Annotated in this window: 45 protein-coding genes and 1 pseudogene (1 of these 46 only partly in view); 18 read left to right on the top strand and 28 right to left on the bottom strand. The window is 68.7% G+C overall.

Annotated features, from left to right (window positions below):
• Positions 1-124 precede the first annotated feature (124 nt).
• From P3T37_RS21575 to P3T37_RS21560, 4 genes are all read right to left on the bottom strand, one after another.
• The gene (locus tag P3T37_RS21575) at positions 125-475 is read right to left on the bottom strand and encodes a hypothetical protein (protein WP_280725388.1); all 351 of its coding nucleotides are present in this window, start codon (positions 473-475) and stop codon (positions 125-127) included.
• A 40-nt stretch (positions 476-515) separates the two neighbouring features.
• Positions 516-1,118 (bottom strand): hypothetical protein, encoded by a 603-nt coding sequence (locus P3T37_RS21570; RefSeq protein ID WP_280725387.1) that lies wholly within the window; start codon positions 1,116-1,118, stop codon positions 516-518.
• Positions 1,115-1,519: a hypothetical protein gene (locus P3T37_RS21565; RefSeq protein WP_280725386.1), complete on the bottom strand. Its 405-nt coding sequence runs from the start codon at positions 1,517-1,519 to the stop codon at positions 1,115-1,117. The genes P3T37_RS21570 and P3T37_RS21565 overlap by 4 nt, the downstream gene beginning before the upstream one ends.
• Positions 1,520-1,613: 94 nt before the next feature.
• The gene (locus P3T37_RS21560) at positions 1,614-1,832 is read right to left on the bottom strand and encodes a hypothetical protein (RefSeq protein WP_280725385.1); all 219 of its coding nucleotides are present in this window, start codon (positions 1,830-1,832) and stop codon (positions 1,614-1,616) included.
• Positions 1,833-2,015: 183 nt separating this feature from the next.
• Between P3T37_RS21560 and P3T37_RS21555 the strand changes: the two genes are divergently transcribed.
• From P3T37_RS21555 to P3T37_RS21540, 4 genes are all read left to right on the top strand, one after another.
• Positions 2,016-2,411 (top strand): hypothetical protein, encoded by a 396-nt coding sequence (locus tag P3T37_RS21555; protein WP_280725384.1) that lies wholly within the window; start codon positions 2,016-2,018, stop codon positions 2,409-2,411.
• Between the two features lie 326 nt (positions 2,412-2,737).
• Positions 2,738-3,550 (top strand): hypothetical protein, encoded by an 813-nt coding sequence (locus P3T37_RS21550; RefSeq protein ID WP_280725383.1) that lies wholly within the window; start codon positions 2,738-2,740, stop codon positions 3,548-3,550.
• Positions 3,551-3,610: 60 nt separating this feature from the next.
• On the top strand, positions 3,611-3,847 hold the full coding sequence (locus tag P3T37_RS21545) for a hypothetical protein (RefSeq protein WP_280725381.1): 237 nt from the start codon (positions 3,611-3,613) through the stop codon (positions 3,845-3,847).
• 84 nt (positions 3,848-3,931) lie between these two features.
• On the top strand, positions 3,932-4,258 hold the full coding sequence (locus tag P3T37_RS21540) for a hypothetical protein (protein WP_280725380.1): 327 nt from the start codon (positions 3,932-3,934) through the stop codon (positions 4,256-4,258).
• A gap of 341 nt (positions 4,259-4,599) precedes the next feature.
• On the opposite strand, the gene P3T37_RS21535 is transcribed toward P3T37_RS21540, so the two are convergent.
• Positions 4,600-4,980 carry a hypothetical protein gene (locus P3T37_RS21535; protein ID WP_280725379.1) on the bottom strand — a complete coding sequence of 127 codons (381 nt, stop codon included), beginning with the start codon at positions 4,978-4,980 and terminating at the stop codon, positions 4,600-4,602.
• A gap of 204 nt (positions 4,981-5,184) precedes the next feature.
• On the opposite strand from P3T37_RS21535, the gene P3T37_RS21530 reads away from it, so the two are divergent.
• From P3T37_RS21530 to P3T37_RS21515, 4 genes are all read left to right on the top strand, one after another.
• On the top strand, positions 5,185-5,976 hold the full coding sequence (locus P3T37_RS21530; protein ID WP_280725378.1) for a recombinase family protein: 792 nt from the start codon (positions 5,185-5,187) through the stop codon (positions 5,974-5,976).
• Positions 5,977-6,108: 132 nt separating this feature from the next.
• The gene (locus P3T37_RS21525) at positions 6,109-6,774 is read left to right on the top strand and encodes a hypothetical protein (RefSeq protein ID WP_280725377.1); all 666 of its coding nucleotides are present in this window, start codon (positions 6,109-6,111) and stop codon (positions 6,772-6,774) included.
• A 423-nt stretch (positions 6,775-7,197) separates the two neighbouring features.
• Positions 7,198-7,569 carry a hypothetical protein gene (locus P3T37_RS21520; RefSeq protein ID WP_280725376.1) on the top strand — a complete coding sequence of 124 codons (372 nt, stop codon included), beginning with the start codon at positions 7,198-7,200 and terminating at the stop codon, positions 7,567-7,569.
• Between the two features lie 144 nt (positions 7,570-7,713).
• Positions 7,714-8,601: a hypothetical protein gene (locus P3T37_RS21515; protein ID WP_280725375.1), complete on the top strand. Its 888-nt coding sequence runs from the start codon at positions 7,714-7,716 to the stop codon at positions 8,599-8,601.
• Between the two features lie 109 nt (positions 8,602-8,710).
• Here P3T37_RS21515 and P3T37_RS21510 read toward each other — a convergent pair whose 3' ends face one another.
• The 8 genes from P3T37_RS21510 to P3T37_RS21475 all read right to left on the bottom strand — a co-directional run bounded on the left by P3T37_RS21510 (position 8,711) and on the right by P3T37_RS21475 (position 12,870).
• The gene (locus tag P3T37_RS21510; protein WP_280725374.1) at positions 8,711-9,094 is read right to left on the bottom strand and encodes a hypothetical protein; all 384 of its coding nucleotides are present in this window, start codon (positions 9,092-9,094) and stop codon (positions 8,711-8,713) included.
• Positions 9,091-9,351: a hypothetical protein gene (locus P3T37_RS21505; protein WP_280725373.1), complete on the bottom strand. Its 261-nt coding sequence runs from the start codon at positions 9,349-9,351 to the stop codon at positions 9,091-9,093. Before P3T37_RS21505 ends, P3T37_RS21510 begins: the two co-directional genes overlap by 4 nt.
• Positions 9,348-9,992 carry a hypothetical protein gene (locus P3T37_RS21500; RefSeq protein WP_280725372.1) on the bottom strand — a complete coding sequence of 215 codons (645 nt, stop codon included), beginning with the start codon at positions 9,990-9,992 and terminating at the stop codon, positions 9,348-9,350. Before P3T37_RS21500 ends, P3T37_RS21505 begins: the two co-directional genes overlap by 4 nt.
• A 61-nt stretch (positions 9,993-10,053) precedes the next feature.
• Positions 10,054-10,953 (bottom strand): hypothetical protein, encoded by a 900-nt coding sequence (locus P3T37_RS21495; RefSeq protein WP_280725371.1) that lies wholly within the window; start codon positions 10,951-10,953, stop codon positions 10,054-10,056.
• A gap of 152 nt (positions 10,954-11,105) precedes the next feature.
• Entirely contained in the window at positions 11,106-11,252 is a 147-nt protein-coding gene (locus P3T37_RS21490) for a hypothetical protein (protein WP_280725370.1), read from the bottom strand.
• A gap of 9 nt (positions 11,253-11,261) precedes the next feature.
• Positions 11,262-11,657, bottom strand: a complete 396-nt coding sequence (locus P3T37_RS21485; RefSeq protein ID WP_280725369.1) for a hypothetical protein — start codon at positions 11,655-11,657, stop codon at positions 11,262-11,264.
• Positions 11,654-11,836: a hypothetical protein gene (locus P3T37_RS21480; protein WP_280725368.1), complete on the bottom strand. Its 183-nt coding sequence runs from the start codon at positions 11,834-11,836 to the stop codon at positions 11,654-11,656. Before P3T37_RS21480 ends, P3T37_RS21485 begins: the two co-directional genes overlap by 4 nt.
• A complete protein-coding gene (locus tag P3T37_RS21475) occupies positions 11,833-12,870 on the bottom strand; it encodes a hypothetical protein (RefSeq protein WP_280725367.1) in 1,038 nt (345 codons plus the stop codon). Before P3T37_RS21475 ends, P3T37_RS21480 begins: the two co-directional genes overlap by 4 nt.
• Before the next feature lie 234 nt (positions 12,871-13,104).
• On the opposite strand from P3T37_RS21475, the gene P3T37_RS21470 reads away from it, so the two are divergent.
• Both P3T37_RS21470 and P3T37_RS21465 read left to right on the top strand, forming a co-directional pair.
• Positions 13,105-13,599 carry a hypothetical protein gene (locus tag P3T37_RS21470; protein ID WP_280725366.1) on the top strand — a complete coding sequence of 165 codons (495 nt, stop codon included), beginning with the start codon at positions 13,105-13,107 and terminating at the stop codon, positions 13,597-13,599.
• The gene (locus P3T37_RS21465; RefSeq protein ID WP_280725365.1) at positions 13,592-14,974 is read left to right on the top strand and encodes a hypothetical protein; all 1,383 of its coding nucleotides are present in this window, start codon (positions 13,592-13,594) and stop codon (positions 14,972-14,974) included. Before P3T37_RS21470 ends, P3T37_RS21465 begins: the two co-directional genes overlap by 8 nt.
• A gap of 268 nt (positions 14,975-15,242) precedes the next feature.
• Here P3T37_RS21465 and P3T37_RS21460 read toward each other — a convergent pair whose 3' ends face one another.
• From P3T37_RS21460 to P3T37_RS21450, 3 genes are all read right to left on the bottom strand, one after another.
• Entirely contained in the window at positions 15,243-16,244 is a 1,002-nt protein-coding gene (locus tag P3T37_RS21460) for a DUF3710 domain-containing protein (RefSeq protein ID WP_280725364.1), read from the bottom strand.
• A gap of 769 nt (positions 16,245-17,013) precedes the next feature.
• Positions 17,014-17,265 (bottom strand): hypothetical protein, encoded by a 252-nt coding sequence (locus tag P3T37_RS21455; RefSeq protein ID WP_280725363.1) that lies wholly within the window; start codon positions 17,263-17,265, stop codon positions 17,014-17,016.
• A gap of 69 nt (positions 17,266-17,334) precedes the next feature.
• Positions 17,335-17,793 carry a hypothetical protein gene (locus P3T37_RS21450; RefSeq protein WP_348533265.1) on the bottom strand — a complete coding sequence of 153 codons (459 nt, stop codon included), beginning with the start codon at positions 17,791-17,793 and terminating at the stop codon, positions 17,335-17,337.
• 38 nt (positions 17,794-17,831) lie between these two features.
• Between P3T37_RS21450 and P3T37_RS21445 the strand changes: the two genes are divergently transcribed.
• On the top strand, positions 17,832-18,293 hold the full coding sequence (locus tag P3T37_RS21445) for a winged helix-turn-helix domain-containing protein (RefSeq protein ID WP_280725362.1): 462 nt from the start codon (positions 17,832-17,834) through the stop codon (positions 18,291-18,293).
• Between the two features lie 797 nt (positions 18,294-19,090).
• On the opposite strand, the gene P3T37_RS21440 is transcribed toward P3T37_RS21445, so the two are convergent.
• The 4 genes from P3T37_RS21440 to P3T37_RS21425 form a co-directional block, all read right to left on the bottom strand.
• On the bottom strand, positions 19,091-19,708 hold the full coding sequence (locus P3T37_RS21440; protein WP_280725405.1) for a hypothetical protein: 618 nt from the start codon (positions 19,706-19,708) through the stop codon (positions 19,091-19,093).
• A 180-nt stretch (positions 19,709-19,888) separates the two neighbouring features.
• Positions 19,889-20,308, bottom strand: a complete 420-nt coding sequence (locus tag P3T37_RS21435) for a hypothetical protein (protein WP_280725361.1) — start codon at positions 20,306-20,308, stop codon at positions 19,889-19,891.
• Between the two features lie 584 nt (positions 20,309-20,892).
• Entirely contained in the window at positions 20,893-21,144 is a 252-nt protein-coding gene (locus P3T37_RS21430) for a hypothetical protein (protein ID WP_280725360.1), read from the bottom strand.
• 76 nt (positions 21,145-21,220) lie between these two features.
• Complete coding sequence (locus tag P3T37_RS21425; RefSeq protein ID WP_280725359.1) at positions 21,221-21,598, bottom strand: hypothetical protein; 378 nt, start codon at positions 21,596-21,598, stop codon at positions 21,221-21,223.
• Positions 21,599-21,890: 292 nt separating this feature from the next.
• Between P3T37_RS21425 and P3T37_RS21420 the strand changes: the two genes are divergently transcribed.
• Positions 21,891-22,910, top strand: coding sequence for a transcriptional regulator (locus tag P3T37_RS21420; protein WP_348533264.1), 1,020 nt, complete (start codon positions 21,891-21,893; stop codon positions 22,908-22,910).
• A 539-nt stretch (positions 22,911-23,449) separates the two neighbouring features.
• Here the strand turns inward: P3T37_RS21420 and P3T37_RS21415 are convergent.
• The 3 genes from P3T37_RS21415 to P3T37_RS21405 all read right to left on the bottom strand — a co-directional run bounded on the left by P3T37_RS21415 (position 23,450) and on the right by P3T37_RS21405 (position 24,613).
• Positions 23,450-23,770: a hypothetical protein gene (locus P3T37_RS21415; RefSeq protein WP_280725357.1), complete on the bottom strand. Its 321-nt coding sequence runs from the start codon at positions 23,768-23,770 to the stop codon at positions 23,450-23,452.
• A complete protein-coding gene (locus tag P3T37_RS21410; RefSeq protein ID WP_110673531.1) occupies positions 23,763-24,053 on the bottom strand; it encodes a hypothetical protein in 291 nt (96 codons plus the stop codon). The genes P3T37_RS21415 and P3T37_RS21410 overlap by 8 nt, the downstream gene beginning before the upstream one ends.
• Positions 24,054-24,235: 182 nt before the next feature.
• On the bottom strand, positions 24,236-24,613 hold the full coding sequence (locus P3T37_RS21405; protein WP_280725356.1) for a winged helix-turn-helix domain-containing protein: 378 nt from the start codon (positions 24,611-24,613) through the stop codon (positions 24,236-24,238).
• A gap of 338 nt (positions 24,614-24,951) precedes the next feature.
• Between P3T37_RS21405 and P3T37_RS21400 the strand changes: the two genes are divergently transcribed.
• The 3 genes from P3T37_RS21400 to P3T37_RS21390 all read left to right on the top strand — a co-directional run bounded on the left by P3T37_RS21400 (position 24,952) and on the right by P3T37_RS21390 (position 28,178).
• Positions 24,952-26,346, top strand: a complete 1,395-nt coding sequence (locus P3T37_RS21400; protein WP_280725355.1) for a replication initiator — start codon at positions 24,952-24,954, stop codon at positions 26,344-26,346.
• A gap of 321 nt (positions 26,347-26,667) precedes the next feature.
• Complete coding sequence (locus P3T37_RS21395) at positions 26,668-26,853, top strand: helix-turn-helix domain-containing protein (protein WP_280725354.1); 186 nt, start codon at positions 26,668-26,670, stop codon at positions 26,851-26,853.
• Positions 26,853-28,178: a site-specific integrase gene (locus tag P3T37_RS21390; protein ID WP_280725353.1), complete on the top strand. Its 1,326-nt coding sequence runs from the start codon at positions 26,853-26,855 to the stop codon at positions 28,176-28,178. Before P3T37_RS21395 ends, P3T37_RS21390 begins: the two co-directional genes overlap by 1 nt.
• A 112-nt stretch (positions 28,179-28,290) precedes the next feature.
• Here P3T37_RS21390 and P3T37_RS21385 read toward each other — a convergent pair whose 3' ends face one another.
• Both P3T37_RS21385 and P3T37_RS21380 read right to left on the bottom strand, forming a co-directional pair.
• The gene (locus P3T37_RS21385; RefSeq protein ID WP_280725352.1) at positions 28,291-28,713 is read right to left on the bottom strand and encodes a DUF4259 domain-containing protein; all 423 of its coding nucleotides are present in this window, start codon (positions 28,711-28,713) and stop codon (positions 28,291-28,293) included.
• 3 nt (positions 28,714-28,716) lie between these two features.
• Positions 28,717-35,055: a polymorphic toxin-type HINT domain-containing protein gene (locus P3T37_RS21380; RefSeq protein WP_280725351.1), complete on the bottom strand. Its 6,339-nt coding sequence runs from the start codon at positions 35,053-35,055 to the stop codon at positions 28,717-28,719.
• Between the two features lie 537 nt (positions 35,056-35,592).
• Between P3T37_RS21380 and P3T37_RS21375 the strand changes: the two genes are divergently transcribed.
• The gene (locus P3T37_RS21375) at positions 35,593-39,894 is read left to right on the top strand and encodes a ricin-type beta-trefoil lectin domain protein (protein ID WP_280725350.1); all 4,302 of its coding nucleotides are present in this window, start codon (positions 35,593-35,595) and stop codon (positions 39,892-39,894) included.
• A 90-nt stretch (positions 39,895-39,984) separates the two neighbouring features.
• Here P3T37_RS21375 and P3T37_RS21370 read toward each other — a convergent pair.
• Positions 39,985-40,086: pseudogene (locus P3T37_RS21370) on the bottom strand (hydroxymethylbilane synthase); the annotation flags it as partial.
• A 59-nt stretch (positions 40,087-40,145) separates the two neighbouring features.
• A complete protein-coding gene (locus P3T37_RS21365) occupies positions 40,146-40,535 on the bottom strand; it encodes a nitrilase-related carbon-nitrogen hydrolase (RefSeq protein ID WP_280725349.1) in 390 nt (129 codons plus the stop codon).
• A 1-nt stretch (position 40,536) separates the two neighbouring features.
• Here P3T37_RS21365 and P3T37_RS21360 point away from each other — a divergent pair, with 1 nt between their 5' ends.
• Positions 40,537-40,773, top strand: a complete 237-nt coding sequence (locus tag P3T37_RS21360; RefSeq protein ID WP_280725348.1) for a prolyl oligopeptidase family serine peptidase — start codon at positions 40,537-40,539, stop codon at positions 40,771-40,773.
• Between the two features lie 47 nt (positions 40,774-40,820).
• On the opposite strand, the gene hemC is transcribed toward P3T37_RS21360, so the two are convergent.
• Positions 40,821-41,774: a hydroxymethylbilane synthase gene (gene hemC, locus P3T37_RS21355; RefSeq protein WP_280725347.1), complete on the bottom strand. Its 954-nt coding sequence runs from the start codon at positions 41,772-41,774 to the stop codon at positions 40,821-40,823.
• Between the two features lie 121 nt (positions 41,775-41,895).
• Here hemC and P3T37_RS21350 point away from each other — a divergent pair, with 121 nt between their 5' ends.
• A protein-coding gene (locus P3T37_RS21350; RefSeq protein WP_280725346.1) for a DUF2079 domain-containing protein crosses the window boundary here: on the top strand, positions 41,896-42,595 show its start. The gene runs 743 nt beyond the window's last position; the window shows 700 of its 1,443 coding nt (coding positions 1-700); its start codon is at positions 41,896-41,898; the stop codon falls past the right edge of the window.

The following is a 42,595-nucleotide window of genomic DNA, read 5'->3' as shown; positions in this document are numbered from 1 at the left end:
CGCAAGACGCTCGACTGGGATACCCCAGCCGAGCGTCTACGTGATCTACTCACCACCTAGAACCAGTGGTGTTGCGACGACCCCTGGAACCCAAGGACGGTGTGGGCCTTCGGCGTTCACGGGGTCAGTGACCGGCGGTTCCCTTCTGTTCCTCGGTCACCATCACGGGCCGGCCGTCCTTGAATCGGGTGATCTGCACGCAGGTGACGCCGAAGGCGTTCAGCACTTCGAGCGCGGCGCGGGGGTTGTCCGATGACAGCTCGCCGGCGATGCCCTGCGCGGACATGGCGCGCTTGATCAGCCGCGCGGCCGGCCACCACAGGTCGGGGCCGATCCGGGCGTAGTGGACGACGTCGGCGCGCACGTGACCCGGGTCGGTCTCGGCCGCGTCCCGGACAGACGACCAGAGCAGTTCGGCGGTGCCGCCGCCGGCGAGACGTACGGGTGCGCTGCGGCCCGGGTCGTTGGTGGGCATGGGTGTCTCGCTTCGCTGTTGTTGGTCGGCGCTGCGGAGCTCAGCCCACGACCGTCGTTTCCCCGACGTTGCACGCCGGCTGCGGGTACGGCTGCTCGGGCGTCGCCGCGTTGGAGCCGGCGAACGTCGTCATCTCCTGCTGCGTGGTGCCGGCTGGCACGCGGACCGTTTCGACACGGGGCTGAGCACCGAAGCCGCGCCAACCGAAGATGGTCACCCGGTACGTGTGCTCGACTGTGTCATGGTTCGTCACCGACCACCGCATGTTGACACTGATCGAGCCGTTCCCGAAGTCGTGTGACTGGCAGTCGGTCAGGAACGCGTCCCCAGAACCGTTGTACGGCGCTGCGCCGGCGCCGGCCGGCTGCTGGTCGTCGTGCACCGGGCACATCGCGCCCATCACCCCGCACGGCGTCTCGGCCGGGCTCGGCGTACCGCTGATCCCGGTCAGGGCGGCGATCCCGTAGCCGGCCGCCACGCACAGCCCGACGCCCACGGCCACGCCCGCGACCAGCGGGCCGCGCCGCACCCCAGCCCGCGCGGCGCTGGCCGGCGCGTAGGGGGGCGCCGGCGGCACGGCCGGGGGCTGCTGAAGGGCGTTGCCCAGGAAGCCGGCGCGCTCGGCCGGCATGTCGTCGCTCACCGCTGCTGGCCGGTGGTGAGCCATGCGGACAGGGAGAAGTCCCGCACGCGGCGCTTCTCGCGGTGCTGGCTCAACGGGGCCCGGCCGCCGAGCAGCGCGGCGGCGGTCGGGTCGGACGAGTCGAGCAGCACGCCGGGCAAGCAGTACCGGCCCTCGGTGGTCGGCGAAGGTTGCGGGTCGTCGGTGGGGCACATGACGCCCACGACCGTGCCGCCGGCGCTCTCGCTGGTCACGTACACCACCAGGTGGGGCCGCTCGGTGGCTATGGCCCAGTCGTGACGGTTCACGGCGTGGATCAGGCCCGGGTCCATGCCGGGCATGTGGCCCTGTCCGGGCCGGCCGCACGCGTCCGCCTGCGGGTAGGTCTCCCAGGTGGAGACGGTGAGCTGAAGGAGATGCACGGGGACTCTCTCGGGTCGGTGGTCGGCGCTGCGGGGGTTGGTCGGTTGACCGGCCGGGGCCGGCGCCACGGCGCGTGACGGCGACCCGGGCCGGTCACTCGGCCGCCGGCCCGTGGGCCTTGAGCTTGATCAAGCGCAGTCGCAGGGCTTCGGCGGTCAGCCCGGTCATCTCGGATGCGGCTTTGCGGCTGCCGTAGCCGCCGTTCGTGAGCAGGTCGAACAGCGCGTCGTCGTACTCGGCTTGCGCGTCGGTGAGCTTCTTTACGGCCCGCTTCAGGCGCGCGCGGCGGGGGTCATCGGTAGTGGTGGCCATGTCCGCCAGGATGGCAAGAATTCTTGCCACTTTCAAGGCCGAACCCTCTAGACGACTAGCAAGAAACCTTGCTAGTGTTCTCGATGTCGGAAACGACAAAGCCGCAGGTCAGCCGAACTTTCCACGGGACCGCTGACCTGCGGCACTCCAACCCGAACACTCACGAACGAGAAGGAATCGCGAATGTACCGCATCCGCACCCGCCGCCACTACCGCGAGACCGTGCGCAAGGCCCGCAAGGTCGGCCACCTGGTCACCGCCGCGCAGTTCCTCGGCCGTCTCGGCGCCGGCGACCTGGTGAAGTACGCGGCGCAGGTCACGAGGACCGCCGCGAAGCTCGGCACCGTCGCCGCCGCCCACACCTGGACCGTCCAGACCGGCAAGAGCAAGACCACCGGCCGCCGCGTCCGCTTCGCCGTCCGGGCGAAGGCGTACGACCTGCGCTCGGATGCGCTCGGGCTGCTGCGGGCGCTGGTCGCCTACCTGCCCGGTGGCCGCACGAAGACCGACAAGGCCCGCAACGCCGCCGCGTGGCGCGGCTTCCTGTTCGGCCGCACCGTCGCCACGGAGGTTCGCTAGACCATCTCCACTCTGTCCGCAGCCCCCCGCGCGGGGGCTGCGGCCCCCGCTTCGGCGATGTGCCAGGGATGGCGCGCCGGATGCGAGCTGGACGACCAGGACGACCGCCGCGTGTGGCTGCACAGCCACACGTGCCCGCGCTTCAACCGCCGCTCGGCCACCCGGCGGCCCGTGACCGCCCGGAGGGCAGCAGCATGACCGTGATGACCGTCGCCCCCGTCACCATGGCGGGGGCTCCGGCCCCGGTGGTTCACGAGATCACCCGGGTTCCGTCGGCCCGCGCCGTTCAGCAGCAGCGGCCGGCGGGTGGCCTCACACGCATGTCGATGGGCGAGCAGATCGAGTACGCCGAGATGCTGGCGCGCTCCGGTATGGTCCCGAAGCACTTCCGCAACCGGCCGGCTGACGTGTTGTGGGCGATCGGGTATGCGGCGGAACTCGGGCTCGGCCCGGTCGCCGCGATGCAGGGCATCACCGTGATCAACGGGGTTCCGTCGGCGAACGCGCAGCTGATGGGGACGTTGGTCCGCCGTGCTGGTCACAAGCTCCGCGTCCGGGCCACCGGTACCGAAGCCGTCGCCGAGCTGATCCGGGCCGACGACCCGGAGCACGTGTTCCGGGTCTCCTGGACGCTGGACGACGCCGCCCGCGCCGGCCTGTGCCGCCTGGTGGACGGTCAGCCAATCGCCCGCGACGACAAGGGCAGGCAGCTGCCGTGGATGTCCTACCCGCGCGCCATGCTCCGCGCCCGCGCCATCTCGGAGTTGTGCCGCGAAGCCGCGCAGGACGCCTTGTCCGGGTTGATCTACACCCCGGAAGAGCTTGGCGCGGTGTGGGTGGACGAAGAGGGCAACCTGACCAACGCGCCAGCCGCGCCGGCGATCGAGCAGCAGCCGGCCGGGCCGTCCGCGCAGGACGCCGCCGACCGTGCCGCGCGCGCCACCACGGCGGAGGAAGTCAGCCGGCTGTACCGGCTCGCCCACGGGTACGGGCTGCTCGAAGCGCCGGTGACCGCCGGCGGCATCACGGGACAGCTTGGTGACGCGCTGATCGCCCGGGGTCGTGCGCTCCGCGCCGCTGAGCAGCGGCACCAGGACGACAGCGAGTCGTACGCCGATACCGAGTACGACGACCACTGACCAGCCGGCCGGCGCATGGTTCCGCGGAACCATGCGCCGGCTTCCGAAGGGAGAACCATCGTGAGCATCACCAGTCCCGAGATGCCGGCGATCACCCCGGACCCCGACGACGATCCGGTGATCGCGGCCATGTTCGCGGACGCCACCACCCCGGCCGAGCTGGACGACCTGACCAACTTCCTGGTTACGGTCGGGCTGCTCGAACTCTGCCCGAACTGCGGCACCCCGCGCCGCGTCGGCTCGGCGCCGGCCTGCACGTCGGACTGCGCAGAGGACGCCGACGACTACCAGTCCTGACCCACCCGTCCGGCCGTGCTGACGAGCTGTCTACCATCAGGTGTTGGCGCGGCCGGACACCTGCCACCACGAAGGAACGCGCCGATGCGCCGCACCACCCGCCTTGCCGCCGTCACGGCTCTCGCCACCATCAGCGCGTGCAGCAGTGGGACCGCCACCACGCCTGCCCACGACGCGGCTGACACGCAGCGCAGCGCGTATCTCCGGGCGTACCGGGCTACGGTCCTGCTGACCGACGGCGCCACGTACGCGCCGGTAGCCGGGACCGAAGGCGCCGGAGACTACTGCAAGCAGCTCGCGACCGCCGGGGATTACCCGTCGTCGGACATGACCACGGCGGCCGATCAGGGGTGTCTCGATTCCCTTGCGGGCGTGCCGGAGAACCCCACTCGTTTCCCTGATAAGCCGTGAGGAATCCAGGACTGCAACCCTGCTGACCCACGGCCCCCGCCACGCGCGGGGGCCGTGGCGTTTCGCGCCCCGTGGTGACCGAGGCACGCGGGATCATCGGCGTATGCCGAACGTCCGCGTCGCCACGATCTGTTGCCGCTGCCAGCATGCCGGGCGCCACCATCCCGACGGTGGACCGTGTCGCGCCGAGTGGCCGGCCACGGGGGCGTGCGACTGCCCCGGCCTGGTCACCGCGAAGCGACTGGAGATGGCGCGGCGCGGCCTCATGGTCCGGCGAGAGAGCACAGCCTGACCGCCGCCAACAGCACGGCCCCCACAGCCAACCGTGGGGCCGGCGCCGTTCATTCCGCGTCGGTGCCGAACGGCTGGTCGTAGTAGGCGCCCCAACTGTCGAATCCGGCCGGTGGACCGTCCCCGAGCGTTCGACGCGCCGGAGGTAGCTCGCCGGTCTCCCGCCATGCTCGGTAGGCCGTGGTGGGATCGAGTCGGCGCGCGCCCGCTTCGACGTACACCGCATGGTCGGGGTGTTCCGGGTGGGCAGGGTGCTCCGGGTCGCGTGCGCAGCTGACGTACGAGTGTGCGCAGTCGTCGCCGCATCGTTGCCACGCCTGCGGCCGGCTGCCGCACTTGTGGTGTGACATGTCGGTGCGCTCGCCGAAGTAGTTGCCCGACTCCCACTGCACCGAGTAGCCGCAGCCGCAGCTGAGTTCGTTGTCCGCCATGCCGGGCACCGTATCGCCGACGGCCGGGTGATCGCTTACCTGCGTGCGGGCCGATCCAAACTGTTCAACAAACCATGGTTGACGGACAGTTATCTGGAGGGGTGGGCGAAACGGACATGTGGCGCGACGAGTTGTTCAGAAACCCCGTCCGGAAATTATCTGTATCGGTACTCGGGTTGCATGGGATATCTGTACAGTTCTGGTATGCCGTCAACCTTCGCCCTCAATCTGCCCGACGAAGACCTGTTCTCGGAAGATCCGTACGAACCCGACTGCACCCTCACCCTGGCCCGAGTCGGTGTACTCCGGGGGTACGGCCGAGTCAGTACCAAGGATCAAAACCTGGCGCGACAGACGAAAGCTCTGCTGGGGCACGGGTGCATCAAGCCGCTTTACCTGGACAAGGCGAGCGGGAAGAACGCCGAGCGGGAACGGCTGGAAGAGCTGTTCGCCGATCTCCAGCCGGGCGACACGGTGGTGGTTACCAGCCTTGACCGCCTCGGCCGCAACTTGGACGACCTGATCCAGATCGTGAAGCGCATCAAGGCGGCCGGCGCCGCACTTCGCTCGCTGGCAGAGAACATCGACACCGGCACGCCCGTGGGACGCCTGATCTTCCACATCTTCGGCGCCATCGCCCAGTTCGTTCGGGAGATCATCAACGAGACCAGCCGTGAGGGCCTGGAGTTGGCGAAGGCGCGCGGCGTGAAACTCGGCCGGCCGTCCAGCATGACGCCCGAGAAGATCGCTTACGCGCTACATCTACTGGATGACCCCGAGCAGTCGATCAGCAGCATTGCGAAGCTGCTTGGTGTCTCCCGGACGACCCTGTACACGGCACTTCCGCAGCTTCGCGGCTTGCGACCGTCTGGGCGACCGAAGGCGCTGCCCGCAGCTCTGGAAGCCGTGGCCCTGGTCGAAGAAGGCGGTCAGATCGGCATCCCCACGCCGTCCGATCCCGGCCCTCTCCCGGACTGTCCGCAGATCGCCGGCTGAACTCGCGCTCCTGCCGGGCCTATCGGTCGTGGGGAATGCGATGGAGTCCCCGCCGGAGAGCCGTGGAGGTCGAGACATCCCGGCTGACAAGCGCGTTCGTTTGTAGGGGAGTTCAGGCGCAGACTGTCACCCGTGAATGATGCTGTGATCAACGGACTGATCGCCGGCGGCCTCGGGTTGATCGGGGCCCCGCTTGGGGTTGTCGTCGGATGGGTGCTGTCGCGCAGGCAGCAGCGTGCGATGGATGAGCGGGAGGATCGGCGCCGGCTGCGCGAGCAAATGCAGCAGCTCGTTGTTGCGGCCTCTGAGCTGATGGTGGCGCGGAAGACTCATCACGCGAGGTGGCTCAGTCGGGAGTCCCGCGTGCGACTGGTTGGCATGGCCGGCATTGAGTTCTGGTCCGCCTGGCGCTCCGGGGCCGGCAGTCGGGCGGGCGCCGCGCGGGGACTCGGTGCCGTCGCGCGGATGGTGAACGAGTGGGACCGCAGCGGCTTGCAGGGGGCTGCGGCGTTGGCTCCGTATCTGGCCGGGGTGGCGGCTGCTGGTCTGCCGCTGGGCATGTCGGATGACCCGGCGGTTGCTGCCGCAGCTCAGGCAGTCATGAGCGCCGCGCTGGAAGACAAGGGGGAGGCGGCGTTGAACGAGGGAATCGCCGCCCTGCGGGCCGCGCTGTACCCGCCACAGGTGGACCGACGCCGCTGGTACGCAAGGGTGCTCCGGCGGCGGCAGGCAGCCGTGACGCCGGCCCAGAGGGGAGAACTCCCGGCTGGTGGCGGCCGGTCGCCCGGATCGCCGTGATGATGCGGGCCGTGCCGACAGCGAGCCGGGAGGGACTCGCCGGCTGAACGTGATCACCCCGAGGCGATCGAGAATGAGGCTGCGCTGACACCCGCCGATCGGGCGTGGCTCGACGAGGGAATCGCTTGGCTTGAGCTATCCGGCGGGTGGCAGGCTGTCACGGGTGACATACGAGCGCACGACCATAAGTCAGGGTGGCAAGGACTACGTCGTACTGACCAGCTTCACCCGGCCGCCGTTCTCCTGCTGCCTGCACTCGGCCCAGCAGTTGACCGAGGACCAGGCGCTAATGGAGACCGCATTCCACGAAGCCGGTCACGCGGTGGCTGGTTGGGTCGCGGGCATGCCGATGCGCCCGCTTGAGCTCACGCAGTCCGCGTGCGGTACCTGCGGGACGGTCCACTTCGCCGGTCGTAACGCTGGGTGGACCTGTCGTCGGTCCCGGCGGACGACGTCCTGCGGATGCTCGCGGCCGGCAGTCAAGCCGGACTGCTCTGGCTCGCCAAGGAAGGGCTGCTGGACGGCGAGTTTGGGAACGCGCGCGGCTGGGCGAGCGAGATGGGCGGCGCCGATGATCAGACGAGCGCCCGTGAGGTCGTGGACGCGGTCGGGTGGCCTGAGTTCGACTACTTCGAGCCGACCGGACTGCTTGATCCATGGAACTACCGAGGCCAGCAGTACCGGGCCATGGAGCTGTTGGCGGAGCGCTGGGACGCTGTTTCTGCTCTGGCGGTCGATCTCGCTGAGGCCCGAGTGCTGACCGTGGACGTTGTCCAGCGCCTCATATCGAGTTGATCCCCGATGCCCCCGCCGGGCCGCTCGCTCGGCGGGAGCATGCGGCCGGCCGGGTTGGGTGACTAGCCATCACATCACTGGCTGTCAGTGGCCGGTGAGAGCCTTTGGGGTCACCCGTACATCCGGATTCGATGGAGCAGACCGGTGCCACCGATCACGCAGGAACAGGCAATAGAGGACATGTGCGCGGCTGGCTTCGAGCCGATGGAGCCGTATCCGGGCAAAGCGCGAGCGCCGTGGAAGAACAAGTGCCGGGCCGACCACGTCACGTTCCCGAACCGCAACAACGTACAGAACGGCACGAGGTGCCGCGACTGCGCGAAGAACGCCCCTGTCGATCCCGCGAAGGCCGCAGAGTCCATGCTGAAGCGTGGCCTGCGCGTCTTGGTTGATTTCCCCGGTGCGAACGAGGCGTGGTTGTCGGAGTGCGAGGCGGCCGGCCACCTGGTGGCGCCGACGTACACCAACCTGTCCGGTCGGGGGGCGGACGTCGGGTGCCGCTTCTGTAAGCGGTACGGCCCCGGCGACCCCGAAGAAGCCGTGCGCGATATGGAGAAGGCCGGATTCAAGCCGTTGGAGCCGTACGCGAACACCCGGACGGGGTGGAAGTCGCTCTGCTCCCGGTGCCTGAAGGTGTCCAGCCCGAGGCTTAACAACGTCCGTACCCGGGGCGAGTGTTGCCAGCACTGCGCCGGCTATGGTCTCGACCCGGCCGCACCCGCTGTGCTGTACGTCCTGAGGCACGACGATTACGGGGCGACCAAGATCGGCATCACGGGCCAGAACACCCGCGAAGACCGGGTGGCGCGCTTCGAGGGGATGGGATGGGAGCGGGCGCACACATTGCGGTTCGAAACCGGTGAGGCGGCGTACAGGGTCGAGCAGGCCGTCATCAGGGAACTCCGGGAGGAAGAGCCAGACCCGTTCCTGACGGCGACGGAGACACGCGGTGCGGGCGGCTGGACGGAGACGTTCAACGGCTCCCGGGTTCCGGCCGGGCGCCTGTGGGTGATGGTGCAGGCGCTCGTCTAATCGCTGGGCGTTCCATTGCGAGAGCGCGTGGCCGGCCACGGTGGGGGGTATCGTGGCCGGCTTGGTGGCGGCCGGCGGAGTGAGGAGCCGGCCGCGTCCGGTACAACGCTCAGTCGGCGTCGGGGATGCGGTCGCTGCCGCCCGGCTCGGCTTCCGTCGTCACGATCTGGTCGATCGTCAGTGACCACTCGCGCTGCTCGGCCCGGTATGCCTGCCGGTGCTGCCAGTCCGCCAGGAAGCGGCGCAAGCCGCTCTTGTCTCCGGAGGCGGCGTGAAGGTCGGACAGTAGGTCGCACAGCTCCAGCAGGACCCGGCGCGCGTCGCGGTCCACGTCGCCGGCGGTGGGCAGCAGCTCGGCCATGATCGCGGCTACCACGGCGCGGGGTGGGGTGCCGGAGCGTCCGTCGTCGGTGGCGAGATGATCCCCGATGCGGGCGACCAGTTCGGCGCTGAGCCGGAAGCCTCGTACGGCGCCGTCGTCGGCGGGGATCACCGGTCGTTCCGGAGCGAGTTCAGGAAGTCGCCTACGCGGTCCACTGTGGGGCGGAAGCGGCTTGGTTGGATGGCCGGCGCCATCCTGCCACTGATCGGGGCGTAGAGAAGCGCCGACGGGTCCGGGGTGATCGGTGCGGAGAGTCCGGCGTTGAGCGCCTGGTGGAACTCGGCGGCGCGGCCGTCGCCGCGTAGCTGCGACGGGTGGATGTACCCGAGCGCGTTGGTGTGGACGCCGTAGGAGTGTTGGTCGCTCACTGGTCGGCCTCTCCCCGTAGCTGTGGCGGCACGGTGCCGGCGTGGACGCGGCGTTGCATCTCGGCGATCGCTCGGTTCAGGAAGTCGCGCCGTTCGTCGCCGCTCATCCGTGTCAGATCCTCCGGGTTGAACATGGCGCTAGGTGGAACGGATGCGGCCCCGGCCTGCGCGGTCGCCGATACGGCGATCGTCGTGCCGGCGGGGTTGGTGACGGCGGCATGGGCTCGGGTGAAGTCCACGACGGCGCGGGCTTGCTCGCGCCCCGAGAGCATCGCGGGCGGCAGCGCTTGGAGTGCCTTGCCGAAGCGCATCGCGAGCCCGTGATTCAGGTCGGCGAGTTCTTCGCGCTGGCGGTCCTGGCGCAGCTTCACCTCTGTGTCGTGGGTGCGGTCGCGGTGCTGCCACCAGGCGCCGAGTCGATCGGTCCACCGGCCGCGCCGGGCGATTCCGTACAGGGTCGATGCCGGGGTGCCGGTGCGGCGGGAGAACTCGCGCAGGGACAAGCGGCGATCGGTGCCGTTCGCGTCGCGGTAGCGGGTCATCAGCGCGTGGTCGGATGCCGACTCCCACGGCTGACGGGACCACGGGTCGCGGTCCGGGGCGAGCAGTGCCGGCGGGGGTTTCTTGACCGCCTCGCCCATGATCATCTCCTGTTGTGACGGCTGTACGTGCTGAACGTTCGCGACGGGGAGCGAGGGGGGTCTACGCGGCGCAGGTTGCCGTGTCCGGGGACGCCGCACCCGACGCCTTCGGCGCGGGACGCCTGTTTGCGTTCGATCTGCGCAGCTGCTCGGGGCGCGTGGGGGCCGGCGTCCAGCCCGGTGCGCCGGTCATCCGGGCGTTGGTCTCTCGAACAGCGTCGCCGTGGGCGGTCTGGAGTGCTTTGGGGCCGCAGGGAAGGCCGGCGAGTAGGCGTTTGCCGTTGACGGTCCCGGTGCGGACGCGGACCCATGCGGCGGTGGTCGCTCCGGCGCGGAGCCGGCTGACGAGCTCGGCGCGCAGGGCGAGCCAGCGGCGCACGGCGGCGCGGGTGTGGGGCGACAGGTCGAGGGCTTCGAGATCGGTGACGGTCTGCTCGGCGAGCTCGCTGATCCTGAGCCCGGTTTCTCGGACGACGCCAGCGACGGCGGCCGTCCTGATCTTCACCTCTCGCTGGCTGCTGTGTGTGCTCGGCGCGGGTGGGTCGTTGACGGTGCGCCAGAACGCGCGCCACTGGTCGTCGGTCATCGGCTCGACCAGGGCCACGACACCGGGCTCCGGTAGGTCGTGGTCCAGGATGCCGGCGTGTTCGGCGATGGCTCGGGTGATGCTGATCCGTTCGCGTTCGCTGCGTTGGCCGGACGGAGTGCGCAGGGAGCCGCGTTGGCGCAGGGCACCGGTGCGGGCGGCTGTGAGGTAGGCGGCGAAGCTCTCGGCGCTGATGAGTGCGCGCAGGCTGCTACAGGCGCCGGGAGGCAGGTGGGCGCCGCTGACGGCGCGTTCCCACTCGCCGGCGATCCAGAGGATGCAGCGGCGCCGGCTGTCGCTGGTGGCGCGTTCGGCGAGGCTGACGGCGCCCTGGTGGAATGCGGCGATTGCCGGGCAGGGCGTTGGTGCGGTCACGGTTCCTGCCTTTCTCAAAAAACAGACGTGAGGCGCGATTCTTGATCGGGCCCGGGTGTTGCCGGGTGGCCGTGGGTGCGCGGGTGCGGGGCGGTTGCTCGGCTCTGGAGTCGAACCGGGCGGGATGTGTGGGCGGGGCGCGCTGATCTTGGTCAGGGCTTCGACGGGGTGACCGGGGTGCCGGTGGTGCCGGGCGGCCGGCCGTAGGGTCCGGGTGCCGGTTGTGCGGGTTGGGGGCGTTCGCCGTTGGGGCCGGTGTAGGGCTGTCCGTTGCGCGTGATGCGGGGTGCGGTGATCATCGCGGTGTCCTATCCGTAGTAGCCCGGCCGGCTGGTGGCCGGTGCGGGATGCTGCTCGGTGGCGTGGTGGACGGTGTAGGTGAAGCGCCGCGCCGGCGCCGGCGCGGCTGCCGGCTCTGGGTTCCACCACTCGGGGGCGGCGAGCTCGGCGGACGCGGTGAGCGCGCCGGCGATGCGGCCGACCGCGACGGCCGCGCGCTGCCGGCGTTCGGCCGGGGTGGTATTGGCGGTGCGGACGCGAGACATGATCGCCGCCGTCTGCCGGCGGATCTCGTCGCGCCGGTTGGCGTCGCGGAGTCGGGCGACGAAGGCCGTGCCGGCGGCGTGTTCGCGGCCGGCTGCGGCGGTCAGGGCGACGGCGGCGATCTCGGCGGCGCGCTGGTGGGGGTCGGCTCGGTAGGTCATGCCGTGGTCTCCCATGGTTCGAGCGCCTGCCGGAGCTCGGCGCGGTGGTGGTCGGTGAGCGCGCCGGGCTGCTCGGTGAGCGTGCGTACGGCGGTGACGAGGTCGTGAGTGATGCTGGCGCGCAGGGCGCCGGCGAGGATGGAGAGGTTGCGGTCCGAGAGTCGGCGTACGTCGATCACCGGTGGTCCCTGCCGATCTCGAAGGCGCTGGTCACGTCGATGGTGCGCGGTGGTGCGGTCGGCGTGGGGGTGTCCGTTTCGGCGGCGGCGCGGGCGGCGGCTTCGCGCTCTTCTCGGCCGCGTCGTAGTGCTTCCTGTAGGTGGCGGCGGTTGCTGCCGAGGTAGGCCCATGCGCCGCAGAGCCGGCCGGCCGGCTGTGCCTGGCGTTGGGGGTCGGCGGATGCGGGCCACCAGCCGACGGCGGCGGCGAAGCCGGCCGGGGGTTCGCCACTCTGGCCGGCGCAGGTCCACGCGGCCATGTCCCGGCGGGTCTCCTGTTGCAGGGCGATCGGGCCGGTGGGGTTGTCGGCGTTGCGCTTGTCGGTGAGTTCGTCGGCTCGCTGGTCGCGTTCGGCGCAGGGGGCGCACCGTGAGGTGCCGTTGGGGTCGGCGACCCATTCGCGGGGGCGGGCGTGGCTTCGGCCGCAGACCGAGCAGCCGCGTCCGGCGTCGGGGCTCACGGTGGGGGTGCGCAGGTACTCGGCCTGCCGCAGGTCGGTGACCACGGTTGAGCGCAGGGCGCCGGAGTCGATGTGTCCCCATCGGCCGCGCGGGTGCGGTGGGTGGGTGGGCTCGGCAAGCGGCGCGGCGGCGTGGAAGTAGCACACGACCGCGGGGTGGTGGGCGGTCGCGGCGCGGAAGCCGATCAGGTCGGCGCCGGGGCCGGTGGGGTCGCCGGCGAGCCGTTCCAGTAGCGCCCGGAGCTCTTGTGCTTCGTCGCCGCGTAGGACGTTGCTGATCACGTCGGCGAGCGCGTCAAGGTCGGGCAGGCCGGCCTGTTGGAGCGCGGAGCACAGGGGGCAGAGCATCCACGTGACGCTGATGCCGTCGATGCGGGTCGGGAGATCGAACCGCCGGTTGGAGTCCTGCTGGCTCGCGGTCCATTCGGTCGGTCCGCCGCAGGCGCCGCAGGCGACGGTGACGGCCGACTCGGGTGGCTGGTCGATGGGGTCGGCGAGCTCGGCTGTGCCGGCGCGGCGGAACGGAATGGGCATAACGGGCAGTGGATCACCCCGGCGTGCCGGGGTCTACAGAGCAGTGACCGGAATGGCTCAGTAGGCCGATGATCGGCCCATCTCGCCCGGGTTGACCGTCCCTGGATGGGCGCCTGTTCGGCCGTCAGGCGGCGGCGTGGCGCGGTCTTGCGGTGATGCAGGGTCGATCACTCCTGCGGGTGGATCCCGGCGTGCGGGACGGCTTCCCGTGGTCGACGGGGGGTTCCCGGGTGCATGATGGTCGCCGCGCCGCTGAGCTGTGAGCCGGGCGCGTTGGCGCTGCTGGTTGTGGGCCGGGCGTCGAACTTAGTGCTGCTGGTTGTGGGCCGAGCACTGGACGTCGCTGGTTGCGGCGTTGCCGTTCGCCTGTCATACGCCGACCTCGTCGTGGTGCGCGTCGCGCCACGGGTCGCGGCAGCCCCCCTTTCCCGGTGGAGATCACCCGTGTCACGGAAGCCTCGTACAGTTGTCCCGACAGCCCAAGATGGCTGTTCCGAGCGGCTGCTGACTGTTCATGAGGTCGCCGAGCGAATCGGTGTCTCGGTCAAGACCTTGCAGAACGCCGCGTCCACCTGGGAGGTGGACCGCTGGGGGCCTGAGCCTCACCAGATCTATCCCGGCCGTGGTGGCCGGCGGTACGCCGAATCCGAAGTGAATCGGATCGTTGCTGACACGCTGGCTGGCCGGCAGCCGCTTGCCCGAAACCTGAAGGGGAAGCACTGTGCGTGAAGATCCGTATGACCTGTGGCACGTGACGGACGTCGAGAAGTACGCCGCGAAGTTGAAGGCGAAGGGTCGGCTGTTGCCGGAGCCGTGCGGCTGCAAGCCGGCCGGGCAGATCCCGACCGCCGACCACGGGAAGGCGAAGCGGTGGCGCGCCGAGTGGCGTGACGCGAACGGCAAGCAGCGATACCGGACGTTCGCGCCGAACCGGAAGACGGCGGCGCGGAACTTCCAACGCAGCCAGCGGGCGGCCGTGTCCGAGGGACGTGACCCGGTACCGGCGCAGGGTAGTGCCCGATCGGGGGTGCCGACGGTCGCGGAGTGCGTGGCTCAGTACCTGTCCGAGCACGAGAGGCGAGAGGGAACGGTCGAGGCGTACGAGTCCCGGTTGCGGGTGCACGTCGTGCCGGCCTTCGGTGGGCGGCCGGTCAATTCGGTGACGCGGGCCGAGTACAAGACGTGGTTCTCCGAGTTGAAGAAGTCGGGGATGCCAGACACCACGCGGTCGGGTGTCCGTAAGGCGCTGTCGGCGATGCTGTCGTGGGCGGTGGAGAATGACGGGTGCCGAATGAGCGGCCACCCAGTGAAGGGGATTCGCCTGTCGCAGGAGACGCGGGCGCGGGAGACGGCCCGGCTGACGTGGGCGCATGTGGTGGTGCTCGCTGAGGAGATCGACGGCCGGTACGAATTCATGTTCTGGCAGGGTGCCCTTCAGGCGCTGCGGTCGATGGAAGCGGCCGGCGTCCGCGACCAGGACATGACATGTGACGCGGACGGTGGTCTTCAAGCCGTGGAAAAGCAGCAGCGGCGCCGCAAGGACGCGCCATTGAAGACGCGCAGCTCGCGGACCGTGCTGGACGTGGGGTCGTTCCTCGCGCGGAAGTACCTGACGCACTGCGCGCGCTACCGCCGGCCGCTGTCGGACGTCGAGGTCCGCAGGCGGGAGCGGCGCGGGCTCGCGCCCATTCGGCCGGAGTACGCCGAGTTGGTGACCCTGACGCGGTACTGGACTCCGGTGCAGGAGAACTCGTTGTGCCGGGCATTCGACAAGGCGAAGGAGCGGGCGCGGGCTCGGGGCGTGGACGTGCCGGAGCAGGCGACGTTCCGGGACCTTCGGCACTTCGTGGACGCCGTGTTGATGGCGTCGGGCCTTGAGCCGCGCAAGGTTCAGGCGGCGGATGCGGCACGCGCGGATGGCCGAGACTGCCAACACATACGGTGGCACGTGGACTGGGAGAACGCTCCGGCGTCGTTCACCGAGCTGTACGGGATCGAGGCGCCGGCCGGCCTGCCGGAGGCGGCGTTGTGGCCGGCGGCTGAGCGGGAGCGCCGACGCTCCGAAGCAGCCTCTCTGCTGGAGTCCAGCAGGCGGAGCCGATAGCGCCCGAAGCCTCACGGGAAGTAAGGTTCGTGGCTATGACCATGACGATCCCCGCGTGCCCCGGTGGCACCGGTACCGCGACCGGGGGCGCTTCGCGTCCCGGTGTGTACGCGGTGTGTACCGCGCGGGGTCGCGCTCGGCGTTCGCCCTGGTCAGACCCCGTTTTGCGGGGGGATGGCATTGTCCCCGGCGTACAGGCCGACTCGTCCGCCGCCCTCTCAACCTTCTGGTGGAGAGGGCAGCTCCGCTCCTGTGACCTCTGGGTACCTTATGCGGACGGCATCCGCAGCGGGATGAGCTTTCGGGCCTCCATGGCCTCATCACCACGGACCACGACCGTGCGTTCATAGAGCTCCTCCAAGAGCGCCGCAGACCGTGGTTCGAAGGCATCGGGACCTGTGAAGGTGCACTTCAGCATCCAGCCTTGGCCGTCGCAGGCGAGCACCCGGGCACAGGCGACCTGCGGCCCGCCCGCTGCCTCGCTCACGACCTGCTGAACCCAGAGTTCGGTGCCGAAGCGCGAGAGGATCTCCTCCGCAATGGCACCTTCTGACATGCCCGCGGCGGCACTGATCTCTGCCCGGACGCTGTCCCAGTCGCCGTCCGGACCGGATGCAGCGAACAGCTGCATCCGCAGCTCCATATCACTCTGCCACGCCTGGAGCTCCCCGAACTCGCCCGACGGAACGCGGCTGATGCCCATCTTCAGATCGTTGAGTACCGGAACGCGCAGCGCCCCGTAGTCCAGCCATTCGCCGGTTTCGTCCAACGAGTCACGAGAGTCTCGTGGACCGATGGGCGCTGGGCCATTCTGCTCCGCAGAGCGGCCCAGCAGCGCGGGATAGGTATCGCCACTGCGGTGGGCCGCTTTCCGCTCGGCCGATATCAAGATCCCATTCAGCGCGTCGGTCGACAGTGCGAGATCGTCCCCGAGGTCCGCGACGAGCTGAAGCCGGTGCCAACCTACTCGAGTCGAGATGTGATCTTGGAGCATGGTGCGGGCGGGCGGCCCACCCAGGGCTTCATGAAGCAGGATCTCGGTGGCGCCGGCGTCATAGGGCATGCCGTCCGAGATCAACTGCCGCTTACGGCTGGAGAAATCCGCCACGGATTGACGGTCATAGCCACGGGGAAACCGTAGCTCGGCAAGGGCCTTTACCAAGTCGTCCAAGAAGGCTGGAACCGCCAGCCGCCGCGCTTCCTCACGATCGTTCTCCAAACGCCACTGTTGAAAGCTCGGGAAGTCCCGGCGGGCGAGCGCGAACATCATCTTTCCAGTCGGGGTCAGCGGTGCCGGACCGTTCGATGCGCTTGGAGACTCTCCAGGCGCGCTATCCGTCCCACGATCCCGTCTCGTCCGAAACAGTTTCACGATCGTTCAACTCTCTGTGAAGGGGCGGACCGCGCGGGTGCGGTCCGCCCCGTTTCCTTTTAGGCGCTTGTCCGAAGGGCGGACGATGGCAGCGCTGCTATCTGCGGATTCTGCCGGTTATCCATTTCCCTGCCCGGCTCACGATGATGCCTGCTACAAGCGCACCAGCACCAACGCTTCCAGCGGGGTCCGCTGCTCCTGCCCCGCCTATGTCAGGTACCGCCTGGTGGGTGATATTCCCGACGATCTGCGCCGCGTTGGTAATTGCATCAGCAGCGTCCGACTGTTCGTCTGACTTGCCGCCCTGCTCTGCAGCGGCGTCATGCTGTTCCCCGAGTCGGTCCCCAGCAGCACCCCTACCGGTTCCTCTCGGATCAACGCGAGGCAGTGATCCCGCATCGATTGAGGCTGCACCGTCACCAATCGTGACTCTGCCGTCGTACCCACCAACCCCAGTAGGGCAGTTGTGCACGAGGACGGGTGCTGTCCCCGCCAGCACATAGTACGTGTGCTACGCGACCCCTCTCTACCTGCCTTTTCGCAGGCCAACGGTGATTTGACGGTCCGTCGGTGTCCGTGGATGTGCGCTGAAGTCCGACGTTGTTGCCGTCGCTACTGCCGTCAGAGGTGTAGACCACTCGTCCTACCGCTGGCAGCGCGCGTGATCCTACTGCCAAGCTCCGGGCTCGGCGCGGACGATGGTGCGGGTGGTCTGCTCGTACGACTGGTGGCCGGTCTGCGCGCAGTGCCCGGCGATCCAGCGCGTCAGTTCCTTCGGGGTGTGCATCTCGCCTGACGCGGCGCTGCAGTCCTGCTCTTCCCCGGTGACGCAGACGGCCTCGAAGGTCGGCACGGCCAAGGGGTCGATGACGGCGGTCAGGTGGTACTCGCGGAATCGGTAGCGGGTGGTCGTGCCCATCAGCGTTCCCCTCGCCCTCGTCGTGTCGGCAGGTCCCAGAGGTCCGCCGCTGTGTCAGCGTGGCGGAACTCAGTGCTCGTCAGCTCTGGCATCCTCGTCCTCCTCCTGCGGAGCCGGAATGCGCTGCCCGCGTGAGTCCGCGACCCTGAGCGCGTCCGACAGGGCCTCGGCCAGCCGGCAGGCCAGCCACCGGTACTCGACGCTCGAAGGCACCCGCTCTCCCGGATCCAGGACGCCCCTGGCGTATTCCAACAGTTCCTCGCCCATGCTGAGCTGCATCGTTTCGAGGTCATCGGCGAGCGTCAAGAGGTAGCCCCGGCCGTCGGTGCTCAGGGAGCAGAGGCGACCGTCCGAGGCGGTCCACGGGAGCAACCGTAGGCCGCCCACCGCCGACTCCACGTTCCCGTGAGGCAGGCGTTCCGCATGACTGCCGTTCTGGTTCATCGGCTCCTGCCCGTGGTCGGCCTTGCGGTGGCTGTCCTGCATCACCCGCACGTCGGTCAGTCTGGACCGGTCGCCGCTGCGCACGGCTGCAGCCCGAGGAGACGCACCCCCTGTACCAGCAGGTGGTCGAGGCCATCGAGGAGCAGATCGCCAGCGGCAAGCTCGGCCCCGACGACAAGGTCCCCTCCGCCAAGGCCATCTCCGACACCTTCGGCATCGCCAACATGACCGCGCAACGTGCCCTGCGCGAACTGCAGAACCGCAACATCACCTACGGCGTCGCGGGACGCGGCAGCTTCGTCCGTCCGGAGGCGGTCACCCGCCTCGCCGGCACCGCACGGGTCATCACCAACGACGCCGAGTACCAAGCGCTCATGGGCGAGTTCAAGAAGGGCGCCGACCGCATCCAGGCCACCCTGCAAGACGCCCTCGCAAGCGACGACATCTCCCGCATCGTCGAGGCCAAAGCAGTCGTCGAGCACTACTGGAACGTGCACGCCAACCAGCTGCGCGAACTCCTCCACTACGCACGCCGCGTCGAGCAAGCCGGCCGCAAGATCGAAGACGTCATCAGCGACAGCTGACGGACCACCAGGCACAGAAGCGGCATCAGCCCACCACTCCCAGAGACGACGATCCAGGGCTGTGGTGGGCTGAAACTTTCTCTACAAAGATCAAGGCGCCGCCCTGCGGGCGACGCAACCCGCCCGCCGGATCCGGCACCGCCCTCCTGCCTCCGGCCCGTACGGCCCCGGCCCGACAGGCGGGCGAGACAACGCGGACAGAGCCCCGGACCCATCGATCAAGACCAAGGAAACCTGCTCCGCTGCCCATTGCCCCCGTCGAGACCAGCCATGCAAAGCTGCCAGCCCAGGCCACATGCGCGGTCCTCATCGCCGTTCTGCAACAGAACGTCGAGGCCGACTGCGCGCGCCGCGAACGGCCGATACTCCGCACTATGGAGACCCTACAAATGCTCGCCCCGGGTGACGGCAACGCATATGCACGGGAGCGCATGCCACTGCCGTCGCACAGCGTAGGGGCCCCGCCGGGCAAAACGCCGGCGGGGCCCCTACGACTCAGAGGGAGCCCATCAATCGGGGCAGTCAGCCGTACTTTGGCTCAGTCCTCGCAATGTCGATGTCTGACTCGCGAGAGCTCAGCCGAAGTTGTCCACCACTGGTATATCCACCGCACACCGCCAGAATCTCAACTCCTACGCCGGGCCACTCGGCAGCCTTCAGTGGAAGGTCATGGATCAACACTCGATCCACAACGCCGATCTCTCCTGATGGAACCCTTACCCTGAGCCCGTATGGCATCTTAGCCACTACAGTGGCGCGAACAAGCTGCCACTTCTCTAGTCGATCAGAAGGGTCAATCACCGGCCACTCCAAGGGAATCGGGGGAAGGAGTTGAACTCGTCGAACAGCTCCCTAGGAATCACATACTCCATGTGCTCCTCAGTCATACCCTCCCACTCCTCAATTCTTCCAGCATCAATATGCCCTCGAAGCCACTCATTCGGAACCTCAACCCTAAAGCCAGTTCCGTGAGTATCAACCGACCCCTTAGCCCATTCAGATGCGGTTTTCTCATTGCCGAAATGAGCAGCTCCATCATAAGAACCATCGTCAGTTCGAGGAAAGTTCTCATGATTCAGGCCGCTATTTAGCTCCGAGTCACCGTGCTCGATCGGAGAAGTTCGATAAAGCGGCGTCGTGCCGCCACAACTGTTGTGGACGAGGACTGGCGTAGCACCAGCCAGCACATAGTACGTGTGGAGGTCTGCGACGGTGAGGTTGTAGCGGTCTGCTTCGCCGGGGGTGACTGTGACGGTGAGGACGTCGGCGGCGTGCCGTCGGGGGTGAAGCTGCTGGCAGAGACCCGCTAATGCGTGCAGAACCCGGCCACTGATGTTGCTGCCAACTACTGCTGTACAAACTCCAGAAGCCCCACAGAAGTTTACTCCCTTCGAGGCTTCTGCACTAGGCCACATAGTCACTCGCCGACACGTTCGGCGAGACCCTTCAGTTAGTCCCTCCGCTACGCGCGGCAATGTACGAGAGGCCTCGCCGGAATTAAATCCAGTGAGACCTCTCGCCACGTCCAGCTGCACTCCTGGGATCTGCCATGACACCTCGGCGAGACCCAGGAACCAGAAATCACAGCTCTCTGGTTATGTAACTTGATCGCTCCGCGAACGCACCAGGGTTTCTGTAGCCTGAGATAGGGCTTCGATCAGCATCGCTTTCTCATTCTCAACCATTGCCACTTTCCCTCTCGCCGACTGATGCGCCGTGGCGTATACAACCCACGCCTCGTAGACGATCCGCACGGCATCAGCGCTACCGCGGCCCAGTGCAAACTGCTGCTTCAGGGCAAGCGGCGGCTCATGCTGAGCCATCCATAGTTCAAGCCGTGACTTTGCGGCGATGAACTCTGCGACGAGTTCGATGAGATGATTACCGATGATGTTGCTGCCGAGCATTTGTACAGCAAGATTGACGGCCCAAGAGCTGGTAGGGCCCCGCAGATTCTCGGGAGCCTCCCAGTTCGGCGGTTGCCCCTTGAGCCAGTTCCAGCCTGCCGATTCCATGACTAGAGCCTCCTTTGCGGATATGAAGAGTTGAGCAGCCAGCCCGCTATGTTCTGCGAGTCAGTGGCTGGAACGTCCACCCCGCCAATCCTGAGGATTCTCGCGCAGTACGTCACGCAGTTGTTCGTGTTGTCGTCGTGTGGGCCAAGATTAAAGTCCTCCATGGCGATTTGAGCATTTTGGGCGTTCTTGGCGTCACCGAGCGGAATCCTGACGACAGTAGTTCCAGGAGAATGCGGAGTTATTCGAACACTGGGGATGGAGTCGTCTCCAGTCCTCGACCCTGCCTGAGTGTGAATCGTCATGTCTCCATGCGTTACAGAAATGGAGGCATGCCCCTCGGCGTCATCAAAATAGACGTCGGCGTACCCTCCATTGCAATTGTGCACAAGTACCGGCGTGGCTCCTGCCAGCACATAGTACGTGTGCTACGCGACCCCTCTCCACCTGCTTTTTCGCAGTTCAACGGTGGTTTGACGGTCCGTCGGTGTCCGTGGATGTGCGCTGAAGTCCGTGGTTGTTGCCGTCGCTACTGCCGTCAGAGGTATAGACCAGTTGTGCTGTCATCGGCTGCGCGCGTGATCCTACTGCCACGCTCCGGGCTCGGCACGGACGATGGTGTGGGTGGTCTGCCGATAGGACTGGTGGCCGGTCTGCGCGCAGTGTCCGGCGATCCAGCGCGTCAGCTCATCGGGGGTGTGCAGCTCGCCGGACGCGGCAGCGCAGTCCTGTTCTTCGCCGGTGACGCAGAGCGCCTCGAAGGTCGGCAACGCCAAGGGGTCAGGGTCGGTGGTCACGTTGTACTCGCGGAACCGGTAGCGGGTGGTCGTCCCCATCAGTGTGGTCCTTTGCCTCTGTCGCGTCATCGGGTCTCGAAGGTCTACCGCCGAGGTGGCGTCACGGACTTGGCCGTCAGCTGTGCTCGTCAGGTCGGGTATCTTCGGTCGCCTCCCGTGGGGCGGGGATGCGCTGCCCGCGTGAGTCCGCGATTCTGAGCACGTCCGACAGGGCCTCGGTCAGGCGGCAGGCCAGCCAGCGGTATTCGACGGCCGGCCGTACGGGCGCACCAGGTGCCAGGATGCCTCGGGCGTACTCCAACAGTTCCTCACCCATGCCGATCTGCACCGTTTCGATTTCGTCGGCGAGGGTCGAGAGGTAGCCCTTGCCGTCGGTGCTCAGGTAGCAGGGGTTCCCGTCCGGGGAGGTCCACGGGAGCAACCGAGGCCCCTCCCCTGCGGACTCCGCACTCCCGCGAGACAGGCGTTCCGCTTGGCTATTGTTCTGGTTCATCGTGCCCGCCCGTGGTCGGCTTCGCTGTGGCTGTTGATCAGGGTCCCCTTTGGCGCGAACCTTGCGGAGTAGCCAGCGTGTCTGCCTTGCTGTCTGCCAAGCTGGCCAGGTGAGGGAGACGGTCGGGGAACTGGTCAGGCGGATGCGTTTGGCGCGCGGTTGGAGTCAGCGGCGGCTGGCCGAGGCGCTGGCCGATGCTGCTCCCAGGCGGGTCCCTCCGACGCGAAACGACGTGTCGCGATGGGAGATCGGCACTCGGTCCCCCCGGGAGTGGCTGCCCTTCCTCGCGCGAGTGTTGGAGGTTCCCCGCGAACTGCTGGAGGCTGCGAAGGCTGTCCAGTTCCCGGAGTCCGTGCCGCGTGCGCTGACCGTCGCCGACTTCCTGCCCGAGAGCGACCCGCTGTCCGCGCTGACGGCGCGAACGGGTCGCCGGATCGGTGCCGGGCAGGTTACCGACCTGGTCCACCGGGTGCACGGCCTGCGGCTGGCCGACGATGTGGTGTATGGCAAGGACCTGATCGGCCCTGCCCTGCGGGAACTGCGGGCGGCGGTCACGCTCTACCGCGAGGGCACCCACACCGAGCAGGTGGGCCGTGAACTGCTACGGGCGATCGGCGAGTTGGCGCAGATCGCCGGTTGGGTCGCATCCGACGCGGGCGAGCACGCCGAGGCGGAGCGGATCTACCGGCTCGGGATCAGTGCCGCCCGTGCCGCCGGGGACGGCGTGCTGTCGGGGAACGTGGCGGGCTCGCTGGCCTACCAATGGAGCAACACCGGACGCCCCCGCGACGCGGTGGACCTGGCTAGCGCCGCAGTGGAGGAGGCTGGTCCCGATGCTCCGGCGAAGGCCCGCGCGCTGTACCTGGACCGGGTGGCCTGGGCGCACACCCGCGCCGGCCAGGACCGCCCTGCGATGAATGCCCTCGGGGAAGCCAGCGAGGCCCTGGCCAAGGACTCCGCCGGCACCGAGTCACCGTCGTACCTGTACTGGATGGACGCAGGGGAACTCCAGGTCATGGAGGCCCGCGTCTACACCGAGCTGCACCGGCCCCTGCGTGCCGTACCGCTGCTGACGGACGTCCTGGGTCGTTACGACGCCAGTCACGCGAGGGAGTTGGCGCTGTACCTGTCCTGGCTGGCCGTGGCCTACGCCGACGCGAACGAGCCCGAGGCTGCAGCCGGGACTGCTGGCCGGATGCTCTCCCTGGGGCAGAGCGGCAGCGAACGCACCACCGAGCGCGCACGGATCGTGCTGGACCGGCTGCGAGCGTTCCGCGACGTTCCCGAGGTCGCCGAGCTGCTGGCGTCCTGATCGTCCCGATCGTGCGGGGGGCGAGTTCGGACTGCTGCTTGAGGGCGTCTCGGCACTGGGCTGGCTTGCGCTCGGCCTGGTCCCTCGGCACGGGAGCGGTCGGCGGGTCGGCGGGGAGCCTGCGCTGCGGAGCCGGGGCGGCGTCGGACACCGCCCTCGGCGGGCCCGGCGGTGGAAACGGAGGGTCGGACCCCTGGCCGACCCTGTGCCCGCGATCCGACCGTAGGACGGTCGCAGGCGACAACTTGCTCCGCAAGGCGCAAGGAGTCCTTACCCCACAACTTGCTCCGACCCTGGGCGGTGCTGGGGTAAGCAGTGCTTACCCCACAACTTGCTCCCATCGGGTACCGGTCGAACCCGCCCACGACGCGACTGACCGCTGACATCCGCGAGGGCCTCGGATGCTGGTCCGGTCTGGGTCGGTCGGCGACGTCGGGCCAGCTCCAACGGGCGGAGCCCGCCTTGAACCTCGTAGAGAAAATCTGGACGCACCGCCTCGACCGGCGTCCCGGCGGCTCGCGCCCGCGTGGGGTGGCTGGTCAGTAGAGCTGGACGCGGGTGATAACGCAGTGGGGTTCGGGGGCGTCGGCGACGATGACGTACTCGGCGACCCCGAGGGAGCCTCCGGGGCCGAGTGCGATACGCCGTTGCTGGGGCCAGCGCTCGGAGGCAGTGCTGCCGGGCACGAGGCCGCGTGTGGCGTTGATCCGCACGGTGGCGGAGACGATGGCGCTGAAGATCGCCCCGGTCGCTGCCGGGTCCTGGAACAGGGCCTCGACCTCCGGGGAGAGGTAGCAGGGCCAGCCCTCGTCCTCGCCGCCCTCGCCGTCCTCGTCGTACGGCTGATCGACGTCACTCAACGGGCAGCCCCGCCGCGCGACGGTGCTCGATCACCGAGGCGACGCTGCGCAGGGGCAGCGTGCCTGCCAGGGCGGCGGCGGTCAACTGGTCGCCGCGGGCCTGCCCGACATCGAGGACCGCCTCGCACCACCAGCGCCGCAGCACCGCCTCCGCGTCCTGCGGCGCGGCCGCCAGCAACTCCCGGTAGAACTCCATCCGCCGCGCCCCGGACAGCGCCGCCGCGATCCCCTCCGCGTTGCGCGGCACCGAATCCCCGGCGTCCTCGATCGGCTGCACCGACATCCCAGCTCCCTGCCTCTCCTACTACTCAACCCAGTCTGCCTCCCGGCACCCCAGGCGTCGACACACCATCGCCACGCCCGGGATCCCCGACCCGGCCGACCTTAACCCTGCCCTCACCCCCGACGCGCTGAGAAGCCGGAGAAGTCACCCGATCCAGCGGCCACGGGCCGGAATGCCGCAGCTCACCCCCTCGGCACGCCGCCCGCTTCCAAAGCCTCGACGCGAGCACGCAGGTCGGCGATCCGCTCGACGGCCTCGGCCAGCGCCCGCTCCAGCGCCTCGACGCGAGCCACCGTCCCGCCGACGCGCACGGTCCCGACGTCTCGGCCGTCGAGGTCATCGGCGTCGTCGGGGTGGGCGACGAAGGCTCCCTTGCCGGGGCGGGAGATCGCGTAGCCGTCCTGCTTCAGCAGGGCCATGGCCTTCTGCACGGACAGGCTCGAGGCCCCGTACTCCGCCATCAAAACGGCCTGCGTCGGCAGCGCGTCCCCAGGCTTCAGCTCCCCGGCGCGGATCCGCCCCCGCAGGGCCTCGGCGATGACCTCGAACGTCAGCAACACCGTGCCGCCCGCCGGTCTACGCCCCCGCCGCCCCACCGTCACCGCAGGTCACCCGCCCTCTCTGCGCCATTACCACCGAAACTCGGCCCGTCCAAACCGGAAAACCAGGCCACAGTACCCGCATCCGAACCACCCACCGAAATAGATGAGGAGGGATGCACTTGAATGCGCCCTTGAAGCGATGCTACTTTCACGCACCGCCGGTGATCACCACCACTGACCAGGTCAGACGCCCCCGGCCCACCACCCACGCGCACGGTTCCCTCGCGCGCCGACCACCCGGGTCGCCCCTCAGCCGCCTCTCCTCTTCTCTCGCCCCCTGCCGGAGGTCTGTCCCCATGCCCGCACAGCTCCAACTCCTCTCCCCTGCAACCACCTCCACTCCCGCCAGCACGGCGTTCGCCGCACCGGCGCTCGCCAGGAGCGCCGACACGTCCGCGAACAGGGACTCGGCGCTGGAACGCCGGGGTCGCCTGACGGCCCGGTTGGCCAAGCTCGCCACCGCCGGTTACCTCGCGCCCCTGGCCCGGCACATCGGCTCGCTGGGCGGCTGCACCCGCCCGATCCGCATGACCGGACACCGCACCCGCCTCAACGCCGCCACCGGCCAGATCCTCGACCACCTCGACACCCGCCACCTGCCCGCCAGCGAACTCCTGCTGCGCTGCGGCAACCGCCGCACCACCCGCCGCCCCGCCTGCTCCACCCTCTACCGCTACGACACCTACCAGCTCATCGCCGCCGGACTACGCGGCGGCAAGACCATCCCCACCACCGTCGCCACCCACCCCCGCGTCTTCGCCACCCTCACCGCCCCCGGCTTCGGCCCCGTCCACAACCAACCCGGCACCACCCCCTGCACCTGCGGCACCCGGCACCCCGACGGCGACCCGCTCCTCGGCACCCCGCAGAACCCGCAGCGGTACGACTACACCGGGCCGGTGCTGTGGAACGCCCACGCCCCCGCCCTGTGGGCCCGCTTCACCACCCACCTACGCCGCGAGATCGCCAAAGCCGCCGGACTGACCCAGCGCACCCTGCGCCACCACGCCACGCTCTCCTACGCCAAGGTCGCCGAATACCAAAAGCGCGGCCAGATCCACTTCCACACCGTCATCCGCATCGACGGACCCACCGGCCCCAACAGCACCCCACCCACCTGGGCCACCGCAGACCTCCTCGACCACGCCATCCGCGCCGCCGCCAACCGCACCCGCGTCCAGCACCAACACCCCTCCCGGGCCGGGGAGGCCGACCGGGCACGGCCGCCGGAGCCCATGGTGTTCCGGTTCGGGCGGGAGATCGACGTCCGCGCGATCCGCAGTACCGACTTCACCGGCGACGCCCCCGTCACCGACCGCCACGTCGCCGCCTACATCGCCAAATACGCCACCAAGGGAGCCGAAACCACCACCGGCACCCTCGACCGCCGACTCCGCTTCCTCGCCGAACTCGCCCAGCACGACCTCACCGACCACGGCCGCCGCATGATCCACACCGCCTGGCACCTCGGCACCCAGCCCCAGCACACCCACCTCCGCCTGCGCCAGTGGGCCCACATGCTCGGCTTCCGAGGCCACTTCTCCACCCGCACCCGCCACTACTCCACCACCCTCACCCACCTCCGAGCCGAACGCACCACCTGGCGCACCCGTCAACCCGAAACCGCCGCCTCGACGGCGGCCGACCCGGCTCTGGTCGGCCGATTCGCCGAGCAGGGACCGGGTGCGTGAGGGTCGGCCGGTCACTGACCGGCACGGTGACCGCAGTGACCTGACCGCCGGCCACTCCGACCCCGGCCCCGGTCACCGCACCGGTCAATACGAGAGGCACGGGCGATCCGGCGGCGCGGACACGACTCTGGTGATCTCGCACTGGCAGTACGCCGGATCCGGCCTCCTGCCCGAACTCGCCCACCTCGCCAACCTATTGACCGCTATACGAAGCCGTCGACCCGAGCACCCGAGCCGTCCCCGGCGGGCGCGGCGCGCCGGTGACCGGGCCGGTCACTCCACCGCCCCGCTGACCACCGCCGTCCAGACGGGGGCGATCGCGTGACCGCCGAGTCCGAACTCCTCACTGTCCCCGAGGTCATGGCCCGCCTGAAGATCAGCCGCTCCACCGTCTACGACCTCATCCGCACCCGGCGGCTCGCCTCGATCACCATCGGCCGCGCCCGCCGCATCCCCGCCCACGCCCTGACCGCCCTCGTCCACCACCAACTCGCAGAGGCAGCCTGATGACCAGCTCCGAAACCAACCCCGCCCCCAGCACCAGCACCAGTTCTCGCAGGGTCCGCGCCAACGGCGACGGCACCGTCTACCAGCGCAAGGACGGCCGCTGGGAAGCCGCCGGATACGTCCTCGCCGCAGGCGACACCCGCAAACGCATCCGCGTCTACGGCACCACCCGCAAGGACGCCGTCGCCAAGCTCACCGAGAAGATCGCCACCAGCAACCGCGGCATCCCCACCCCCACCGCCCAGGGCAGCCTCGCAGCATTCCTCACGTACTGGCTGGAGAGCGTCGCCGTCCACCGGCTCCGCGAGAACACCCACACCCGCTACACCGCCGTCGTCCGCCTCTACCTCCTCCCCGGCCTGGGCAAGAAGAACCTCGCCAAGCTCACCGCCAAGGACGTCCGCACCTGGCTCGACCAACTCCGCACCACCTGCCAGTGCTGCGCACGCGGCCTCGACACCACCCGCGACAAGCCGCAGTGCTGCGCCATCGGAACGTGCTGCTCCAAGCGGCTGTCCCCGCTGACGCTGGCCTACGTGCACTCCGTGCTCAAGTCCGCCCTGGAGCACGCCGTCCGCGAAGAGGAGATCCCGCGCAACGTCGCCCGCAACGTCCGCATGGGCACCCCAAGGCCCCGCCGCTTCGAACCCCTCACCGCCGAAGAGGCACGCGACTTCCTCAGCGCCACGAACGGGCACCAGCTGAGCGCGCTGTTCGAACTCGCCCTACGCACCGGACTCCGCAAGGGCGAACTCCTCGGCCTGCGCTGGGAAGACCTCGACCTGGCCAGCGGCACCGCCAGCATCCGCCGCACCCTCCAACGCACCAACACCGGCGGCCTGACCGCCCTGCCGACCAAGACCCAGAGCTCGGAGCGGCGGATCGCGCTGCCCACGCCGTGCCTGCGCTCCCTCGAACAGCACCGCGACCAGCAGCGCCTGGAACGCGAAGTGGCAGGCACCGGCTGGAGGGACAGCGGCTACGTCTTCACCCGGCCCAACGGCGCCCCCATCGAAGGGGCCACGCTCACCCGGCACTTCACCGCCCTGCTCCGCCGCGCCAGGCTCCGCCGCATCCGCTTCCACGACCTCCGGCACTCGGCGGCGACCCTCCTCCTGGAACAGGGCGTCGAACTCGTCGTCATCAAGGAGCTGTTGGGCCATGCCCACATCGGGGTGACCGCGACGGTGTACGCCCACGTCCGACTCCGCCTCCAGCGCGACGCCATAGACCTCCTCGGCAACGCCCTCCGCAACCCCGACGAGACCGCCACCCGACCCGACGACGGCGACGAACCACCACTTTGTGCAGCACCCGTCCGCTGACGTTGCCGTCAACTACTGCCGTCAAAACCCGAGAAGCCCCGTTGAAGTCGCCTTCGACGGGGCTTCTCGCTTGGCCATTACAGGCCGACCAAACTACCAGGTCAGGTCTCCGCTAGCTTCCGCTGAGCGCGCTCCTAATCTCATCGACCTGTTGTTCTACCGAGCGAAGGTCATCCTCACTCTTCCAGCCTGAAAGCAGAGGAGAATTGCGATTTCCTGCCACAGCGGCCAGAGCCAAAACGGCGGCATCACGCAAGTGAATCTGCGGGTCCATCTCGCGGGTCACCTCAACCAGGTCCTCGTTATGCATCCATGCATAATCACCCGTCTCGGTAATGGTCGCAGCAACAATCGCAACGGCCGCGATAACCTCCTCGGGAACAAATTCCCGATTTACGACAGATGCGTCTCCCGCGACGCGAACCACAACTTGCTCTACCAAGGCCGACCTCGCCTCAGTGGGCATGCCTTTCGCCTGATCAAGGAAGTCTTGCGCACTATCACTGTCGAGAAGCCCAGCACCCCAGGTTCCCATGCCCTACCTCCAGTTCGAATTGCCACCTAGACCACTTACATCGAACTCGGGATCTCGTCGATTGACAAGGGACACGCCGCGACTCTTCAGGCCCTCCATCACCGACTGTTCGACTCGGCGTGCCGTAACTGACTTCACGCCCGCAGGAAGTGGAATCCAGCTCACGTTACAGATATCCGCACACGAGTAGCCTGCAGTTGTCACCGCATGGCCCGGCTTGATCGAAGCAGCCACGCGGTCCTGAATATTGGCGGTCGACATACCTACATACTTCTCGCCGCTATTCAGGTGGATGGTGTAAACGCCTGGAGTATTTGGCACGCCGAAATCCTTGACCGGATCACAATTGTGAACCAGGACCGGCGTGACCCCTGCGAGCACATAGTACGTGTGGAGGTCCGCGACCGTGAGGTTGTATGCAGTCTGCTCAGCGGTCTCGTAGTTCCGTGCCGCCTGGACGGTGACGGTGCTGCCGTCCGTGGTCAGGAGTTGGTCGCCGACGTGTAGGTCGGCGGCGTTGGTCCAGCGGTGGGTGGTGATGTCCCAGTAGGGGTGGTGCTGGGTGGAGGTGAGGGAGGCGAGGGTGTGGGTGTGGGTGGTCAGGGTGAGATCGGTGAAGGCGTGGTCATCGGGGGTGACGATGGTCTGAGTCACTGGTTCGGCCAGGGTCAGCCCGGTCTGCGGATCGGTTGAGGCGACCTGGTCGCCGACTGCGAGGGTGCTGATCGCCTTGGTGCTGCCGTCGGCCAGAAGGACGAGTGTGGCCGCAGGGAAACTGTTGGCGCAGGTGATGCGCCCGAGTTTGGAGGCGATGTCCGTGGCTGCGTCGCCGAGCATGGGCGCGGCCTTGGCCATCACCGCACTGCCGACCACGCCTGCCGCCCGGCCCAGCAAGGAGCCCGCAGCGCCGAAGGCCGCTCCGGTGACCACGTCGGCGAAGACGCCGCCGGGGGTGGTGGGTGAGTCGGGGCTGAGGAGGTCGTAGGTTGCCGCTCCCGCTGCGCCGGCCGCCGCACCGCAGCCGGCGAGGGCTAGAAGGCTGGCGCCGCCGGTCTCCGCGGCGCCGCCGAGGGATCCGCCGATACAGCCGCTGTAGACAACGCTTTCGACGATGGCGGAACCGATGTCGGCCTTGTGGTCCCAGGACCATCCGATCGGGTCGTGCCAGAAGTCCTTCTTCTTGGGCTTGCCGTTGCCGCCCTTCCCGTTGCCGTTGCCCTTGCTGGTGTTGGGCGCAGATGGGGAATACACACCATGGCGTACTTCGCCGGCGTCTGGGTTGTCAGGGTCTTCCGGGCCGGTTTCGACATAACGGGTGGGGTTGCCGGGGCTGCTACCGGTGCCACCGATGGGGGTTCCGACACCGCAGATGTCGGGCGGGCACAGGCCGGTGGGGTCGGAGCTGTTGACCGGGTCGTTGCTGCTGTAGGCGTAGCCGTTCCACTGCTGGGGGTCGGAGGTGTCCAGGAGGGGGTCGGGGTTGAGGAAGCGGCCGTGGACGGGGTCGTACTCGCGGGCTCCGAGGTTGGTGAGGCCGGTGACGGGGTCCTGGGTGCCGCCGACGAAGCCCTTGTCGCCGGCCCAGGTGCCAGCAGCGGGCTGGCTGCCGCGGGGGTTGCCGAAGGGGTCGGTGAGGCGGCGGGTGACGGTCTGGGCCGCGTCCGTGCCGATCTGGACGCCGTTGGTTCCGTGCGGATCAGCGGCCTGGTAGACGGTCGTGCCGGCGGGGTTCTGAGGGGTGAAGACCCGCGTGATGGTGATGCCGCCGGGCGCGCCGTAGGAGCGGACGTCGCTCATCGAGTTGTCGGTGTAGAGGGTCAGCTCGTCGGCGCCGAGGTTGACCGTGGTCTTCCCCGGGTCGTAGCGGATGAGCTGGTTGCCGTCGGCGTCGTAGAGGTAGCTGGTGCCGCCGTTCTGGCCCGTGGTGCTGGCGGAGCTGAGTTGGTCCTCGTTGTTCCAGGCGAGGTTGGTGGTGCCGGAGGTGCTGGTGACGGAAGTGGTGTTGCCGAGTTGGTCGTACTGGTAGGTGGAGGTGGAGGATTGGCCAGGGCTGGTGGTCGTGGTGGAGAGCAGTGCGTGCGGGCCGCCGGTACCGCCACCGGTGTTGGGTGCCTTGGTGGCGGTGTTGACCGTGCCGGGGGCGGGGTAGTTGGACGTGGTGACGGTGTCGACGCTGGTGCCCTGGTTCATCACGGACCAGGGGGTCCAGCCCTGGGTGGTGCCGTCGCGCTTGGTGTAGTTGAGCTGCCCCGATCCGACCGTGAGGACCTTGAGGTCGGCTCCCGACGCTGCTGCTGCGAGGATGTAAATCGGCTGGAGAGGGCCGACTGCGCCGGTGACGTCGCCCCAGCCCGACCAGGAGCCGCTGGAGTTGCGCAGGACGTTGAAGGGCTTGCCGTTGGCGATGGCCATGACTTCCAGGCCCCCGGTGGTTCCGGCGAGCGAGAGCTGGTTCGGACCCGTCGCGATGCCGGGCAGCGCGCCGGTCGCGCCGAAGACGTCGCCCCAGCCGATCGACTGCCAGGTCCCGTCGGGGTGACGAACGGTGTGCCAGAGCTTGCCGCCGGAGCCCACCATGAGCTCAAGTCCGGAGGGAGTGGCGGCTGCGGCGATCTGATCGGTGGAGGCGAGGGTGCCGACGTTGGCGAAGACGTCACCCCAGCCGATCGTCTGCCAAGTTCCGTCGGGGTGACGGATGGTGTGCCACAGCTTGCCGCCGGACGTGGTCAGGACCTCGAGTCCGGAGGCGGTGGCGGTGAGGGAGAGCTGGCTGGGCGAGGGGAGGCTGCTGCCCACGGCCGCAAAGACGTCGCCCCAGGCCTGCCACGTGCCGTCGGCCTTGCGGATGGTGTGCCAGAGCTTTCCTCCGGCGATCGCCATGATCTGCAGCTGTCCGTTGCTGACAGCCGCCGAGACCGAGCTGACCGCAGGCAGCGAGCCCGCCTGGGTCATCAGGTTACTGAAGGAGGCCCAGCTGCCGTCCGCGTTCTGCGGAGCGGTCCACACGGCTCCGTTGGCCACGGTCACGCCCCAGGTCTGGGTGCCGTCCGAGGCCGTGGAGACCTGATTGACCTGCGAGGGGTCCAGCATCGGGGCCCCGGTCGTGTTGTGGGAGGTCAGGCCGGTGCGGTTGCCGGTGGAGTCGTAGGTGTAGTTCTGCCAGTACGGTGACGGGCCGCCCACGCTGGCGGGCCCGGCTGGGCCGCTGGCGTTGTTGCAGCCGCCGATGCCGGGAACGGAGACCGAGGTGCCGGAGCCGATGGGGTTGGTGGTGGTCGTGTCGTACCAGGTGCCCGTGGGACGGGTCTGCGTGCCGCCGGTGTCCGTCCAGGCGCTGGCCAGGCGCCCGAGGTAGTCGTAGGTGAAGCACTGGGTGTCGGTGGCCGCGGTGCTCTCGTTGTCGCTGACCGAGGTGACGCTGCCTGCCGGGTTGTAGGTATAGGTGTACTGGTCGGCGGAGGACGTGACGTTCTGCGGGTCGATCCAGGAGTTGATGACGTGGCCGGACGCCTGGTCGTACTGCTGGACGGAGTTGACGGCATTGCCAGGTGTGCCGACGGTGGTCTTGACCGGTCGGCCATAGGCGTCGTAGTTGACGCCCTGGACCAGTGTGTTGTCACCGCTGGAGTCGATCAGGTATCCGGAGAGCGTGTAGGCGTAGCCGACCGTCTCGGCGGGAGTTCCGGCTGGCAGGAACGGGAGGGAAGGCAGGGTCGTCTTCAGCGGGGTGCCGAGGACCGGGTTGTAGGTGTTGGTGGTGGTGTAGGTGCCGGCCAGCTTGCCCTCCGCGGACGGGATGGTGACGCTGGTGCCGAGCGGGTGGTAGGCGGTGTCGTATCCGGTGGTCGCCTCCGTGTAGGCCGGGCCGGTGGTGCCGCCCTTTCCGTAGCGAGTGGAGGAGGTCAACTGTCCCAGCGCCAGGGTGTCGTAGGTCCAGCCGGCCTGCTGGTTGGCGGGCGCGACGCTGCCGGTGTAGAGGCCGGTCTTGCGGCCGAGCAGGTCGTAGCTGTAGGCGAGCGTGTTGCTCTTGGCGTCGGTCGTATGGTCGACCCTTGAGTCGGCGTCGTAGAACGTCTTCGTGACACCGGTGTCCGGGTCGGAGACGGACGTCTGGCGGCCGAGCAGGTCGTAGGTGTAGCTCCAGGTGTTTCCGGCGGCGTCGGTGCGCGAGGCCGGTTGCCCGCTCGGGGTGTAGTTGTAGGAGGTGACGTCGGCGTCGGTGGCGTTACCGGTCACGGTGGTGGCGCGGTACTGCCACAGGGCGGTGGTGTGGCCGCGCGAGTCGGTCATGGTGCTGGTGGGTGTTCCGCCCTGGGGCGGAGTCACATCGGTGCGGTCGGCGCCTGGGTAGGCAGTGGTGGTGCCCCACTGCGGCTGGTTGTACGACAGGAACTCGCTCTGGGTGACGCGGCCCATCCCGTCGTAGGTGGTTTTGGTCTCGCTGGGGACCTGGGAGTCGACCGGTGTGACGAGTGTGCCGTTCGGGAGAGTGGTGATGTCGTAGTACGGCGACCTGGTGAGGGTGGCCCAGCCGTGCGAGTCGTAGACGGTGTCGGAGATCAGTCGTCCGGGACCGGTCTGGGGGACGGTGGTCTGGGTTTGCACGAGCCGGCCCAGGCCGTCGTAGAGCTCGGTCTTCCAGGAGAAGTCGTTTATCGCGGTGCTGTTGGACAGCGTCTCGCGCAGGGTACGGGTGGTGACCACGGACGGAGCCGTGGCGCTGCCCATCGCGTACGAGTACTCGACGCTCGCTGTCTGGTCGGTCGCCCGGTCGGGCTGCCAGACGTCGATGAGGCGGCCGAGGCCGTCGTAGTGCTCGGTGGTCACCCGCTTGTTGGGATCGCTCGACGTCAACGGCAGTGCGCGGCCCGGGTCCTGGGTGACTGTGCTCGTCCAGCCGAGCGGGTTGGTGGTGCTGATGGAGGTCGGGAGCGCGCCCGTGGCCGGGGTGTACGCGGTGGTCGTCGTGGCCACTGCCGTGGTCGCGCCGGTCAGCTGGTTGCCCGCGGCGTCGTAGGTCGAGCCGTCGGTGGTCGAGACGCTCAGAGTGCGGCCGTAGGCGTCGGTGGAGGCCACGCTGCCCGACAGGACGTAGACGGGGTTCCCGCTGGCGTCGTAGTGGTCCAGCGCCTGGCTGCTGGACGGGTCGCCGAACCCGCCGAGTTGGCCGAACAGCTTGCCGTCATAGAGGGTCCGGTTGTCGGAGACCGTGCTGGTTGCCGTCGCGGTGGTACCGCAGGGACCGGTGACAGCCTGCTTCTCACTCACGGCCGACAGCACCGCGTTGGTGGGAGCAGCGGCACCAGCCGCGTAGCTGATGGTTGTGCAGATCTCCGGGGTCGCGGTGGTGCCGTCGCCCTTGTCGTCGCTCTGCTTCAGTCGGGCACCGTGGTCCTGATCGATGGTGTCGACCTTGGAGGTGGTCCGCCAGGTGTTGTTGGCCAGGAGCGCCATGACAGTCGTCGTGAGCTGCTTGGCTGGCGTGCGTGCGATCAGCGGTGGAACGCCGCTGATCGGCGGCGACGGAGTGTGGGTGGCGGTGGGCTTCTGATCGTTGCTGGACGTGGTCCCGGTCATCGACAGGACCTTGCCACCGGCCTGGTCATAGATCTGGGTGGCCAGGACCGAGCCGGCCAGCCAGTTGCTGTCGGTGACGCTCGGGCCGCCGAGCGGGTTGGCGACCTGACCGGTGCACTGCGAGTTGGTGGCCCAGGCATCGCCGTCCATGCCACGCAGGTAGGTGACGGTCTGCTGTGTCTGGGGCGCCTGTCCGCTGTTCGCACTGCCGGTTGTGGTGGTGACCGTCTGGTAGCCGCGGAAGTCGTCCCAGGTTCGGGTGGTGGGGTCCGTGAACTCGGAGTCGTTGTGATGCCAGGCGGCGCCCCCGCAGCCACCGTAGGTGTAGTGGGTCGACTTGAGGACGGAGGTGCCGGTGCCGGTATCCTGCTCGGTCACGTCGGTGACCAGGTACTTGTGGAACCAGTCGTCGACGGGGTTGGGCGAACTCGCTCCCGGAAGATGCCACTTGACGGGCATACAGGGCAGTGTGTTGCTGTCCGGCGAGGGACCCGCGTTGTAGGCGAACGAGCAGGGCTTCGGGTTGGTGCCGGCGGCAGCGGCGTCGTTGTAGATGATGTTGATCCTGCCACCGGTCTCGGTGGTGATCGTCCTCATCCGCGGCTGGTTGAACTGCGGCAGGCCCATCGTCTGCGGCGGCACGCTGTCAGGCACGGCGACAGTGGTGTTGACCCGGTTCGCCATCTCGGCGCCGGCGTAGAACGTCACTGGCGGCAACGGGATGGTGTTGCCGCTGGTGTACCCGGTGCGAATGATCTGGTCCAACCACAGCGACTGAGGGGTGCCGTCCCCAGGGTCGGCCCACGACTGGGAGAGGGCCCACGAGTCCACAATTCTTGCCGGAAGGCGTCGAGCCGAGCGCTGCCGCGGTCGGCGCGGTCAGCAATGCGAGCAGGACCGCGAACACGAGCGCCAGGCTCATGCCGCTTTTGCGTGGACGCCGTTTGCGTCCCGAAGGCGTACGCATGCGCCGAACCCCCACCACAGGCACTCCCCGGTGCTGTTGAACCTCACGGAGCGTCACGAGATGACTCCGATGACGCAATCTCACCAGACCCTAGGCGAACGAATATTCGGACCACCACCCCGTTTAGCTTCAACTTGGAAGGCTTTGCGACCTCTTGACTTGTCCTGCGGAACCAAATGCGGGCATGTCATCTCAACTCGCCGTATCGGCTTGACCCGGAGCGGGGCAACAAGCATGGTTCCGAATCGAACGTCCGCTCGTGGAGTGGACTGTAGGGAGGGGCTAGGATCGTCATGTCACAAACTGAACGCATCTGGCGCAAGGTGCCACCACAAGTGAATCGCGCAAGCGTCGCCCGTCTGCTCGCCCTGGGCGTGAGCGGAGCGCTTGCTGTGGGGATGCTGGTCGCGCCCGCTGCCCAGGCCGACGCCCCGATACCAGTACCGGTGCCGACCGGTTCAACGGCGACAGGCTCGACCGCTCCCGCACCCTCGCCGACCGCGCAGGCGATCCTGGACGCGCGCACCAAAGCGAAGTCGAGCGGACAAGCCGTCACCGTCGATGCCCTCACCACAGGCTCGTCCGCGACATTGGTCAACCCCGACGGCACGCTCACCACCACCGATTACACGGCTCCCGTGCGGATCAAGGAGGACGCCGGCTGGGCTGCCATCGACGCCACCCTGCGGACGAATGCCGACGGAACCCTGAGCCCCGCGGTCTCGCCAACCTCGTTGAAGCTGTCCGGTGGCGGCAGTGGAGCTCTGGCGACGCTGACCACCTCGGACGGTAAGCAACTGTCCGTCACAGCTCCCTTCGCGCTGCCGAAGCCCACCCTGTCCGGGGCGACCGCCACGTACGCGGGCGTGCTGACGCCGGACGTCGACCTTCAGGTGACCGCGGACCCCCAGGGCGGCTGGCGGGACGTCATCGTCGTCAAGACAGCCGCCGCCGCTGCCGACCCGGCGCTGAAGTCCCTTCACTTCCCTATCTCGACCATGGGGTTGACCGCCGGATCGGACGCGGCCGGCAACCTCGCTTTCACCGACAGCACCGGAGCTGTGCGCCTGCACGCCCCGACGCCGATGCAGTGGGACTCCACGCCGCCGCCACCCGCCGTCCCGACCGCTTCGGGCGCCGTGGCCAGCCGGGCCCGCTCGCTCTTCGCGGCTCCCGCGGCCTCAGCAGCCCAGCAGGCCGGCACGTCCACACCGGACGCGCCGGGCGACAGCGCGAAGGTCGGCACGATCGGTGTCGCGGCCACCCCCGACGCCATCGACCTGACGCCCGACCAGAATGTCCTGGGTAAGGGCGTCGGGCCGTGGTATCTCGACCCCAGCATCAGCGTGAACAGTGCTGCCCAGGCCTGGGACATGGTTCAGGAGAACCACCCCGACACCAAGAACTACATGGGGCCGTTCGACCTGGGCATCGGCTACTGCGGCTACAGCGACTGCACCGGCTACGGCCGATACCGCGCCTATGTCCAGATCGGCATCAACTCCGCGATCTACAATCAGCCCGGCGGCGCCCCGGCACCCCCGACCGTCTACGGCTCGACGCTGTTCGTGAACATCACTGACGCCTCCAGCCCGTCCACCCCGAGCCCGCTGGGTCTCTACTGGACGAACCCGATCGACGGCAACACCACCTGGAACAACCAGCCCTGCGGCACCGGTGCGACTATGGCCGGATGCAGCAAGGTCGCTTCCACCATCGCCACCGGTACCGGACCGATCAGCTTCGACGTCACCTCCCAGATGCAGACGGCCGCCCAGCAGAAGTGGGGCAACTGGACGATCGGCATCGCGCCAGACGACGAGAACAACCTGCTCTACCGCCACCACATCGGCAACAACCCGCACATCGTCACCACATACGACATCGCTCCGAGCCTCTGGGCTCCGCGCGTCAGCCCGCAGCCGGGCTTCGCCAATAGCGACAACAGTGGGAATCCGACAGGCTCGGACTGCGCCACCAGCGGTACCAACGCCCCGTGGGTCGGCGGAAACCAGAACATCACCCTCACCGCCTCCAACTGGTCGCCCGCCGGGATGAGCCTGCACACCGTCTTCCGCCTGTGGAACGACGCCGGCTGGTCCTGGACCGGCGACAGCGGCTGGGCCGCCTCGCAGAACTCCAATGTCAGCGTCAGCATCCCGGGCACCTCATTGGCCGACGGTCACCTGTTCGCGTGGACGGCCAACGCCTACGACGCCGACCCGCCGAGCGGCGGCCTCGGCTCCCCGAACGTCCCGACCTGCTTCTTCCGGATCGACAAGACCTCGCCGACCCTCGTGGTCAGTTCTAGTGATTTCCCGCCCTCCGGCACCCCCAATCCGTCCCCCAAGGTGTACGCGGGCAGCGGTGTGGGCGGGACTTTCACGCTCACCGGCAACGACCCCGCCCCCACCCTCACCGGTACTACCGCCTCCGGCGTGGCCTGCTTCCGATGGAGCACGGACCCTACCCCGGTCACGGGTTGGAAGTGCTCCGACGGCGCCGGGGCCGGCATCGTCCTACAGTCCTCCAACCCCAGCTTCACGTACGCACCGGGCTCGGCAAGTTGGGGCACCAACATCGTCTACGTGCAGGCCCAGGACAACGCCGGCAACTACGGCCAACCTGCGGCCTACTCCTTCTTCGCCCCCTGGAACCCGAACGGTAAGTCGGTCTACGGTGACGTGACCGGCGACGGCAAGCCCGACATCCTGCTGCCGGACGCCGCCGGCAACCTCCGGATCGTCACCGCCGGCGTCGACCCTGCGAACGCCATCAGCGCCTATGCCACCGCGGCGCCAGGTGTGAACTGGAACACCGCCCAGGTCACCCACCGGGGCAACCTCGACGCGGGCCCCGTGGACGACATCGTCGTGCACCAACCTGGGAACGGGACTCTCAGTTGGTCCAAGAACAACGGCAACGGCACGTTCTCAACGCTTTCACCGGTCCAACCGTTTCCCACGCGCTGCACGGACCTTAAGGGCATTCCCTGGCAGGGCACCTGCCCGTTCACCGCTACCGGCAACTGGTCGAACGTGACCCAGATCCTCGCGCTCGGCACGCCCAGCGGTGAGAGCACCAGCTCCGCCTCGATCGGGCGGACCTCGTTGCTGGCGGTCTCCGGCGGCCAGCTCTGGCTTCTGAACAGCACCACCGGTAGCGACCAGTTGGACGGCACAGCCCGCCTGGTCTCCGCCGCCGACTGGAGCAACTACGACCTCATCAACCCCGGCCCGGCGAGCGGTCCCAGCGCCGGCGGCGCGATGCAGCCGACCCTCTGGGCCCGCTTCCGCGACTCCAACGACACCGGCAAACTGTTGGCCTACCCGATCACCGGCGGCAGCACCCCCGACTACAGCCAGCTGGCTGATCCCGCCAAGGGCCTCACCATTACGGGGCTCTCCCTCCCGGTGGCGACCTACCCCACGGTCGGTTCCTCCGGTGACCTCAACGGCGACGGTGTCCCCGACCTGTGGGCCACCACCTCGACCGGTCAGCTCGTCATCTGGACCGGCAGTACCACGGGTTGCCCCTCAACGGCGTCGTACACCTGTTTCACTCCCACGAGCCAGACCCACCCGGCCGACCTGCGCACCCCCGTCGGCCGCTGGCCGCTCGCCACGAGCACGACGGCGGCCACCGGCGTAATCACGACTCCGGATGCCCTGAACCAGCACGCCGGTGTCGTCAAGGGTGCGGTCACCTTCCCCGCCGACACCATCGACGGCGTCCCGACCAACGTCGCGCAGCTGGACCCGAACGGTACCGGCGAGATCGACATGACGGGCAGCACGCTCGACACCAGCAAATCCTTCACCGTCAACGTCTGGGCCAAGCCGACCGCCACCGGCGGGATCGTCGCGAGCGAGGACGGCACCAGCGCCAGCGGCTTCATGCTCTGGCCCGACAAGAACACCAACACCTGGCGATTCGCCCTCAGCAACGCCGATAGCAACGGCTGGCCCTACGACCAGACCGACGACATCATCAGCAGCTCCGCCACCGTCCAAACCAGCGTCTGGACGCACCTTGTCGCCAGCTACGATGCGGACAGCCACCAGACCAGCCTCTACGTCAACGGCACACTGGCCGCTAATGGCCACCACACCACCAACTCCGGTATCGCCGGTCCCCTCGTGGTCGGCCGTTACCAGCTGGCCGGGCAGCACAGCTCCTACTACGCCGGCTCGGTCGCCGACCTCGTGGTATCGCCCTACGCCACCAACACCGCCAACCCTGCCCCCCACCCCATCGTCTCGGGCGTCGCGGCCAACAAGTGCATCGACGACAACGGCGCGAGCACGGTGCCAGGCTCTGTCATCCAGATCTACGACTGCAACGGGACCAACGCCCAGCAGTGGACGGTCAATGCCAACGGCACGCTCAACGTCATGGGCGGCTGCCTTGACAACAGCAACGCCGTCAACAGCAACGGCAACCTCGTCCAGTGGACCAACTGCACGGGCAATCCCGCGCAGCAGTGGATCCCGCGCGCCGACAGCAGCATCTACAACCCGGCCACCGGCCGCTGCCTGGACGACCCGAACGGCAGTACGGTCAACGGAACCCAGCTCCAGATCTACGACTGCAACGGCAGCCCCGCCCAGCGGTGGCTGATCGCGCCGGGTAGCTGATTCGCCCGGTTCCCTCCATACGCAGGGCCCGCTTTCCCCGGCCGGACGCCGGGCGTAGGCGGGCCCTGCGTCCTGTCGGCACAGCCGGGCGTCGTTCAGTTCGTCCAGGGTCAGGCCGCCGGGATGCACCAGGGCGTCGCGGATGTCGTCGCGGCGCAGAAAGGCGGCGAAGACGGTGCCGGCCGGGAACGGACCGCGTGCGGCTTCGTCCGCCGGTAAGGGCCGCCGCCTCGGAGGCCCTTTTCGGTCTTTCAGCCCGTGGTGGATGCGTGCAGCTGTGCTGTCGCCAGTCCCGGTTGATCCTCCGAGAGTTGCTCCAGTGCGACGCCGTCCGGCCGCCAGATGCCGCTGCGGCCGATGGTCCGGTACGGCCCGGTGGCCCCGACGTACTGGGAGACCGCGACCCACAGGCCGAGAGCCGCCGCGCGTGAGGTCTGCTCGAGCAGACGGTGCTTGTCGCCGGTCGCGTACAGGGCGCTGACGACGTAGGCGTCGGCTCCGGCGTCGCGGGCAGCGCGGGCATGCTCGGGGACGGCGGCGTCGTAGCAGACGGCCAGGCCGAGGCGCCAGCCCTCGATCTCCAGGATGTGGTGCCCGGCGCCGGGCAGGAAGATGTCCTGCTCTTCGCCGTGCAGGTGCATCTTGGCGTACCCAGCAGTTCTGTTCACGGTCTCGGCGGACGACGCGCGGGTGGACCCGCTGCACGCCCGCAAGATGTGCGCGGCACTGCAGCACTCCACCAGCGCCACCGCGCCGGTGGTGCTCCGATGCGAGTCGGGTGTCGGGCACAAGAGCCGCTCGGTGAGCCGGGCGGCATCCCTCGCCGCCGACACCCTTGCTTTCCTCGCCCACCACACGGGGCTCGAGATCCCGGAGTGAGGATCGTGCCGCTCTCCGGGTGGAGGGCGGCACGATCAGTTGTGCGGTCAGTGCGGGATGTTGTCGATCAGCTCGCGTGCTCCCTGGCGGAGGAGGGCGACGGCGACCGAGGTGCCGAGGGTGGCGGGGTCGAGGGGGCCGGCCCACTCGTGGGCGTCGAGGACGGTTTTGCCGTCGGGGGAGAAGACGCGGCCGCGCAGGGAGAGGCGGCCGTCGCGTTCGGCGCGGGCGAAGCCGGCGATCGGGCTGTTGCAGTGGCCCTGGAGGACGTGCAGGAACATCCGTTCGGCGGTGGTCTCGCGCCAGGCGGCGGCGTCGTTGAGGGCGGTGACGGCGGCGATGGTGGCGGCGTCGTCCTCGCGGCACTGGAGGGCGAGGACGCCGGCGCCGATGGGTGGGCACATGGTGTCGACGGAGAGGATCTCGGTGGCCCGCTCGGCGAGGCCGATCCGGGTCAGTCCCGAGGCGGCCACCAGGAGGGCGTCGGCCTCGCCGGCGTCCAGCTTCTCCAGTCGCCGGTTGACGTTGCCGCGGAACGGGACGCAGGTCAGGTGCGGGTGCGAGACGGTCAGTTGGGCCACTCGGCGGACGGACGAGGTGCCGATCCGGGTGCCGGGCGGCAGCTCGTCCAGGGTCAGGCCGCCGGGGTGCACCAGGGCGTCGCGGATGTCGTCGCGGCGCAGGAACGCGGCGAAGACCGTGCCGGCCGGGAGCGGGCGGTCGGCGGGGACGTCCTTGACGCAGTGCACCGCGAGGTCGGCCTCGCCGGCCAGCAGCGCGGCGTCCACCTCCTTGGTGAACGCGCCCTTGCCGCCGAGCTCGGAGAGTGCGCCGGTCCAGCGGTCGCCGGAGGTGGTGACGGGCACCACCTCGGTCCGCAGGCCGGGGTGGAGCGCGGTCAACTCGGTTCGGACGCGCTCGACCTGGGCCAGGGCCATGGGGGAGGAGCGGGAGACGATCCGGATCGGACCGAGGGGGGCGGGCGGCGGCGTCGACGGCATGGCGACCACGATAGAGCGCGCCGTGCCGCCGGTGGGACTGCCGACACCGGTGGTCTCGCGGTAGCGTGCACCAGTCGGATCAGTAGTCGCACGAACAGCCGAGCATTGAAGAGGAGTTCGGATGGCCGAGACGCTGGGGACCGCGCTCCCGGCCGGGCGGACGCCGAGTTGGGGACGTGCCGCCGGACCGGGACGGTTGGACTCGGTCCTGCCGCACGTCGCGCTCGCGTCGCTCTTCCTGCTGGGCTACACCGTCCTCGCGGCCCTGCGCTACCAGCGATTCGGCTCGCCCTCCTGGGACTTGGGCATCTTCACCGAGGCGGTGAAGGGCTACGCGCACTTCCACGCGCCGGTGGTCTCGATCAAGGGTCCCGGCTTCAACGCGCTCGGCGACCACTGGTCGCCCGTCCTCGCGCTGCTCGCGCCGTTCTTCTGGCTCTTCCCCTCCGCGATGACCCTGCTGGTCGCCCAGGCCGCGCTGTTCGCCTGGTCGGTCGGCGTGGTCTCGGACAGCGCGGCCCGGGTGCTGACCCGCAACCGGGGGCTGCTGATCGGCACCGCGTACGGGCTCTCCTGGGGCCTTCAGCGGGCGGTGGACGCGGAGTTCCACGAGATAGCGTTCGCGGTGCCGCTGCTCGCGTTGGTCGGCCGGCAGCTGCTGTTGGGCCGCTGGGAGCGTGCGGCCTGGTGGGCGCTGCCGCTGGTGCTGGTCAAGGAGGACATGGGGCTGACCGTCGCGGCGGTCGGCGTCGTCCTCGCCCTGACGGCCCGGCGCTGGTTCACCGCGGGCGTGCTGGTCGTCTTCGGGCTGGGGTTCACCG

Source organism: Kitasatospora sp. MAA4 (assembly GCF_029893355.1).
Taxonomy (GTDB): Bacteria; Actinomycetota; Actinomycetes; order Streptomycetales; family Streptomycetaceae; genus Kitasatospora.
The sequence above is the reverse complement of the archived record's forward strand: the minus strand, read 5'-3'. Positions and strand labels throughout refer to the sequence as shown.

Excerpts from the sequence above, each read along its gene's own strand:
- P3T37_RS21575 (WP_280725388.1), bottom strand. The coding sequence starts at position 475 with ATGCCCACCAACGACCCGGGCCGCAGCGCACCCGTACGTCTCGCCGGC.
- P3T37_RS21560 (WP_280725385.1), bottom strand. The coding sequence starts at position 1,832 with ATGGCCACCACTACCGATGACCCCCGCCGCGCGCGCCTGAAGCGGGCC.
- P3T37_RS21555 (WP_280725384.1), top strand. The coding sequence starts at position 2,016 with ATGTACCGCATCCGCACCCGCCGCCACTACCGCGAGACCGTGCGCAAG.
- P3T37_RS21550 (WP_280725383.1), top strand. The coding sequence starts at position 2,738 with ATGGGCGAGCAGATCGAGTACGCCGAGATGCTGGCGCGCTCCGGTATG.
- P3T37_RS21540 (WP_280725380.1), top strand. The coding sequence starts at position 3,932 with ATGCGCCGCACCACCCGCCTTGCCGCCGTCACGGCTCTCGCCACCATC.
- P3T37_RS21535 (WP_280725379.1), bottom strand. The coding sequence starts at position 4,980 with ATGGCGGACAACGAACTCAGCTGCGGCTGCGGCTACTCGGTGCAGTGG.
- P3T37_RS21530 (WP_280725378.1), top strand. The coding sequence starts at position 5,185 with ATGCCGTCAACCTTCGCCCTCAATCTGCCCGACGAAGACCTGTTCTCG.
- P3T37_RS21500 (WP_280725372.1), bottom strand. The coding sequence starts at position 9,992 with ATGGGCGAGGCGGTCAAGAAACCCCCGCCGGCACTGCTCGCCCCGGAC.
- P3T37_RS21490 (WP_280725370.1), bottom strand. The coding sequence starts at position 11,252 with ATGATCACCGCACCCCGCATCACGCGCAACGGACAGCCCTACACCGGC.
- P3T37_RS21485 (WP_280725369.1), bottom strand. The coding sequence starts at position 11,657 with ATGACCTACCGAGCCGACCCCCACCAGCGCGCCGCCGAGATCGCCGCC.
- P3T37_RS21475 (WP_280725367.1), bottom strand. The coding sequence starts at position 12,870 with ATGCCCATTCCGTTCCGCCGCGCCGGCACAGCCGAGCTCGCCGACCCC.
- P3T37_RS21470 (WP_280725366.1), top strand. The coding sequence starts at position 13,105 with ATGATGGTCGCCGCGCCGCTGAGCTGTGAGCCGGGCGCGTTGGCGCTG.
- P3T37_RS21460 (WP_280725364.1), bottom strand. The coding sequence starts at position 16,244 with ATGATGTTCGCGCTCGCCCGCCGGGACTTCCCGAGCTTTCAACAGTGG.
- P3T37_RS21455 (WP_280725363.1), bottom strand. The coding sequence starts at position 17,265 with ATGGGCACGACCACCCGCTACCGATTCCGCGAGTACCACCTGACCGCC.
- P3T37_RS21440 (WP_280725405.1), bottom strand. The coding sequence starts at position 19,708 with ATGTGGCCTAGTGCAGAAGCCTCGAAGGGAGTAAACTTCTGTGGGGCT.
- P3T37_RS21435 (WP_280725361.1), bottom strand. The coding sequence starts at position 20,308 with ATGGAATCGGCAGGCTGGAACTGGCTCAAGGGGCAACCGCCGAACTGG.
- P3T37_RS21430 (WP_280725360.1), bottom strand. The coding sequence starts at position 21,144 with ATGGGGACGACCACCCGCTACCGGTTCCGCGAGTACAACGTGACCACC.
- P3T37_RS21425 (WP_280725359.1), bottom strand. The coding sequence starts at position 21,598 with ATGAACCAGAACAATAGCCAAGCGGAACGCCTGTCTCGCGGGAGTGCG.
- P3T37_RS21410 (WP_110673531.1), bottom strand. The coding sequence starts at position 24,053 with ATGTCGGTGCAGCCGATCGAGGACGCCGGGGATTCGGTGCCGCGCAAC.
- P3T37_RS21400 (WP_280725355.1), top strand. The coding sequence starts at position 24,952 with ATGCCCGCACAGCTCCAACTCCTCTCCCCTGCAACCACCTCCACTCCC.
- P3T37_RS21390 (WP_280725353.1), top strand. The coding sequence starts at position 26,853 with ATGACCAGCTCCGAAACCAACCCCGCCCCCAGCACCAGCACCAGTTCT.
- P3T37_RS21385 (WP_280725352.1), bottom strand. The coding sequence starts at position 28,713 with ATGGGAACCTGGGGTGCTGGGCTTCTCGACAGTGATAGTGCGCAAGAC.
- P3T37_RS21365 (WP_280725349.1), bottom strand. The coding sequence starts at position 40,535 with ATGCACCTGCACGGCGAAGAGCAGGACATCTTCCTGCCCGGCGCCGGG.
- hemC (WP_280725347.1), bottom strand. The coding sequence starts at position 41,774 with ATGCCGTCGACGCCGCCGCCCGCCCCCCTCGGTCCGATCCGGATCGTC.